Source organism: Acinetobacter sp. ANC 4862, assembly GCF_004336635.1.
Taxonomy (GTDB): Bacteria; Pseudomonadota; Gammaproteobacteria; order Pseudomonadales; family Moraxellaceae; genus Acinetobacter.
In genome coordinates, this window is sequence record NZ_SJXH01000003.1 from 1 (window position 1) to 57,671 (window position 57,671).

Below are 57,671 nucleotides of genomic sequence, written 5' to 3' on the forward strand. Positions count from 1 at the left end.
GAGCAGCCTGGGATTGAGTTATGCGTTGATCGCAGATTTCCTGCAAGACCGACAATCGTTTAAGTTCTTTATCCGACATAGACACCAACATATCAAACCGTCCGCTTCAATAATCGCAAAAGTGCATATTCTAAAAGCGGACATTTTTACTTTGGAGAAACCGGACATTTCTATTTTGGGCTTACAATTAAATTTCGTATAATGTATATTATGTTAAATAGTGTGCAATTCAAAGAAGCCGTTTTCTTGTAGCTTTTTAATGGTAGCATATATTAAAAAGCTTTCTTTGGATTATTAATTATTTGAAATATTTTATTCATCAGCACTGTTGTAAATAGGAATATAAGCTGTAATTTTCTATGTTAATTACGTTTAAATTCCAACCCTCTCATTTTCTAACTAGCTTCAGGTTATAATAATGGCCTCCCGAAATATGGTTGATCTATTATGAACACCTCCAATGACCCTTTACACGGCAAAAAACTTGCTGAAATTTTGGATGAATTATTGGATTACTACGGTGGCTTTGAAGGCTTAAATCGTAAAATTGAAATTAGATGTTTTTGCATAGATCCAAGTGTTAAATCATCATTGCGATTCTTACGTACCACACCATGGGCACGTGAAAAAGTAGAAAGCTTATATTTGTATGTCTTACGCCAAAAAGCCAAACAGAAATCGTAGCTATCAAACCCTAGCCTCAGCATAATATTTTATACCAAATAGTAAACTACACTTATTGAATAGCCACCGATTTTGTAGACACCTTTTAATTGACATTGAACTATCATGGCAGCGCAAATTTTCGCCGAGCGTTTAAAAGATGGTTCAATATAAAGATGGTTCAATATGTTGCCAAGTGAGTATCGATTAAAAATTCAAAAGTAATATTTATATTTTTAGTTGAACGCATGATTCTCGCTTAGGTATATTTTGTTGTTGATTCCAGCTTAATTATAAGAACCTCAAGAGTATTGCGCAGAAAGTTGATAACCTGCGTATGGCACGCATGGCGGATTTGATTTAAAATTTTCAGATGTTTTTTTGCAATCAGATGTCATCGTGATCAAACGATATTGATATCTTTGAATTGAGCGAAGGTACTTAAAAATGACAGCTTCACTGCCCTGTCGAACAAGTTGAATTACATTGTATATAGACATAAAAAAAGCCGAGATTCTCGGCTTTTTTAGCATACAAAATAAGAAAAATAATTCGTAATTTACATCACATTTAATTTATCTAATTTTTGTATTTTAATATCTTTTAGATAGCAACGATATTTACTGCATTTGGGCCTTTTTGACCTTGTGCAACGCTGAATTCTACTTGCTGACCTTCCATCAAGGTTTTAAAACCTGAACTAGCGATTTCACTGAAATGGGCAAAAACATCTGGACCGTTTTCTTGTTGAATAAAACCAAAACCTTTAGTTTCATTGAACCACTTAACGGTACCTTTAACAACATTTGAGTTAGACATAATAAATCCTACTGATTTTTAATAATTTTTAGCCAATTTGTTGACTATTCATAACTTGAAAATAATAAAGAATGGAACTTAAAATCTGAAAAAACGAAGGATTATGACTAAAACTGCGATACTTAAAGAAGATTTACCGAAACAAGACTTTTTTTCTAGTTGAGTTAATAATACATGAATTAAAAGAATATTCAAGTTTTTTTATATTTATTATTTATTTTGATGATAAATAAGAGATTAAATTTGATGACAGCGAATCTTCCCTACTGAATCAAAAAATAAATTAAAATAGCCCATCAATTTAAGCATTATTCTGGCATTTATTTTGCTTAGAAATATTACGGTTTATAAAAATAGTAATATTGGGGCAAATATAGATGAGTTATGTTGCAAAAGAACTCAGTCAAAGGAACACGTTATTACTCGGCTTGTCTTCTTTTCTGATACCGATTTTGATTTGGTGTGCGGTCAGCTATTTACCTTTTATTTGGCATCCACAAGTACAGATTACCCATTCAGGTAGCGTGACATATTTACAAGTTGATAGTCGTGTCAATAAAAATACTTTCTATAGTGAAGCGCAAAATGCAGTGAATGCCGGATTAGCCCCACCACAAGGCAAATTGGTCAACCCGATTTATTTACCTGCACCGCATGAAGTTGCAAAAGCTTTGGTGACGACCTTTATCACTGCGCCTGTTCAACCGGATGCGCCATGGTTCCATCAAAGTCTGTGGCACAGTATTAAAATTGTCTTTACTGCTTTTTTCATTGCCTCACTGATTGGTATTCCTTTAGGTATTTTATGTGGTTTTTCAGCACGTATTTCGCAGCTGACCGAACCCTTTGTTGAATTTTTCCGTTATTTGCCTGCACCTGCCTTTGGTGCATTGGCGGTTGCCATTTTAGGGATCAACGATGCACCAAAAATTGCCATCATTGTGATTGGGACTTTATTTCAACAAATTCTGATTATTGCCAATACCACACGTATGGTCGATCGCGGCCTGATTGAAGCGGGCTACACCCTCGGCACCAATAAACTGAAAAGCTTATTTTATGTCGTTATTCCGGCAGCGATGCCCGATATCTACCGTGATTTACGGGTACTTTTAGGTTGGGCTTGGACTTATCTGATTGTGTCTGAGCTGATTGGTACGACTTCAGGGATTACCTGGTTTATTACTCAACAAGCGCGTTATCAAAATTTCGACAATGTCTATGCGGCGATTTTGATTATTGGCGTGATTGGGCTGTTATGCGATGTGATTCTAATGAAACTGGGTCAACGCATGTTTAAGTGGAAAGTGAGAGCAAAATAATGACAACAGAATTAAAACCAGAACAATTTGATGCACAGCAGTATTTTGAGCGTATTTATACCCGCCCTGTTATTTTAGAAGCAAACAAACTCAGCCAAGTGTTTGGCACGGGTAAAGCACGGCGTACCGTTTTAAATCAGTTGGATTTAAAAATTCATAAGCGCGAATTTATTTGTGTGATTGGGCCATCGGGCTGTGGTAAATCGACGTTTAGTCGTGTGGTGGCTGGACTTGATGACTACACCAGCGGAGAGCTTTTAGTCGATGGTCAGCCGATTCATGGCCCAAGTCCAGAGCGCGGTATGGTCTTTCAAGGCTACACTCTATTTCCATGGAAAACGGTTAAAGAAAATGTAATGTTTGGCCCAAAAATGAAAGGTCAAAGTCATGCAACAGCTGAAGCTCATGCGCGTGAATGGATCAACATTATTGGCTTAGAAAAATATGAAAACCATTATCCGAATGAGCTTTCGGGCGGGATGAAACAACGTGTTGCCATTGCCCGCGCATTGGTTAATGAACCCAAGATTTTACTGATGGATGAACCTTTTGGTGCGTTAGATCCACATACACGGCAGAAGATGCAGCGACACTTGATGGACTTATGGCAAAACATCGACATCACTATTATTTTTGTCACCCATGATATGGACGAAGCGATTTTACTGGCCGATCGGATTGTGGCGTTAAAGGCCAATCCGGGTGAAATTAAAGAAATTATTGAAGTCGATTTACCACGTCCGCGTTCGCCGGAGCTGTTACTCACCCCAGAATTTAAACGCTTACGTGAACGGGTCGATTTCCTGGTTCATGCACAAGAAGACGAACTTGATCCTGCACTGGAAGATTTACCGGCTATTCCACGCATGACCAAAGTCAGCACGACAAAATAAATCTTAAGGCCTGTGGGACGACCCAGAGGTTTTCAAGCTGTGTTGGACGACCAACAATTGAGGTGATTGCGATGCAAACGCACTATGTACTCCCCCTTGTTGATATCTCAAAACTGCAAAGCTCTGCATTGTCAGATCGACTTGAGGTCGCGGCGGCTTTGGATAAGGCCTGTAAAGACACTGGTTTTTTATATTTAACCGGTGAACAGTTTAATTTTGAACATGTTCAAGATTTAATTCAGGTCACTAAAGCCTATTTTGAGCACGATCTTGAACTTAAAATGCAGCGTTATATTGGCTTATCGAAAAATCATAGTGGTTATGTACCGATTGGAGAGGAACAGTTCTCTGGCCAGAGTTATGATTTAAAGGAAGCCTACGACGTCAATTATGATTATCAATGTGCAAAAAGCGACTGTCCATTACTCGGGCCTACGCTTTGGCCAGAGGATGCCCAATTTAAGCGCATCGTGAGTCAGTACTACCAACATTTACGTGCTATTAGCCAACAGATTTTCCGCAGTTTTGCTTTGGCACTGGGGGTAAATGAAGATTTCTTTGATGCCAAAATCACTGATGCACCGAGCCAGTTGCGTTTGATTCATTATCCCTACAATCCTGAGGTCAAGGATGCCGCAGGGATTGGTGCGCATACCGATTATGAGTGCTTTACCTTACTTTTGCCGACGGCGCCAGGTTTACAGGTATTAAATAAACAAGGCGAATGGGTTGATATTCCGCTCATTGAAAATACCTGGGTGATGAATATTGGCGACATGATGGAAATTTTGTCCAATGGTAAATATCTTGCCACCAAACATCGCGTTAAAAAAGTCTGCGAAGAGCGTTACTCCTTCCCGCTGTTTTGTGCCTGCAATTACGACACCGTGATTGAGCCTATTGTGGGAACAGATGCACCTCGATATTCAGCGTTGATTGGCGGTGAACATTTATTTAATCAAACGGCGCAAACCTTTCAATATTTAAAACAACGGATCGCCTCGGGTGAACTGGTATTAAAAAATGCGGTGCCACTGTCTTCATTCGGTTTAAATGAAATACAGAAGGAAACAACATGAACCTGTTTGAAATTCTCCAAAAAATACCAGAGAGCCAAACGACTGATGGCCCGATTCCCTGTTACTTATATGGTGCATTCAGACGTAAAAGTATTAGTTTTTTTAATGGACTGACCGATGAAAATACCATTGTATATTGGTTTCAATCACGCAGTTTTAGCATCGATTTACGTTTAAAACATCGCACCGAAACACCTACCCATGAACGTCAAGGCTGGATTGGCAACACGCTTTGGGATGAGGAACAAGCACTACTTTCATGGCAGGTCACTGACGCTTCAAATTATCAAAATCATGTGCAATGGCCAGAACCCGCAAAACTTCATGCCATTGGAAACTGTATTTTAGAGTTTTCACCGAGCAATGTGTATGTTGAAGACTGGCGTCAGCAAGTCCATTCAGGTCTGTATTTAGGCTTAAGATTAAAAACGGCTGTGGATGTTAAAACAGGTCTACAGCTCAAAATGGATGGTGGCTTGATTATCTGCGATCAACACGTGGCCTATACGCTGACGCGTTTGCCAGAAATACAAAACATCGTGAGTCATTTGGATCTCACAGCAGATGGTCTAGACCCCCATAATATTGAACATATTGAAAGCTTTGAAGTGTCCATAGGCACTGATGGTCACACGAAATCTTATTCCACATCATCTGGGCAAAGCGATCAGCCATTTAATTTTGACTGTTTTGAAATCATCGATGATTCAAGCTTAAAGCAACGTATCTGGTTAAACGAGCGTCAAATTGATTTGATTTTTGATATCGATATCTATCAGTCAAATTACCTGTTTCAAAAGCAGACGCTCACCACACCAGACAGTGAACATTGGTTAAAGTCTGAAGAAAGTCACCTCTTGCATCACGCTAAATTAACCCTGTAGGTGGCCTATGTCTTTTATTTATCTATCTATTGCGATTATTGCGGAAGTCATTGCAACTTCTGCATTAAAAGCATCGAATGGATTTAGCATTTTCTGGCCGGCTATCGCCACGATTATTGGCTATGCCATCGCCTTGTTTTTCCTGTCATTAACCATGAAAACCATTCCAATCGGCATTGCTTATGCCATTTGGTCCGGAGCTGGCATTATTTTAATCTCGACAGTGGGTTTATTTGTTTATAAGCAACAACTTGATATTCCTGCTTTCATTGGTTTGGCTTTTATGATTGTGGGCATTATCATTATTAATGTCTTTTCGAAAAGTACAGAACTCTAAGCTTTATATGAAAATGATAAAAAATCCCCGATCTGGGGATTTTTTTAGGTCGATCACTTAAAGATTACAGTATCCAAAATCATGATTTGGGATACTGAATTTCATGCCATGCTTATTTCAGTTCTTCCACCAAAGTGGGCACAATCACGCTGTCGACATTCATTTCCGTGGTGTAAATACCATTGCTGACGTTAAATTTATTGACGTGATAACTTGAACCATAAATTGAATCAAATCCTGTTCCCTTGGTGAATACTTTTTTGTTTGCTTCTAGATCGAGCAAGTGCGTGCCATTAATAAACTGTTCATAGACTTTTGCATCTACACCGACCCGTTTAGACATAATTGCCGCCGCATCCGCACGCGTTGCAGGGTCGTTAATGTATTTAACGGTTTTATCCCATACCTGGATAATTTTTTTCCATTGCTCTTTATTGGCTTCTAAATGCGAAGGATTGACCGTTAAGGTATCGTAGATTAGCCCCGGTTTGTCTTTAGAAGTAAAAATAATTTTTGAACCAGCAACCGCGGATAAAGCCTGATTCGCCACCGGCTGCCAAACCGCAATCGCATCAATATCTCCTGTGGCAAAGACCTGAGGCAATTCATTGGTCATGGTATTGACCAGTTTCACATCCTTTAAGCTAATTTTTGCATCATCTAAAGCGGTCGATAATAACAAGTGATCAACCAAGCCTTTTTCAGTGGCAATGGTTTTGCCTTTTAAGTCATTGATGGAGTTAATGCCGTTTTTCGCAATGATGACATCATTTCCCGCAGAATAATCCGTTGCCATGATCATCACGCCTTTGGTACCGCCAGAACCTGTGACCAGGTTATCTCCATTGGTGACCATGACTGCATCCAATTGATTCGCTGCAAAAGCAGAAAGTGATGCAGAGTAATCAAACCATTTGAAGTCTGCATTGACCCCCGCCTCCTTCAACCAGCCCTTTTCAATCGCCACTTGCCAAGCCACCCAACCCGGCCAGTCGCTATAGCCGATGGTAATTGGTTTGCTATTTACACTGCCTTCAGCATTGGCTTTAGGTTCAGGAATCTTTGCTGTGTTGTCACAGCCGGAAAAAAATAGCGTGCTGAGCACGGCAATTGAAATGAAAGACTTTTTGATCATTGTGATACTTCCCCTATACAAGTACATTTAAATTTTGTGTTAGTCGTTTTGATCGATTGAATATAGTCACGCCATCCGCCGAAATGACTGATATCCGTTGCATCCGCCAAAGCATAGCCTTCGCAGATAAAACCTTCCACCCAAGTCCCATCAGCCAGTTGCACATTCCCAATACCGAGTGGTGCAGGCACTTCCGCTACAATCTGTCCAAATAAGGCAAACGGGATATCCCAGACTTCAACTTCAATGGCTTGTCCGCCCTTTTCAGTGCATTGCAAGCCTGGTTTAGGCGGTGTGGTATTTTTCAGTGCATACAGTTTGTAGTTCGATGCCGTTTTGGTTTTCTGTAATAAAGTTCCACCGCGGGTGCTGAGCTGAAAATTCAGTGGCATCCCTGTAAGATGTGCACCGACGACTGCCAGTTTGACTGAATGTTGAGAAGCTATATTTTGCGTTTTTTCATAGTGCAGATTTGATGTGCCCAAGGGTAGATCTGCTGCGTGTTGCCATATTTGCCCAAAATGTGCCAAGGCCTGATCCATCCATGCCTGCGCAATAAAAGTGACACCGCTGGGTAAGCCATCAGCCCGAATAGTATTCGACAAGGCTAATGCCGAAAGATCTGCAAAATTCACGAAATTGGTATACGCCCCCATGTGAGTGTTTTTCACGATAGGATCCGCTTCTACATCGCTAATGGTATAAATCGTGGGTGCAGTTGGAACCATTAAGGCATCATAAGACTGTAATGCTAAATTAATTTGGCGCGCCAATTGCGCACGTTCATATTCAGCATTCATGCTATCTACAGCAGTAAATTGATCTGCCTGAGCAATGATTTGGGCGATAACAGGATGTACCTGTTCACGTGGCACCATTTTTTCTACGGCACTGGTACGCTCAGCTACCCAAGCTTTGTTATATAGTGCGGATGCCAGCTGGTTAAAAATACTAAAATCAATCGTTTCAACTGCATAACCCAGTGATTGGGCACGCTTTACAGCCAGTTCAAAGGCTTTTTGGCTTTCGGCATCGCCATAAAATTCCAGTTGTGCCGGAATGGCAATTTTGCCTTTAGAGAATTGTGTTGGCACATTGGTTGGATGCGGACGTGAATATTCATCCGTTTCGTCATAGCCTTGCATGACTTGAGCAACTTGCCATGCATCATCGACAGTTAAGGCAAAAATTGAAATCACATCAATGGTACGGCAAGCAGGAATTAAACCTGTCGTAGAAAACCAGCCTTTGGTGGGTTTTAAACCGACAATATTATTGTGTCCTGCCGGAACACGACCAGAACCTGCAGTGTCTGTGCCTAAAGAAAATGGTACCTGACCATTTGCCACGGCAACCGATGAACCTGAGCTTGATCCACCACTGATATATTCCGGATTAAAGCTATTTTTGACTGCACCAAAAGGTGAGCGTACACCGACTAAACCCGTGGCAAATTGATCGAGATTGGTTTTACCGACCACAATTGCCCCTGCTGCTTTGAGTTTTGACACGACAGTTGCATCCGCTGTTGCCAAATAAGCCGCTTCTTTACATGCCGCAGTAGTATGAAAGCCTGCAACATCAATATTATCTTTGACTGCAAATGGAATACCGTAGAGGGGTAAATCTTGTGCAGATTGATCTTTTAAGGCATCGATTTGTGCCTGAATATGCGCGGCTGAGGCAATTTCAATCCAGGCATGATCATCGTTATTGAATGTTTTGACGTACTGAATTAAATCGCTAAGCTGAATCTTTTGCGTTAAATACGCCATTTTCCAATCTTGAATGGTCCATAACTTTGACATAGTCAGTCTTCCTTATTTTTCATCATTTTGTGGAATGGGCGGCATCACGGCATCCATCATCTCCAAATGCCCTTTGATGACTCCTTTTAAAGCAATAAATTGTTGGCTGATGTGCTGTAGTTCATCACTAACACCCTGCATCAACATCACTTGTAAAATTTTTTCGTCATCCAGCTGAATATGCAGCGAACTAATGACTTGAGATAAAAACTGTTGTTGCAGGTCAATCAGTTGTGTACGCAAGGGTTTTAGGCTAACGTCATAAAGTAAAGTCAACGTGCCGACCATCACCGCGTTATGTTCAATATGATCGGCAATTAAATGTTTATTGATCATGTCAACAATGGCTTGCGAACGACTTTCATAGTGCTGCTCTACAATTTTTTGATCGAGGGCATTCAGTGTTTGTTCAGGCACAGTAATACTGATACGTGCCAGTTTTTGTTTTGGCACAGTGTTATCCTCGCGAGTGATCCTGTTTCACGTATAAACCGGCACGTGCAGTTAAAAGTTCAATTAAAAATTTCTTCCATGGATGCAGTACTTTTTTCTGTTTGGCAGCGTTCATGTACATCTCCTTTTTTGGTATTACCAAAATTTTGTTTTGTATTACTCAAGGAAATGCAGAAAGCGTGCCAGTTTTGGCTTTTATTATTTGGATCACAAACTCGGATAAAATGGCAAAAAAAAAAGCCCCACTACGCTGAGATGAGGCTTGCTTGGAATTAAGCTGAGTTGATTAATTCACCGGCTTATTTCATATTATTGCTCATGTACTGTAATTTTTTTTATACATGATGGGTTGACCGATGATTGTAGTTGAGTGATCAAGTGGATTGCTCTCCTCTGTTTATGTGGTATATAAATAAAAGCAGAAAGCGTGCCAAAATTTAAAATTAATTGAATTAAGTCGAAATGGCATATAAAAAGCCCCACCGAAGCCTAGTGAGACAATACGGGGGTGATTTACCCACTTCAAATATGCTTAAAAAATGTACCACAATGCACCATTGGGGTTCACTAGTGCATCAAAGCGTGGCTGTGACAACAAAGTTGAAGCGACTCAAACGAATGTGATTGATACAAATACTTAAATATTAGATAGGATTAATGACCACGAATGTGGTCTTTTTTTATGCTATAAATTTAATTACAAATAAAACACTTATTTAAATAATTATATTGGGGGTCATAATGAAACTAGTATCTGTCAATTTGGAAAATTTTAGGGGTTATCGGGGAAACAACCTGATTAATATTGATTCTGATTTAACGGGCATTATTGGCAAAAATGATGCAGGAAAATCAACAGTGTTAGAAGCGTTAGATATCTTTTTCGAGAATTCAAACATTGATAAGTCTGATAAATGTGTGCATGCGTCAGATGATGAACTAGTTTCAATAACATGTACTTTTAGTGATTTTCCTGAATCACTTAGCTTAGATGAAAGCTCTCAAACAACTTTGTTAAATGAATATCTACTTAATCAAAACTCTTTACTTGAAATTAAAAAAACGTTCCGTATAACTCAAAAGATAAGTACAGATTTGAGTATTATTGCTAATTACCCTTCAAATGCGGGATTAGATAACCTAATTACTTTGAAAAATACAGAATTAAAAGCGTTATTTAAAACCAAGCAGTTGGAAATTTCGAAAGTTGATGATCAACGATCCAATACTTGTTTACGACAATTTTTATTTAAGTCAGAAAATCTTAGCTTTGCAACTAAAGAGATTCCTTTGAATAAAGAGGATGCAAGAAATATATGGGACAGCTTAAAGCTGTATTTACCTATTTTTGCATTGTTCAAGTCAGATCGGAATAGCAGCGATCAAGACAGTGAAGTACAAGACCCTATGAAACTCGCTATAAAACATGCACTTTCAGAAATAGAGCCACAGTTAAAGGCAATTCAAGAACATATAAAATCAAAAGTTGAAGATGTTGCTCAAAGAACCTTAAGTAAATTATCTGAAATGGACGCAGCTTTAGCAAAAGACCTAATTCCTGATTTTTCAAAAGATCCGAAATGGGATTCTATTTTTTCTATGTCACTTTCTTCTGAACAAGGTATTCCTGTGAATAAACGAGGAAGTGGTGTTAGAAGGTTAATTCTTCTGAATTTTTTTAGAGCTGAAGCTGAAAAGAAATTTATAGAAGCTAATGGACGTTCGATAATATACGCAATAGAAGAACCTGAGACATCCCAACATCCTAATTACCAAGAAATGCTGATAAGAGCTTTACTTGATTTAGCCATCCTTCCAAAAACTCAAATCTTAGTTACAACGCACACGCCAGCTTTAGCAGGTTTAATGCCTATTTCAAGTCTAAGATACATCACAAAAAATGAAAATAATCAGCATACGATAGAACATGCTAGTAATGATGAAATCTTAATCTCTATCAGCAATGATTTAGGTATACATCCGTTTGGGGCTATTAGTAATACTCAATGTAAAGGGTACATATTTGTAGAGGGTGTCTCTGATGTCGTGTTTCTAAAACATATTGTCGCTAAATTTGCAGAAAACTCTATTATCGCTAAAGATTATATCGAATCCTTAGATATCCAACTATTAATTAGTGGCGGTAGTGATAACCTAAAACATTGGGTGAACTATAAATTGATTGAATCACTTCAAAAACCATGGGCAGTGTTTTTTGATTCTGATAATGATGGTCAAAACTGTGATAAGTATCAAAAGAATTTATCAATCCAAGCTAAATATCCTCAAATAGTTTTTCATCTAACCAAGAAAAGAGAATGTGAAAATTATTTACATCCTAACGTAATTCTTAGAGAAACTAATAATTCTGTAATTTATGTACCTGACAATTTTTCTGATCAAAAGTTATCATTACATCCTCAGCTGTTGCCTCATATAGCAGTGAAAAAAACTAATCTTATTGAAAAATTATGGGGAAAAACCACATTTGAAGAAATTTTAGAAAGCTGTACTGATTCAGATGGAAATAATGAATTTTTAGGCTTTATTAATCGAGTCGAAGAGAGATTTGGTTTAATAAGTTCAAAATAAAAAAGACCGCCTAAGCGGTCTTTTTTATTTTGAACTCATCAAGCCACAGGCGCCAAGGTAAACAACACCTGCCCCGTTTTCACCGTTTGCCCTTTTTCAATGGTAATCGCATCCACACGCATACGTTCAGGCGCAATAATTGGAATCTCAATCTTCATTGCTTCAATCACGGCTAAGGTTGCACCTTCTTCCACAATATCCCCCGACTGACACTCAATTTTCCAAATTGAACCCGGCATATGCGATTCCACCGCACAGCCACCTTCAGGTACTTCAACACCTTCACCATCATCCACAGCATCGAGGCTTTCAGAAACATATTCTGCAAGACCTGCTTCATGCCAGCGACGACGTTCTTCATCAAAGTTGGCTTGTTGCACTTCTTTAAATGCAGAAATAGAGGCTTGGTTTTCGGTTAAGAAGTCATTGTATTCTTTGAGGTTTAAGACACCATCTTCAATACGCAGTTTTAAACGACCTGCTTTAAAGTCCTCACGCATCTGCATCAGTTCAGCTTCAGATACTTCATAAAACTTAATTTGGTCAAAGAAGCGCAGTAACCACGGCACACCTTGCTCAAAGTCAGGGTTTTTACGGTAGCGTGACCACATTTGCGAAGTACGACCGACAAACTGATAACCGCCCGGACCTTCCATACCGTAAACACACATATATGCACCGCCAATACCCACCGCATTTTCAGGTGTCCAAGTACGTGCAGGGTTATATTTGGTGGTCACCAAACGCTGACGCGGATCAAGTGGCGTTGCCACAGGTGCACCCAAGTACACATCGCCCAAGCCCATGACCAAATAACTTGCGTTATAGACCACATCTTTCACGGCTTGTTTGTCTTTTAAGCCATTAATACGACGGATAAATTCGATATTGTCCGGACACCACGGCGCATCAGGACGCACGGTTTGCATATAACGCTCAGTTGCCAGTTGGGTTTGTGAATCTTCCCAAGCCAGTGGTAAATATACGGTACGTGATGGTACTTGCATTTCTGTGACATCAGGCAGTTGTTCTTCAGCCACTTGAAGCATACGCAGTAAATCAACCTGATCGAGCTGGGTCGAATCAAAATGAATTTGTAGCGAACGAATACCCGGAGTCAGATCAATAATGCCTTGAATATTTTGATCTTTAACCCATTGCATCAGTGCATGAATACGGAAACGTAAGTTCAAATCTAAAACCAGTTCGCCGTATTCCACCAACATATAGTTATTACCCGCAGGACGATACACCACATCCGGTGTGCCATTTTGACCTTTTAAGGTATCTAAAATGGCCGATTTTAAGGTACTAATTTCAGGATAGAAAGATTCATCAAAAATGACCGCTTGTGTATCTTGAGCATTTAATTGTGCATGATATTTTTCATTGAGCAATTTCGCTTGGTAATAGCTCACAGACACAAATTTGACTTTATCACCTGCTTTAAGCTGACCTAATTTCCAAAGTTCAGAATTGATCACCACCGCAGGACAGACGAAACCACCGAGGCTTGGACCATCTGGCCCCAAGATAATTGGCATATCACCAGTGAAATCAATCGCACCAATCGCATAGGCATTGTCGTGAATATTGGATGGATGTAGACCGGCTTCACCACCGTCCTGACGTGCCCATTCAGGTTTTGGTCCAATCAAACGGATACCGGTACGGCTCGAGTTAAAGTGAATTTCAAATTCGTTGGCAAAGAAGGTATCAATGTCATTTTTGGTAAAGAAATCAGGCGCACCGTGTGGACCATACATCACCGCAATTTCCCAAGAATTGGAGAATGTCGGGATTTGATCATCACTTAATGCTTTCACTTCATCAGATATAAATGCCGTGATTGGAAGCATATCGCCAATGAGTAAATTACGCCCTGCATGACCACCAAACTGACCTAAAGTAAAGGTCGCTTGCGAGCCTAAATATTCAGGCACATTCAGACCACCTTTGATGCCGATGTAAGTACGGCAACCTGTGGAGATCTTGCCACATTTTAACACCTGACCTTTACGCACATTCACGGTTTGCCACATTGGCACAGCCACGCCATCCAAAGTTGATGGCATATCACCACCTGCAAGCACAATTTGGCTATCGCAGTGGAATTTTAAAGTCGGGCCTTGTAGCGTACATTCCAAACCTGCTGTATTCGGGGCATTGCCCAACAGTTGGTTTGCGACATTTAAAGACAGTGGATCAATCGCACCTGAGGGTGGCACACCGACATCCCAATAGCCCAAACGGCCTGTAACATCTTGCACGGCGGTTTGGATACCGGCTTGGAGTACTTCGATCTTTTGAGTTTTCCACTCAAAGGTATTTAAGAAACGAGTGGTCTGCGTACCGGCTTTAAACACCTCACCATCGATAATGTTTTGTAGATATTCAAGGTTGGTTTCGATGCCTGCAACTTGGGTTTTAGCAAGTGTGTCGGTCATAGCTTGAATGGCTGAGTTACGATCATCCGCCGTCACAATGATTTTGGCAATCATCGGATCATAGAAGGATGACACGTTTGAGCCAGTTTCTACCCATGTTTCATTACGGGCATTGGCATCAAACTCGACATGCGTTAAAAGTCCTGCACTTGGCTGGAAGTTTTTGATCGGATCTTCTGCATAGAGACGGACTTGAATTGAATGTCCTTGTGACTCAAGTTTTGATGTTGGAGCTTTCCAATCGCCACTGCCTAGAGTGACCATCCATTCGACCAAGTCCACGCCAAAGACTTGCTCGGTCACACCATGTTCTACTTGTAGACGGGTATTCACTTCCAAGAAATAGAATTCTTGTGTGTCGGTATCCATCACGAATTCAACTGTACCTGCCGAGCGGTAATTCACCGATTGCATCAATTGAATCGCGACATTTTGAATATAGGCACGTTGTCCATCATTCAGGTGTGGCGCAGGCGTTTCCTCAATCACTTTTTGGTTACGACGTTGCACCGAACAATCACGCTCTCCGAGTGCTAACACTAAGCCATTGCCATCACCAAAGATTTGCACTTCGATATGACGGGCATTTTGCACAAATTTCTCAAGGTATAAGCCTGCATCTTTAAAGTTGGCTTGTGCCAAATACGACACGGTTGCATAAGCATCTTTCAGCTCTTCAGCATTCCACACCAAGCGCATACCGATGCCACCACCGCCTGCGGTACTTTTTAGCATGACAGGATAGCCAATACGTTCCGCTTCAAGCAGTGCTTCAGCTTCATCAGCCAAGAGTTGGCTTCCCGGCAATAACGGAACATTGGCTTGAATTGCAAGCTCACGCGCCGTGTGTTTCAAACCAAAAGCTTTCATTTGCTCGGCATTGGGTCCTAAGAACACAATGCCTTGCGCTTCACATAGATTACAGAATTCCGCATTTTCAGACAGGAAGCCATAACCCGGATGAATCGCTTGTGCGCCTGTTTGTTTTGCGACTTCTAAGATTTTATCGATATTGAGATAGCTTTGGCTCGCCGGTGCATCACCAATAAATACTGCTTCATCGGCTAAAGTCACATGCAATGAATCACGATCGGCTTCTGAATAGACCGCAACAGATTGAATGCCGAGTTTTTTAAGGGTACGAATAACACGACATGCAATTGCACCACGGTTGGCGATGAGAACTTTATTAAACATTTTTATACCTCGCCTTCACGGACAATCAGTTGAATTTTTGTTGGATTATAGGCATTACATGGGTTATTCAGTTGTGGGCAGTTTGAGATCAGTACAATCAAATCCATCTCAGCTTTGATTTCGACATATTTACCTGGTGCAGAGATACCATCATCAAACTTTAAGTGACCGTCAGTTGTGACAGGCACATTCATAAAGAAGTTAATATTTGGGCCAATATGGCGCACGTTTAAGCCATGTTTTTTGGCAATCGGATGTTGTGACAGCGCAATCATGAAATTGTTACGGCAACTGTGCATTGGGTATTTATCATGCGCATAACGTACCGTGTTGCTTTCACATGAACATGCACCGCCTAAAGTGTCGTGGCGACCGCAGTTATCATCATTGATGGTGGCGATTTTATTGCCAAAGTTTGTGTATAACGTTGTGCCTTTCTCTAAATATATTTGACGATTCATCGCCAAAGTATCGGTTGCGCTATAACGCTCTTCAGGGTTATGTGCAGAGATAAATAAGGTATCTACCGCCTGATTGCCTTCTAGATCCACGATACGGAAATACTGGCCTTTTTTGACTTCACACATCCATGCTTCACCGGCAGGACAAACTTCGCTGAGTACTGATTTTTCTAGATTTACGAGTGCAGTCATGATCATTCCCCTTAAGCAATTAAAGCGTAGTAGCGGTTATTATTTTGAAACGCGCGCTGATTTTGCGGGCATGAATCACGGCAGACATCGGTCTCGCCTAAAGGCAAAGCCTTAAATAAAGATAATTGAATATCGGCAGGTGCATATTCAGTCGAATTGTCTAAGGTATGTGGCGCGCTTGATAAAAACACCAAACAATCCATTTCAAAACGTAGTTCAATTACCTGATCGGTATTATCAGACTTCACATAAGACAAGTTGCCGTTGTCATCGGGTTGAACTTTGGAAAATAGATTTAAGGTATTGCTGAGATCGGTTGTAGATAAACCAAACTTGGTCATCTCTAACAGTAAGCTGTCTTTGCCATTGCGGTACATGTCGTTGCGTGCATCTTGGAACGTTTTTGTGCCAAACTGCACTTCAATTTGCTGTCCGGTACTTGGTGCACAAAACGCATCGTTCCAGCCGTGCTTATCTTTGACAATCGAGATCATTGCTCGACCTAAGTCAGATGCCAAAATATGCCCTGTGCTTAAAAACGCCGTATGTTGCCCTTTTAAGCTGTCTGGCATGTTATAGGCTTCAAGCTTGTCTTCGCTATTCACACAAAACAGTGAAACATTGGCATTTGCGCCCAAGGATTTAAGTTGTAATACTGCGCCACGTTGAATGCGCGCAGACCAATGATGCCCTCCCGGCAAAATTTCAGTCCAGAGTATTTGATTATTATGATAGTTGCTTAAGCCCATTGCGGTTACCTCTTCGGTTGTTGGCATGACCTCCCGGGCTTTTATCCCTCCGTGTAGCTTGGGTTTGATAACCTAGCCGTGAACTCTCGGTCTCAGGCATATGTCACGTGTGGAGCGAAACATATCGGAACCCTAGATCACTTTTTTCATGTCATACATAAAGCAAAGGCTGTGCCAATTTAGTAATACTTTTTTCTGTTTTAGTCATACTATTTGGGTTCAAAAATGATACATTTAAGATAGACGATAAAATGCATGCACCATGATTGATCAATTTCTATAGCTTATAAGGCATACTTGTTTTTATATTCTTGGTTTTTAGGGGTTATTGGCAACATTTCTTATTCCTTTTGCCCTCCATCGGTTTGAACAAAATTTCGATTCGTCTGATTTTCTAATGTTGTAGTTGTGTAAATTTTGACTGTATGGTTAGATCATTAAAAAAATAATAAGGAATAAAAAATGAAATTCCATTTGCTCGTTGTTTATATGGCTTTGACTTGTAATTTTGCTCATGCAGCACAATGCTTATCAACAAGTGAATCAAAAGAATTAAATAATATTTATCAAAATTCGAGTGAATTTTATCGCCATGTCAAACTCGATTGTCAGTCTAGCAATGAAATAGTTCAAAAAAACTGTGCCTCTCCCGAACATAAAAAAATATTAGAAATATATCTTCGGACTGCAATCTATGATTATGAAAATACTCATGGAGAAACATTAACCGGTAAACCATACCAACGTGAATATCATTCTGCGTTCAAAGAAGTCACCAATAGTTTTGATAGTTGTGACGATTTAAAAAAATCTTTGAAATATTTCTTATCTACGTCTATCTGGGCGGATTGATGAGTATTTAAAGTATTTCCTAAATAATTGGGTTTACGTTCAAGCTAACAAGCAGTTTATAAATCATGATTTTATTCGTTTTTTAGTGACATGGAATAAATAGTCACTGCTGATCAGTACCGATAATCAATCGGGTGAGTTGAAATACCATCACTACGAGAACTACAGACGCTAATGCTTTTGCAATAGAAGAGTAGTAAAAGATGTATTTTTATCCTTTTTTATCACTGTACTCTAGCTATGTTAATCTTTGAGTAGATTTTGCGTAGATAACAAATCTTGAAAAAAAGAGGAACGTATCATGGGTTACCAACACATATTACTGGCTGTTGATGATTCCCCTATTGCCATTGCTGCAGCTGATCAGAGCATTATTTTAGCCAAAGCCTTAGGCAGTAAAGTCACCATAGCGAGTGTTGTCGTGATAGATCCTTTAACCAGTGTCAGTTTTTATAAAAGTGTACCTGGAATAACGGATTATTATATGGAAGCAAAAGCTCATGCTAAAAACATTTTGGCAGAGTTAGGACTGAAATTTACCAATCTAGGTATTGAGACCCATACAAAACTTCTCAGTGGTCAATCCCCAGCTGAGGCCATCTCTAAACTGGCTGATGAATTAAATGTTGATCTAATCGTCGTCGGTTCTCATGGGCGTACCGGTTTTAAAAAAGCTTTTCTCGGCAGTATGGCCCAAGAGATTTTGACCTCAAGCCATGTACCGGTACTTGTGGTAAAACACACAAAAATTTCGGGATGAACAATAAATTAGCCCACTTAATACTCTTCCTAGTTAAAAGTGGGCTAATTTTAGGCTATGGTTTTCTATAAAAATATTTTAAAAACCCCTTTATACAAAATAGATTTTACATATAGGTCATCCATTGGCTTGATTGAGCAATTTAGCTTAAAAACTCAAGATTCTTCACGCTGTAACTCATTCACCGTTTGCCCCTGCTTGGCAAACCACTGATCACGACGTTCAAACAAGCGTGGCGCCGCCTGATTGACTTGATCAATTAAAGCCTGTAAATCGGCATTTACCAAGCGACCATTTTTAACCACTATCTGTCCGGCTACCATCGTCATGACGACATCTTGACCTTGAACCGCATGGACTAAATTGGTATGCAAATTAAATAATTTTCCTTCGTCAATCAATGGCGTCATCCGCGGTGTATCCAATCTCACGGCAATCAGGTCAGCCTGCTTACCGACTTCTAATGAACCAATTTCATCTTGCATACCCAAAGCTTTAGCTCCTGTGATAGTCGCCATTTGGCAAACTGACCAGGCATTCAGTGCGGCCGCATCCAGCGAAGAAAATTTGGCAAGTAATGACGCTGTTTTCATTTCTTCAAATAGATCCAGATTATTGTTTTCTTTTTCTCCATCAGTACCCAAACCTACCGCAACACCTTGACGTAGCATTTCAACAACAGGCGCAGCACCGGAGGCCAATTTCATATTGGAAATCGGGTTATGGGCTACACCGACCGCATGTCGCTTTAAAATTTGAATTTCATTTGCATCTGCCCAGACGCAATGTGCCAACAGGGTCTTAGGCAGATCCAGCAAGCCCAGTTTTTGCAGACTCTCAATCGGGCGAATACCTGAACGGCGCAGGTTTTCCTGTACATCAAATTTGCTTTCATTACTGTGGGTATGAAAACCGGTTTGATAATCCTGACAAAGTTTCTCAATACGGCTTAATGCTGAAGCTTCAGCATAAAACAGGTGCTCTAAACCCACCCAAACCTGAATACGTCCATTCGCCTGCTGATGCCAACGGTTGATTAAAGCCTCATTACTTTTTAAGGTTTCAAAATAATTGTGATCCGGATGCTCCGCGACATAGGGTACTAGAACGGCACGAATCCCTAAGGCTTTTGCTGCCTCCGCACTACCCTCCATATAACGCCACATATCAACGATAGTGGTCGTTCCCGACAAAAGCGCCTCCGCATAACACAAATAAGAAGCAATTTTTGCATCCTCTGGTGTCAACACCCGGTGCATCGGATCAATATACTGCTGTAACCAATCCCAAACCGGTAATCCTTCTGCCGTGCCACGCAATAACCCGGAATGGCAATGGATATTGATCAAGCCCGGCATCAGGATCGTTTGTGGGTAATCCTCAATGAGCACCTCTGGATAGCATTGGGTTAACTGTGCCAATGTACCAACTGCTTTTATTTTGTCTCCATCAATCAATATCGCGCCATTTTTAATGCATTCATTCTGCGCGTTCATGGTGAGGACATAGGAGGCTGTTAAAATTTTCATGGTTTATACTCAAATCTATTCTATTTATGATGAATGGTTGCGGTTATGGCACGAAGGTTTTACCTAAAGAAGATGGCAAATTCATTTTTAACACTTTTTTATTTCGCGAAATCATGACCAGTACCACAATGGTGGCTATATAGGGCAATGCAGCAAGCAACTCATTCGGGACCTTGATTCCAAGCGCCTGGGCATGAAATTGTAAAATGGTCACGCCACCAAACAGGTAAGCGCCGAGCATTAAACGTGTGGGTTTCCACACCGCAAATACTACCAGTGCAATGGCAATCCAGCCGCGACCTGCCACCATATTTTCAATCCACATCGGGGTATATACGGTTGATAAAAATGCTCCGCCCACCCCGGCCATCAACCCGCCAAATAGCACTGCGCCATAACGAATCGCCAATACATGATAGCCCATGGCATGTGCGCTTTCCGGTGATTCTCCAACTGCTTTAAGCAATAAGCCCAGACGGGTTTTTGCCAAGACAAACCACACTAGAAAAAAACTCAAGATTGACAGATACACCACATAGTTTTGCTGGAACAAAATCGGACCCAATACTGGAATATCCGCTAATAGTGGAATATTAAAATTAGCCAGACCCGGTAAAGCCATACTGACGTAGTTCTGTCCCAAAAATGCAGAGATGCCGAGTCCAAAAATGGTTAAAGCCAAACCGCATGCGGATTGATTGGTACTTAAAGACAAGGTGAAAAAGGCAAAAATCAGGGCCATCAGCATGCCTGCCAAACCACCCATCAATAAGGCACTTAACACACTGGCATCATATTGCGCAGCAAAAGCAAAACCTGCAATTGCACCGACCAGCATCATCCCTTCTACTCCAAGATTAATCACACCAGTCCGCTGTGTGACCAATTCCCCCAGACCTGCGAAAATCAGTGGTGTTGCTGCTGCAACAGTACCTGCAAGAATTGCAGTTATTTCTAAAGCCATATCATGCTTCCTTTTGCTGTAGACAACATTGGGTTAAAGGGTAGTTGCTGTGGGCTGAGGGACCGGTGACGCCATTTTTTTGCTAAACCGGTAACGGTTTTCAATTAATGCATCGGAAGCCAGCAGGAAAAACAACAGCAGCCCCTGGAAAATACCGGTAATCGCGACCGGAAGCTGTAGCTGCATTTGTGCCATTTCACCGCCCAGATAAATCAGCGCCATAAAACAGCCTGACAGCACAATACCGATGGGGTTTAAACGCCCTAGATAGGCCACGATAATCGCTGCATAGCCATAACCTGGGGACAGGTTCGGATTCAGCTGACCAATAGGTCCAGCCACTTCACAGATTCCGGCAATACCTGCCATCATTCCGGAAATCACCAGACTCATCCAGATAGCTTTGGAGGAAGAAAAACCTGCGTATTTGGCAGCTAAAGGTGCCTGACCGCTGACTTCCAGTTTATAGGCCGTCAGACTTTTGCGCATAAAGACCCAAAACAGGACCACTGCAAAAAGAGTGATAAAGATAGAGGCATTAATACGTGTGCCTTCTACAATGAATGGCAGCGTTGCACTCTCACTAAAAACGACCGATTGAGGGAAGTTCATCCCTTCCGGATCACGCCACGGGCCATTGACTAGATACAGCAACACACATACTGCAACATAATTCATCATCAGGGTGGTCAGGGTTTCTTCGGCATTAAAATGGGTTTTCAGTAAGGCAGGAATTGCGCCCCAGAGTGCCCCACCAAGTGCGCCCATGACGATCATTAACGGGAGAATCCACCAACCGATTTGATCGTGAAATAAAATCGCAATACCACCGCCAAAAATTGCTCCGATGGTAAGCTGACCTTCAGCACCGATATTGAATAATTTGGCTCGAAATCCAACCGCCAGCCCCAAGGCAATCAGAATCAGAGGCCCGGCTTTCACTGCCAGTTCACTCCAGCCATAAGATGATGTCAGCGGTTCAATAAAGAAGATGTACATGGCTTGCGCGGGATTAATCCCCAACATTAAAAACAGAATACTGCCGACAATCAGCATGGCCAGCAGCGCAATGAGCGGTGAAAGCCACTTCATGATTTGAGATGGATGTTCACGCGGTTCCAGTAAATGCATGTCGCTCTCCTCTCAACCTGTATATTTGTTTTTTGGCTATATTAAGCATGAGCTTGCTGCTCCTCTACTATGATCGCAGTGTCATGGCCTGGAATGCCTGACATCAAGACTCCAACATTTTCAGTATTGGTTTCATGGGTAGGTATCGCTAGAGATAACTCACCATTGGCCAAGACACAGAGACGATCACTGATTTCAAACAGCTCTTCTAATTCTTCTGAAATCACCAAAATAGCAACACCTTGTCGAGAGAGATCGATCAGGGTTTGCCGGATAAACATGGACGCACCTACATCAACACCCCAGGTCGGTTGAGCCAGAATCAGGAATTTCGGGTTTTGCAGAATTTCCCGGCCTACAATAAATTTTTGTAGATTTCCACCGGACAAGGAACGTGCTTCTGCCTCTGGGCCACTGGCTTTCACCCCGAATTTTTCAATACAGTGCTGGGCAAAAAGCTTACATTGTGAAAACTTGATTAATCCCCATTGCGTCAGATTCTGCCGAAATGCAGTCAGCAAGGCATTCTGGGATAGCGTCATGTTAGGGACTGCTCCTCGGCCCAGACGTTCTTCAGGTACGAAGCCCAGACCCAAGTCACGCCGTTGTCCGGGACTGAATCTGGATATATCAATTTGATCCAGAATCATCCTGCCATGTTTCAAGCTGTTTTCTCCCGACAATAAAGACAGCAATTCTGCTTGCCCATTGCCAGAAATCCCTGCAATTCCTACAATTTCACCGGCACAAATATTTAAATTGATATTTTTCAAAGACACGCCAAATGGATCATCAGACTGATAGTCCAGATTTTCGACCTGGAATAGCACCTGTTTTGCACCAGCATATTCTGGGCGTACATAGGTCGGTAAATCACGGCCAATCATTAAGCGTGCTAATTCACTAGTGCTGTTTTTTTTAGGATCGACATTTCCGGTGACACGGCCATTGCGCAAGATGGTTGCTTCATCACAGAGTTCTTTGATCTCATGTAATTTATGACTGATATATAAAATAGAAACACCTTGGGAGGCCAAAAAACGTAAGGTTTTAAACAGTTGCCGTACCGCTTGTGGCGTCAATACTGAAGTCGGTTCATCTAAAATAATTAAAGCGGGATTTTGCAAAAGGCAACGAATAATTTCGACACGTTGCCGCTCACCTACCGATAAAGAATGTACTTCGCGGCGTGGATCAATGGGTAAACCATATTGTTCTGAGACTGCAATAATTTTTTGACTTAGAGCTTTTAAAGGAATCTTTTCATCCAGTCCCAGCAAAATATTTTCCACCACGGTCAAGGTTTCAAACAAAGAAAAATGCTGATAGACCATGCCAATCCCGAGCTTTCTTGCCATCGACGGGTTATCAATATGAACTTCTTTACCGTTCCAGAGGATTTGTCCCTGATTGGCCTTGGTTGCCCCATAAATAATTTTCATCAAGGTACTTTTTCCGGCACCATTTTCACCCAGAATGGCATGAATCTGCCCAGATTGAACGGTTAAATGAATCTGGTCATTTGCTTTCAGTGAATTATAATTTTTACAGATATTAATGAGCTGTAAACGCGGTACACCTGAAGAAGAACTTACGTTCAACTCTTGCGCATGAGCAGATCTATCGTGTTGAGAGGTCATCATCAGTGCCCTATTCAATGCTGTGACAGTGCGGCATCCACCTGAATTGCGTTATGCATTCAGGTGGATGCGGAAAAGTACATCAAGATGTTTAAAGGTTTTTAATTACAAAATAGCAATGCTTTATTTAGGTAATGAACCCTCTACACCTTTCACGTAGTAATTCATTTTGCTTAATGCCGCATCATCTAGGCGCTTGCCTTTTGCCAAGACCAATGCGCCATCCTGTTTATAAAGTGGACCGGCAAATGGATGTAAGCTACCTTTCAGAATGGCATCACGTACGCTGAGTGCTTTTGCTTTAGAGGCTGCCGACACTGAAGGACCAAAGCTTTCGATATCGACTGCTTTTTGTTTCACGCCATACCACATCGCACTTGGTTTCCAGGTCTTATTGCTGACTTGAGTCATCACTGGGGTGTAGATTTTTTCCCAATGTAAAACCGATGCGGCAAGATGTGCTTTAGGGCCAAATTTGCTCATGTCGGAATCCCAGCCAAAAGCAAAGACACCTTTTTGTTCAGCCGCTTGTACCACAGCTGGAGAATCGGTATTTTGCATCAGCACATCTGCACCCTGGGCAATCAGTGCCAAGGCTGCATCACGTTCTTTCCCCGGGTTAAACCAGGAATTCACCCAAATGACTTTGGTTTTAATTTTTGGATTTACACTTTGTGCACCCAAGGTATAGGCATTGATGTTGCGTACCACTTCAGGGATCGGGAAAGAGGCCACCACACCCAATACATTATTTTTGGTTTTTTGACCTGCAACCACACCCAGCATATAAGCACCTTCATAAGTGCGTACGTCATATACCCCTAAGTTTTTACCCTGCTTATAACCGGTTGCATGCATAAATACGGTATTTGGAAATTGTTTGGATACTTTCTCCATCGCATTCATATAACCGAACGAGGTTGCAAAAATGACTTTATTACCTTGTTGTGCCAGGTTACGGATCACTCGTTCAGCATCTGCCGTTTCAGGGACATTTTCGATATAGGAAGTTTTATATTTTCCAGCAAGTGCTTTTTCAGTTTTAATACGGCCCTGGTCGTGAGAATAAGTCCAACCATGGTCACTGGTTGGGCCAATATAAACAAACGCGGCTTTATCTTGGGCATGAACATTAGCTACAGCGGCCATGCTCATCACACCGCTTGTCATTAACACCCCAACTAATTTTTTGAATCCTGTTTTGAATGCATTTTTTTCTTTCATTATGTTCTTCTCTTGGTTGTTCTATGTCGTATGACACACATCTTAAAAATGGTTTTACTCGAATGAGCTCAGTCTGTTCAATATATAAATAGCAATAAGTATTCCAACTTTTGAAAAATAATAATAAATAGCGATTGTTTAAATAAAATATTTTTTTATTCATGCAATGAAGCATTTTTATATTAAATTTATAGGGTTTTAATTTGCCTTTTTTGTATTATATAAATGATCATTATCTATTTTTAAATAGGATTTCTTTTTAATTATGCTTAGGATTAGTGCATTAAAATAAAATGCATTATATTTGGGCATTAATATCTAATTCAATCTTGAGTAAAAAATCCAGATATTAAAAATCCCTCTGCGTGAGCAGAAGGATAAAATAATACAGAGGGGATTAAAACAATTTAGCGTTCTGCCCAGAATGCCTGTTGCAATGCTGCAGTTTTTTCTTCAATTTCTGCAATTGGACCAATCAAATCAATATTTTTCTGACCATGTTCAAACACATAAGCAGATGACACACGCATGGTCGGATTTTCCACATGGTTTCCCGTACATTCTAATAGCCGTTGTTCAGTCATGCCATAAACCACTCGACCAATATTGGCCCAATAAATGGTACCGGTGCACATGCAGCAAGGCTCTACCGCAGTATATAAGGTACATTGCCATAAATATTCAGCTGGATAATTACTGGCAGCAACACGTGCCAGAGTAGACTCGGCATGATTTACCGTATCAATATTACACTGGATTAATAGCACTGTTTCATGATCCGGTCCCACCAATACTGAACCGAAAGGGTGATTTCCCAAAGACATCGCTCTGCTTCCCACCTCATTGGACAAGGTCAAAAACTGGATGATTTGAGCTTGATTGGGTCGATTCATTTTATTCCTCACCCTATACTATTTTATTCAGCAGTGATAATTAAACAGATGATCTAAAACAATCTTGTACCTTAAAATATAATAAAGTTAAAAACCAATATTATAAAATTAATTATTTATATTTAAGCTTTAACCCATATTAATAAAATTAAAACATATTAAATAATATAACGTTTACTCAACCCCCATTCGGCTAAGATTCGACGATAGGTGGTTGAAGAACGATCTGCTTCAAAATGCGCTTCCATGGAAATATCCAGGGGTAGCTCTTCGGGTTTTTGACTTTCCACCATGTCCTGATCTTCGGCAAAAATTTGTGCATTAAAGTCATATACCGCCTGTAAATCCCCTGTGGTATCGAAGTTGCGTGTCAGTGGTACAAATAAACGGGTTTTATTGTGTGAGACCGGACAACAGGCATTGAGAATTTTTAATTGTCCCTGTTCTGGGAAATGTACGGTTAGCACCGCAGAAAACGGTGGATAGACATCAAATACACGTTTCCACAAAAAGCCTTCCGGTGCTAAATCTTGCATACCATGTGGATAGTTGCTGACACTGCTGACATATTCGGTATGCAGGCCGTAATCTGTACGTTCTGTCGTGTATTTGGGTACAACCTGATTTTCAGGATCTGCGAAAGAACCCTGATGAACCCAGGCAAAATGTGCAACATCAATAAAGCCTTCCAGTTGACGGCCACTCGAACCGGCAATATCTACAAACGGCGGTAAAATTGCCTGATGATCTGGCATCTCCCAGGTATCTAAAACAGGGAAATTGGCTTTTGATTCGTCTCGGCTAAAAATACTGGTCCAAATTAAACCGTATTTTTCGACCACTGGAAATTTAGTTAAGGAAAAGCGCTCAGAAATTTTCGTCAGTTCCGGTTGGGCTGGAATTTTGATGCATTGCCCATCAGCGTTGTAATGTAAACCATGATAGGGACAGACAATATTTTCACCCGATACCCAGCCTTTGGTTAAGGGTACGCCCCGGTGTGGGCAGATATCACGAACCAGGTGAATTGCACCACTGTCTGTTTTATACAGTGCAAGTTTGACATCAAGCAGCGTCACTTGTTGCGGTTGGGTTGAAACGTCCTGAATCCATGCAACCGGATACCAGTGATGAGCCAGAATGTCCCAGTCCTGATCATCAAACTGGCTATAGCAGGGTTTGTTGAATAAATTGGTGACTGGAATGGCGTTCATATAAAACCTATAGTCTTTTTGTGGATGGTCTCTTTTTACAGGCCTTGAACATTGCAGAACTATGCAATTTTGGCTTTGCTTATCATTGAAATTACTTAATTTTTTATCATTCTGTCTATTAGAATGTTTCGTATAAATCATTCTAAAAATAAGAACACCTTCATTTTAGGTTGCTGTATTGAGCTATAGAACATCATCATTTGGCATAAAACTCGCATAAGCACAGTTATCTCAAATATCGATATAAATAAAAGGTGGTACTTCGCTTGACTAAATTGATGAATACACCTTTTTCCCGATTTTCAGAATATTTTATCGCTGTGGCGAAAACGGGCAGTTTACGTAAAGCCGCAGATCAATTATTCATTTCCGTGTCTGCCGTACACCGGCAAATCGCTTTGGCTGAAGAAGAACTCGGTATTATTTTGTTTGAGCGTTTACCCAGTGGTTTGAAACTGACCCTTGCCGGTGAATTACTTTATGCTGATGTATTGAAATGGCAAAAAGAATTCCAGCAAACCCGGATACGTTTTGATGAAATTCAGGGACTCACGCGTGGAACCATCGAGTTTGGTTTAATCTCTGCCTTAAGTGACGGGTTTGTCATGCAATCCGTGCAATATATGTATGAAAACTATCCGTGGATCAATTTTAATATTCGGGTCGCAGACAGTGAGATTATCGCCAAGAAAATTATTGAGGCAGATTTGGATTTTGGCCTGATCCTGAACCCGAAATCACATCAACACCTTGAAGTGGTTCATTTTTTAGAATTGCCTTTAGGTTTTGTGATGGGAAAATCACATCCTCTGGCTCAAGCAGAAAAGATTTATTTTTCAGATACCTTGAATGACAATCATTTTATTCCGTCAGAACCTTTAATTATTCATGACTATATACAAGCGCTGTATAAACACCATCAATTTACACCTGCACGTAAAACTGAATCGAATGATATACGCCTGATGAATACTTTAATTAAGGCGAATAGCGGTATTGGAATCTTTAGTTATCTCGATGTTTTGTCTTTTGTGGAACGTGATGAGCTGGTCTTTAAACCTATTTCAGAAAAAGGGCTACATCCGCTGACCATTGGCCTTTGTGTTGCACCGAAACGACAAATTTCACGTGTTTCCCAGTTAATGATTAAAAATATTATTGAACAAATGGAAGACTTGAAAAGCAAAGTTAAAGATATTTTCTCTACCTAAACCGTTTGTTGCTATGGCCCTTGCTCTTTTGATTGAAATTTCAATTGTTAAGGCAAAGCGATATCAACTATTTGGATTAAACATCACTGGCTATTTTTAGCGGAAATACAGGCAATGCCCGTAGGGGTATTGTCATTTCAGAGGGAAAAATCATTGAACCGATGCCCTTAGGGCAAGCATCGATCAATGCTTTCGATGAAGGTTTTGATGCGTAAATCTGGTGGTTTTAGCTAGGTTCATCTTATTAAATGGCCTATGTTTTAAGGGAGTCAGATAATCAAGCCCAGATCACCAGTATGGCAGCCACAACCACCAGTAATAATCCCCAATGCTCTGCTTTGGCCAGTTTTTCTTTAAAAAAATAAGCTGAAATTAACAGGCTAAACAAGATTTCAATTTGTCCCAGTGTTTTTACAATGGCCACCGATTGCATGCTCATGGCAGTGAACCATCCCAAGGACGCAATAAAACTGCACAGACTGACTTTGAAGGTTAAGCCTAATCTTGCCCACATGGCCTTTAAGGTCTGGCGACTGAATAAACTTAAGTAAATCAGCATACTGACACATTGAAAACCAATAATACTGAGCAATACCCAAGCTGCCCGATGAATAAATGGCAGTTGGGGCAATTCCAGACTGGCTTCACGCACCAGTAGTGAGGTAATGGCAAAGCACAGACCACTGCCTATACCAATCAATAAGGTCGGTAGGGAAAGTTTTTCTGCTCTGGATCCTCTACTGAGTAAAAAGACTGCCAGCCCCCCTAAGGCCACCCCAAACCAGCCCAGTACAGTTAAACGATCACTCAGCAATGATGCACCAATGAGCGCGGCTAAAATGGCTTCACTCTTGGCCAATCCGACACCAATGGCATAGTTTTTTTGTTTAAATAACTGCACCATTAAGGCGGTTGCAGCAATCTGACTCATCCCGGCAATGACAATATAAATGGCATAACGTGGTGTAAAGCTAACCGGGAGTGGTATGGGCTGACTCTGATATAAAAAGGCCAAGTAAAGAATGGCCAAAGGAAAACCAAAAATAAATCGCGCCAGTGTTACGCCATAGACATCAACAGTAGTACTCAGTTGCTTTTGAAATGCATTACGCCAAGCCTGCATAAATGCAGCCATAAGCGTAAACAGAATCCATGTGGATGCCATTACTTGACCTTATTAAAGCTATAAAATGCAAGTAATTTACTCCTTCATCACGGAATTAACGAATCATTTTTTTCCAAAAGGTTTTAATAATTTGAAATTTTTTGTGAGCTATGCTGATTAAAAAGCCCTTCATCAGGAAGGGCTTTTTGAGCTGAATTGAATATTAGTCCAAGGGATTACCAATAATATTGCTAATAATTCCTTTCATGATATGTGGTCCCTGTTCTTTTCGTAGTTCTTCATACCATTGCTTTGTCACATCTTCATCTTTCATATGCGTTACATCACAGCGTTTGCGTGCACGCAGCACCAATTCATTGGCACGTTCATTACGTTTGTTTTGATAACGCTTTAAGGAATCCTCCAAGCCCAAGGTGTTAATTTGCAAAGCACGAGATAAATAAATCGCATCTTCCATCGCTTGGCAGCCACCTTGGCCAATATCAGGCGTGGTACTGTGTGCAGCGTCACCAACAATCACCACGCGCCCTTTATAGTATTGTGCAAACGGTTCAATATCATGAATTTCTACACGATTGGTTTTTTGCTCATTTATATGCTCTATGAGTTTCTGAACTTGCGGGCACCATCCTGCAAAGTATTCTTTTAATAAAATTTTATAGTGACTACGATTATTTTCTAAACCCGCGGCTAGAGGCACATCAAAGAAAAAATAAAAACGATGATCTGCCACAGGCATTAATGATACACGCTTGCCCTCACCGACATAGGTCGTCCATTGATCAGCAGGTGCATACTCCTCTGAAATTTCAACCAGACCATTCCAGTTGACATAGCCTGCATAACGACGCTCAACCTGTTCACCCAATACATAAGCACGGGTACTCGAATGTGTACCATCTGCCCCGACTAACAGTTCGGTTTGCACTTGCGTTCCATCTGCAAATTGCACGGTTACCAGATCGTTGGCTTGTTTAAAGGACAACATTTTTTTGCCTAAATGAATATTGTCACGACCGAACTCATCCATCAGCATATTTTGTAAATCTGAACGCGACACCGGATATGGACGTTGTCCAACTTCTTCTATCAGGGGATGCAGGCTGAACTGCGTCATCACCTCGCCTGTTAAGCCATCCATATAGGCCAAGTTATTCATTTGTCCGCCAAGTTTCGCAATCTGATCCGTTAATCCCAGATAATTTAAACACTTAACCCCATTTGACCATAAAGAAATGGCTGCCCCCATAGGTAAAATGTGTTCTGCTTGCTCATAGATGGTGACTTGATGTCCAAACTTTTTTAGTGCAATTCCTGTGGTTAAACCGCCTATACCTGCACCAATGATTGTAATTTCCATCTATAACTCCTTTATATATTTAAGTATCTGCACCACAAAATGCTAAAAACGTGCCATTTTTTATCTCATGCACTTAAAAATTTCAAAAGTTGGCACAAGCTGTGCTTCTAAACATATGTAAAAGCTTGTTTTATCGATTGTTCAAAATGAATCACTAAACAAAACAAGTCTATTCATTTGATTAATAAAGTTAATGGAAGATATTTATGGCAACTTTGCTTGCACCAATTTTTGATATTCCTCTCCATATGCAGCAACTGACTAATCTGGCAGATGACCGAATTGGTGCAGAAATCATGGATTGTTCGGATGATTTTTTTGCTGAAGCAAAACGCATGTTGCAATTCAATCCACCCATATTTGTAGAAGACAAATTCGATCAACATGGCAAATGGATGGATGGTTGGGAAACCCGCCGCAAACGCCATGCGGGTTATGACTGGGCCATTATTAAATTAGGGGTGGCAGGCAAAATTAAAGCACTCGATATCGATACCACTTTCTTTACAGGGAACTATCCAGCTTCTGCCGCTGTAGAGGCATGCTATGCACCAGATGGAGACTTGAACAGCGTAAAATGGAAAAACATTTTAAAAAATAATATTTTAGGCCCAAGTGATCATCACATTTTTAACATTGATACCGAGCAGGTGTTTACGCATGTCCGTTTAAATATTTATCCAGATGGCGGTGTGGCACGGTTTAAAGTTTATGGTGAAGTACAACTTCAAAGGCACGGTAGCAACCAAACTTTAGACTTGTTAGCTTTAGAAAACGGTGGTCGCGTGATTGCTTATAGTGATGCGCATTTTGGTCATCCACATAATCTGATTAATCCGGGTCGTGGCATCAATATGGGCGATGGCTGGGAAACCAAGCGCCGCCGTGTGCCCGGTTTTGACTGGTGTCTTCTGGCTTTGGGTCAAAGCGGAAAGATTGAAAAAGTTGAAATTGATACCGCCCATTTTAAAGGCAACTTCCCTGCCCAAGTGTCCATACAAGCCATCTATATTGAAGATGCCACCGATCAGCAACTCATTCCCCAAAGCATGTTCTGGCCATTTTTACTGGCAGCACAAGATATGCAGATGGATCATATCCATACGTTTGTGGAGGAAATTTTGAAACAGGAAAAGGTTTCCCATATCCGGGTCAACATGATTCCCGATGGCGGTATTAGCCGGATTCGTCTCTGGGGGAAGGTGGACTAAGTAATGAATAGCATGCGTATGCCAAGCATAAAAATACAGCCTTTAAGCACTGAAAACTTTCTGCCTTATGGTGAAGTCATTGCCTGTCAGGGTAATCACTTTTTTCAGATCAATGAGCAGCAGACCGAGCGTTACCATGCTTTGGCTGAAGTAGAAAGTGATGCCAAGGTTGGACTCAGTATTTTTAAAAATATTCAGGCCACCGCCATCCCTTTTGAAATTGCAATGCTGGAAAGGCATCCTATAGGTTCACAGGCTTTTGTTCCGATGCAGGGTCAACAGTTTTTAATTGTCGTTGCCTCCTGTCTGGATCATGAACACCCAGATCTGGATCAGATTCAGGCTTTTATCAGCGATGGTAGGCAAGGCGTGAATTATCGTGCCGGAACCTGGCATCATCCCTTGCTCACTTTGGAAGCGCCGAGTGATTTTGTAGTCGTGGATCGTATAGGAACCGGAGCAAATTGTGATGTTTATACTTTTCCTGAAAAAATTCGGATAGAGTTTTAAGTGCATTAAAAAAGCCCTTTTTATAAGGGCTTTTAACTCATTGCTTCATCACTTTGCTTAGAAGTGATATTTGACCAAGGCACTGACATTATTTTCATCGGCATTTGGAATACCGAATTTGTTGTTCCAGATAGAATGTTCAATCCCCAGATATAAATTGGTGTCTGGAGAAATGTGTTTACCTACATTCCATTTCCATTGTGTGGTCCAGTTCATCTCGCTGTCATGATCATCCTCTTCTGTTGACCAGTCCAGGAAGCCATCCACCAGGAATTCTTCAGTCCCCAGTTTAAATGGTACGCCATAGGTCAATGTTAACTGGTAGTCATCATCAATATTCTCATTATTAGCTCGATAAAGATTAATGCTGGCATAACGGAAATACCGAATGTCCAGATCGAAACCTACGCCGTACAGGAAGTTATCAAAACCTTCTCCGCCTTCCCAGGTCGTTGATACCAATACATCCTTGACCGGACCAAAGGCAAGTTTCTGCCCTGACACTTCACCCAAGCTTAAACGTGGTGACAATTCAAAATAACTTGATTTAATGTCATCAGCGCCACGCATCCGGTCAATGAAGAAGAAGACATCTGCATATTTCACTTTTGCCGTATATTCAAGGGTTAAGGTGGTCTGTTTCTCATCAACCACTTCATAGTTTTCACCATAAAGTCCGGTCACGCTGAAGTCTTGCCAGATCGGTTTTGCCTGTGCCGATAGAGCGCCGAATGCGAGTAATGTTGCAACAGTAAGTTGAGTGAATTTCATAAATAAGGGTCCCCAGTAGAATGAAAAAATCACGCTATAAATTAAGCAAAAACAAAGCCAACTTTTTAATTTTTGATAAAAACCTATGACTGGAACAGGTTTATTGAAGAGGTAAAATTTTAGTGCAGTGTTTCTGCAATACTCTTTGGCGCCTCGGCATTTCGCGGTTTGAATAGGGTCAGATGGTTAAACAGCAAGTTTAAAATAATCGCCATCAAACAGGTGGAACTGATGCCTGAATGAAACAGGGTTTGAAACCATTTTGGGAAATTGGCATAGAAAGAATAATCGATAATCGGAATCATACCGGCAGCAATGGCAGTCGCGACAATGATCAGGTTTTTCTGCTCATTATAATCAATTTTTGCCAGAGTACGGATGCCACTCGCGGCCACTGTACCAAATAGTACCAATCCTGCACCACCAAGTACCGGAACCGGAATCGCTGCAATTAAACGTCCCATAATGGGCAACAGTCCTAATACCACGAGAATGATGCCGCCTGCCGCGACCACAAAACGGCTTTTTACCCCGGTAATTGCCACCAAGCCCACATTTTGTGCAAATGCACTTTGCATGAAGGATCCAAAAACTGGCGCTACTGCACTGGAGAGCATATCGGCACGTAGACCATTGGAAATACGGTCTGAATCCACTTTGGTTCCGATAATTTCACCGACCGCGATAATATCCGCAGTGGTTTCCGTCATAATGACCAAGGTTACGATCAGCATGGAAATGATGGCAGTCAGCTCAAAAGTTGGCAGTCCGAAAGCAAAGAAACTAGGTACCTGCACCCATGCACCATTACCGACTTTGCTGAAATCAACAAAACCTAAGAGATAGGCCAATACCGAACCCAATACAATCGCCAACAGGATGGATAGGCGGCGAATCGAGGCATTTCTGCTCAGATTCAGACAGATCACAATCGCCAGGGTCATGATGGCCAAACTAATATTTTCTACACTTCCCCATTCAGGTGCATTTTTATTGCCCCCCATCATCCAGCGAACCGCCACAGGTAAAAGTGACAAGCCAATAATGGTAATCACACAGCCCGTCACCACCGGCGGAAAAAAGCGGATGATCTTGGAAAAATAAGGTGCAAGGAAGAAACCAATTAATGAAGCGACAATGACTGCACCATACACTGCCGATAGACCTCCACCTGTAGTCACAATTGCGACCATGGTCGCCACACCTGCAAAGGAAACCCCTTGCACCAGCGGCAGTTTTGCACCGATATATTTCACTCCCATGGTTTGCAGAATCGTAGCCAGACCGCCTACAAATAGCGCGGCTGCAATCAATAAACCGATTTTATAGGGTTCCAATCCGGCTGCAGTTCCTACAATCAATGGCGGTGCGATAATTCCGCTGTACATGGTCAATACGTGCTGTAAACCATAGGCTGCACTTTTACCCGCACCTAAATACTCATGTTCCGGTGAAATGGTTTTATTTTCTTCGGTCATTCTTTTTCTCTCCCTCAAAGTCAAAAAATATAATTAGCTACCGCGATATGTGGAGTACGCAAACGGGCTGATCAGTAAAGGAATGTGAAAATGCTGGGATGCATCTTTCACATAGAAGTGAATGACTGCTTTAGGAAAGAAAGTATCTAGTCCCAAGCGTTCAAAATAGGCAGCAGTGGCAAATTCAAGGCTGTAATTTCCTGCTTTTAAAGCGCTTAAACCGAAGTCTGTTACCCGGCCATCGGTATTGGTAAATGCTTCGCCGAGCAAATGACCATCTTCCGCATAAAGTTTGATGGCAACCTGGGCTGCGGGTTTGCCCAGATGGGTATCTAAAATATGGGTGCTGATCATGCTTGCAGCTCCTGAGACAGTCTTAATAAAGCGATTTCAGCCAGTTGGTTGTGGACTATCCGCTTTTCGGTTTCAGAATCATTGTCCAAACGATATTTCAGGGCCTGCAGGACTTCTTCACTATTTAAACCCGCAGCCTTAATCAGGAAGATGTAGCCATATTTTTTTTCATAGGCAAGATTACCTTTAGTCAAAGCGAGCTGAGTTTCTTCATCCGCTGTAATGGATGACTGTTCACGGTTAGAAAAGCTCTTTTCGATTTCACTCAATTCAGCTTGTGCTTTTTTCTCGCCAATACGTGGGTGATTATCCAAAGCCGCTTTAATTTCATCCCATGTCCAGGTTGCTGATTGTTGTTTGGCCAACTCCATAACCGCTTCAATTGATGCATAAGGACGCTTGGCTACAATCTCGGTCGACCAGCTGGGTATTTGCACACAATGCTTTAAAAAGGTGATGGCATCTTCTGATGATGCTCGATTAAATTCAACGAGTTGCATTATTAAATCACCTGTTAATATTGAATTTTTGTTCAAAACTGGATTTGCAATAACAGTGCCAAATCTGGTTTCAGTATTATTTTTATAAAATGCATAAATCAAAAAAGAGAACATAAGGTTCTCTTTCTAAATATATTTTTTAATTATGGCGCGTGATGTTTATACCAGTGTTCAGCAATATCACCACGTCGGCAAATCCAGACCTTGTCATGACTTTGAATATAGTCCAGAAACTTTTGCAGGGCTTTAAAACGTCCCGGTCGCCCTAAAATACGGCAGTGCATCCCGATCGACAGCATTTTTGGTACAGTTTCCCCTTCAGCATAGAGCACATCAAAGGCATCTTTGAGATATTGATAGAACTGTTCACCGCTGTTAAAGCCACCTGGTGAAGCAAATTTCATGTCATTGTTATCTAAAGTATATGGGAGGATCAAATGCGGGCGTTTTTCACCCTTCGTCGTAGTCACGCTGCTCCAAAATGGTAAGTCGTCACCATAATAGTCACAGTCATATTTAATCTGGGGAAATTCAGCCAGTAGCTGCCGGGTGTTTGGACTATCACGACCTGTATACCAGCCCATTGGTGCTTGGCCAAACAGTGCTTCAAGTACACTTATTGCCTGATCCATGTGCTGACGTTCAAGTTCGATGGGCATGTCCTGATAATGCAGCCAGCGCTGTCCATGAGAAACCACGTCATAATGGGCTTCTTTGATCGCTTCGACAATATAGGGATTACGTACCAATGCCATACCCACGCCGAAAATGGTCATGGGTAAATTTCGTTTTTTAAACTCGTTATGAATCCGCCAAAAGCCAGCACGTGAGCCGTATTCATACATTGAATCCATCGACATATGTTTGTCAGGAAAACTTGCTGCGCCAATAATGTCAGATAAGAACTGTTCCGAACCGGCATCACCATGTTCAACGTGGTTTTCGCCACCTTCTTCATAATTCAGTACAAACTGTACCGCGATACGGGCTTGGTTTGGCCACTCCACTTTGGGTGGTTCGCCATGGTAGCCAATCAGGTCACGTGAATAGGGCGCGCTGCGAATGTCATCAATCAGTTCTTGGCCGCGTAAATAAGTCGTCGTCACGTTAAATCCCTAATGTGTTATATCAAATCATCAATTTTCTATAACAGCGATAAGCAATTTATGCGCCAAAAGGATTCATTTAATTCTTTCTAAATATATCCACCATTTTAGCTAATTGCTCCATACCATCAAATGTCGTTGGAATCTTGTCATCTGATGATACTAATGGTGAAAAAATGATATTTTCAAATTTTTCAAAGCCCGCTGAATTTTTCTTATGTAGTATTTCTGAATCTTCCGCATAGTTATGAATAAATTGGCAAAGTGCCATACGGAGTTCTAGTTGCATCATTTGAGATTGAATAGAACGCTTATCTTGAAGTGAGATTTTAACTAAATACAATGTAATCAAAATTAATGTTAAAAATGGGATTGTAATTAGCCACATAGCTGATGGGATATTTCCTTTGAAATATAAAAATGCGCCGATAAGAAATACAAATTCAGCAAATGGTATTAAGAACATGGTCGCTGCAATAAACGAATATGTATCTTTAGCTTTTTTTAACTCCTCTTTTTTTTGTTCGTAAAGCTGCTGAAAGCCTTTATTTAAACCTAAAAAATCATATGTTAACTTAGTCTCTGTTAATTTTTGCTCTAATTGGGAAACCGTATTTTTCTTGTCTTCAAATGAATCATCCCATTTTTCTAGTAAGTCACTTGCTTGTTTTAAGTTGACGTTCAATTCGTATAAATTTTTAATTTCACTTGAATGTAATAACTCTTTAAAAATTTGAAATGGTAAATCTCTTTCTGCAAATTTTACATACCTACCAAATTTGGGATGCTTTAAATATTTATCACTCACAAAAGTATTTACACTTGCAATCTCTAAAGAGATAGAACCATTCACTGCTCCTAAAATAAATGTAAGCTCAGAAAAATAGATATTGATGAGATTCAAACTTAATTCAAATAAATAAATGAGATCTTGATCTTGTTTGCTATTTTTATAAATCTTAATTGCTTTACTAACTTCTGATACGAAGTTTGCTACAGGTTGTTTTCTACTATATTCAATGATTTTATCAAATTCACTAAGGTCAATTTTGATGTTTAACACCTGACCTGCAGTCAAAAAGTGACTAGCTAAATTTGTAAGTTCATCAGAATTATTTTCAGTTTCTATTATATTTTTTGCAATTAATTCGACCTGTTCAAAGGTGGACTTAAATTCCTGACTTTCGAATTTAAAAGTCATCTTCACCCTTATTTCATATTAGTAAAGATGACATCTTGATCTATTTTTTCATTTAAAACAAGAAGTAACGCTGCGCCATCGGCAATACTTCCGCAGGTTCACAGGTTAAATGCACCCCATCTGCCCGCACTTCATAAATTTCTGGATCGACTTCCATGACCGGTGTATATGTGTTGTGCTTCATGTCTGCTTTAGAAATATTTCGGGTATTTTTCACTGGTGAAATTATTTTTTTAAGCCCTAATTTTTCCGCTACACCATTTTCAATACCCGCTTTCGACAAAAAGGTAATACAGGTGTTATGTACCCCTCGTACGTTTGCACCAAACATCGGACGGTAATGCACAGGCTGTGGCGTTGGAATAGAGGCATTAATATCCCCCATCGGTGCCGCGGCAATCATGCCGCCTTTAATAATCATGGAAGGTTTTACTCCAAAAAAAGCCGGCTTCCATAAGACTAAATCTGCCAGTTTACCTTCTTCCACCGAACCAATTTCATGGCTTAAACCATGGGTAATGGCCGGGTTAATCGTATATTTGGCAATATACCGCTTCACCCGATTATTATCGTGCGCGGCATTATCACCTTCAAGTACACCTCGTTGCACTTTCATTTTATGCGCAGTTTGCCAGGTGCGAATGATCACTTCACCAACACGGCCCATGGCTTGCGAATCTGAAGACATCATCGCAATTGCACCCAAGTCCTGTAAAATGTCTTCAGCTGCAATGGTTTCTCGGCGAATCCGACTTTCTGCAAAGGCGACATCTTCTGAAATAGCCGGGTCAAGGTGATGACAAACCATCAACATATCTAAATGCTCATCAATAGTGTTGATGGTATATGGACGCGTCGGATTGGTTGAAGACGGCAAAACATTGGGCTGACCAATGGCTTTTAAAATATCTGGCGCATGTCCGCCACCCGCACCTTCGGTATGATAGGTATGAATGGTCCGGTTTTTAAATGCAGCCAGAGTCTCTTCTAAAAAACCACTTTCGTTAAGCGTGTCGGTATGAATCGCGACCTGGACATCATATTCATCCGCCACCGTTAAACAATTGTCGATGGCTGCCGGGGTTGATCCCCAGTCTTCATGCAATTTTAAACCCACCACACCAGCTTCAATCTGTTCACGAATCGGATCCGGCAAACTCAAATTGCCTTTGCCGAGTAAACCAATGTTCATGGGTAAATCATCAATGGCTTGTAACATGGTGGCAATATGCCAAGGTCCCGGGGTAACTGTAGTTGCAGAAGTTCCTGCCGCCGGTCCTGTACCGCCACCAATCATGGTGGTGGTGCCAGACATGAGTGCTGTTTCAACTTGTTGCGGGCAAATCCAGTGAATATGGGTATCAATTCCACCTGCGGTGAGAATCTGTCCTTCGCCGGCAATGACTTCGGTCGCTGCACCTAAAGGAATGGTGATATTGGGCTGAATATCTGGATTTCCGGCTTTACCAATTTTCCAGATTCGGCCATTTTTCAAGCCGACATCGGCTTTGACAATACCCCACCAATCGATAATCAAGGCATTGGTAATCACTGTATCAGCAACATCTTGCGCCAAGAGTTGGGACTGCCCCATACCATCCCGAATCACTTTACCGCCGCCAAATTTGACTTCTTCGCCATAGGTGGTCAGGTCTTTTTCAACCTGAATGAACAATTCAGTATCGGCCAAACGAACGCGATCCCCAAGCGTTGGACCAAACATTTCTGCATAAGCACGGCGTGACATTTTCATACTGGCTACCTTCATTTTTTAAATTTTTAATAGGGTTTAATTTAGTCAAGTTTGCCCATGACACGACCAGCAAATCCGTAAACTTCACGCAATCCGACTAAAGCAATCAATTCAATCGAGCGACTTTGCCCTGGTTCAAAACGCACAGCGGTACCGGCAGCAATATTTAAGCGGTAACCACGCGTAGCCTCACGGTCAAATTGCAGTGCATCATTGGCTTCAAAGAAATGAAAATGTGAGCCGATTTGAATCGGTCGATCGCCCGTATTCGCTACAGACATTTTTAAAGTTTCACGACCGACATTCAGCTCGATATCGCTATCTGGAGTAATGACTTCGCCTGGAATCATAATCTTGTCCTTATTATTAAAGAATCGGCTGATGTACCGTGACCAGTTTAGAACCGTCCGGAAAAGTCGCTTCAACTTGCACTTCAGCAATCATTTCAGCAATGCCATCCATGACATCATTGCGGCTAAGTAAAGTCGTGCCGTAATGCATCAATTCACTGACGCTCATACCGTCACGCGCACCTTCAAGTAATGCCGCGGAAATAAAAGCAATCGCTTCCGGATAATTCAGTTTTAAGCCGCGAGCTTTACGACGTTCAGCCACCAAGCCGGCAGTAAAAATCAACATTTTGTCTTTTTCTGTTGGATTGAGTTCCATAAACGGTTCCTAATTCATGTATTTATGTCTAAGCAAAATGTGTGCAAGATTCGATATTTGGCGTTCTCCCTCCCAAAGGGAGGGAGAACGCTCATAACTTTGATGTTAAAAATACTCCTTCTCCCTTTGGGAGAAGGTTGGGATGAGGGTTAATAAAAATTAAACTAAGTCCGCCAAATTCTTGGAAATTCTTCTTCTAACTCAAACCAGTATCGTCGTAACCGTGCTCGGATTGCGGCAAAAGCATCGTGACATTGCCGTACATCATCCCCTAAAAAACGTGCGCAAATGACATCACCCAACACCGTCAAAGTGACATTGATTTTCATCCGGGTGATCAGCTCACGAATCACGGCAACGTATTCATCTAAGTACAGCGTAGCGCGATATTTTTCCGGTGCAACGGCCCATAAACTACCCATCACGGCCTGACCATTCATGCCCAAACATGAGCTTAACCAACGGTCATTACCGACAAAATTTAAACTGTCCGCCACCAACAATTTATTTTCACGCAGCAGCTTAAAATGATTACGGTATTGACCCTCACTAAACTGTTCTGCACAGGCTTGGCGACCAATCATCAACATATCCCAGCCAATAAAGCTCGATGTTCGATCTAACTGAATGGTGGTTTCTGAATGCGCGTGCGCTCCGTTGAATAGCATGGTTTCTTGCGGCAGCCATTCGAAAATAGCATTGTCTTTTAAACGAATCTGAATATGTTGAAAGGCCGATTTACCATTGGTTTTGTACCATTTCCCGGCACCGGGTGTAGTCACCAAGGCATGTGCATCAGCATCCACCTGCATATCAAAAGTCAGATGGTCACCCCCTGCAATACCCGCAGGAGGATGGACAATAATGGCATGACAAATCCCGCTCTTTTCCGGCCAAAGCATTTTTTGCACCCGTACAGGTCCGCTATGTTTTCGATGCGCCAAGGTCGTGCGTTGCTGCGCAGCTTGATAACGAAAGCCTAGCTCGAGGCAGGCGTACCAAAGCTGCGATGAGTTCTGTGCATCAGCAGTTTTTGAGAGGGGTAAGTTCAACATATTCATGATCAATACTGCTTAAAACGCATTAAGCCAGACCGATAACAGCAAGGATTGCAGCCAGTGCGGCTATAATTTTTCGACCATGCGGCAGGTATTTCTCAGTCAATGCACCCAAGCCTAAACCCATCAGATAAATGATCGACATCGCAGAAACCATACCCAACATGAGTTGCAGCATGTGTCCTGATTGTCCCAGTTCATTGCCATGTGCTACGCCATGGAAACTTGCGAGTAGCATGGTCGCGACAGCAAAAATACGATTGGATTTCATCAATAACGCTGTCGCCAAAACCGCTAAAGATAAAATAATGCCGTATTCTGCAAAAACATTGGGTAATACCTGCTGCTGTCCTAAAATAAAGCCTGCAATCATGGCTACCGCTAAACCGAAAAAGCCTGCGACTTTCCAGCGTTGTGTGGCTGTCCAGAGCAAGACACCGAAAGCAATCGCCATGGTTAAATGATCCAAGCCGGTAAAAGGATGGCTAAATCCATTCCAAAAACTGCTTTCATGTGCATGACCAGGATGTGCCATGGCGATCATCGGTAAGCTTCCCACGACAACAGCAAAAAATCTTTTTAACATTGACATCACACTCCTGCTTAAGCCTTAAATAAGCCTTGTTTTTCAATAAAGGAAATGATGGATTCCAGTCCATCCTTGGTTTTCATATTGGAAAATAAGAACGGTTTTTCGCCACGCATGCGTTTAGCATCTTGATCCATTACATCCAGGTTGGCACCCACCATTGGCGCCAAGTCAGTTTTATTGATGATCAGTAAGTCGGATTTGGTGATCCCGGGACCACCTTTACGTGGGATTTTTTCGCCGCCACCGACATCAATCACATACAGGGTTAAATCAGACAATTCGGGACTAAAGGTTGCCGCCAAATTGTCACCGCCACTTTCAATAATGATTAGTTCTAGACCATCGAACTTTTCACATAGGTCATCGATCGCTGCCAGGTTAATCGAGGCATCTTCACGAATTGCGGTATGTGGACAACCGCCAGTTTCCACCCCCACAATGCGATCGGGCGACATCGCTTCATTGCGGGTCAAAAAGTTGGAGTCTTCTTTGGTGTAAATGTCATTGGTGACCACAGCCATATTGTATTTTTCACGCAAGGCCTGACATAAATTTAAGGTTAATGCGGTTTTACCCGAACCGACTGGACCACCAATTCCAACACGTAATGGGCTACGTTCTGACATTTTAAATTTCCTCATTATCTTTTTAAATTTTATATATTTACGATCTGAATAATCTTGAATATTGGTTTTCATGCTGCATGCTGAGCATGGCATAGCGTGGTAAAGCGCTACTGATTTCGGCATCTTCTAAATTCAGAGCGCGCTGAATTGCGTCAGGAATAAGACCATGTAAATGCCATAAAATCCGTTGCCCGCTCATTTGACCTAAGGGTACTGTTTTGACCGCTGCCAACACTTGGTTTTCTAATACAGTGAAGGTATAAGCAGTGAGTACATCAGCTGAATTTAAGGCTAAAGTGCCACACAAATGCCCATACACCGGCATAAAACCCAGTTGTTTTTTAACCCTGACCGGTTGTTTTAAAACATCGCGGATCCAGGCATTTAAAGAAAAAGCCAATTGAGTGGATTCTGCGAGCAGCTCTTTGCTTTCACGACTAGAACGATAGAGATTTGCCCAATACTCAAATTGCGTTTCATCATCAAAGCACTGCATTAAGCGCTTAAGTAAAGGCAACTCGAAACGAACCAGCAACATCTCAAGCACTTCTTCAAAATAAGCAATGCTAGATGCCTCATCATGAATCATGCCGCGATCAATCGCAGTTTCTACTCCTTGCGAGTAGCAATATGCTCCGATCGGCAACGCCGTAGAAGACAGCGTCAGTAAACTGAGCAGCTGCGCCGCATTAGTGATGGACATGCTGTAAAGCTTTAATTGGACTTAGACGATGATCATGTTGATGCTGGGCATAGGCACCACTTTCAGGCTCAAAAGGATGTACAGTTTCTATCACGCACAGTCCTAAGCCTGTGACCATTTCAGCCAAAACATGATCGGGTTCAAAATAAAGTGCCGTAGGCGTTAACATTAAAGGCACATGGCGATTGCCCAAGTGGTAGGCGGCTTTTAACAGATCAAATTCAGTTTGTGCTGTGACTTGCATGAGTTTTTCAGCTTGTGCATTGACTTGCAACACATCGCCCTGTGCTGTTGCAATATAAGAGCCACTACGTAAAATGCCGTTGCGAGGCAAATCCGCACCAATATCAACCCCATTTTGCAAGGTTGCACGAAAACGACTCTTTTGACGCACATCAAAAGTTAATTCAATGGTTTCAAACAGCTCGTTGTGTTTAAGTTGTTCTAATCGTTGAGTATAAATTTTCATTTTTGCTCCATTTTAGTATCCCTTTATTCCACCTTCTGATCCAAAATAAAGCAATAAAAGCAGCATGGATATAAAAGTGCATCATTATGATTATTAGGCAATTTTCGTACCAAGTTTTTTTTATAGAGTCGGTTTTAGAGAAAATGTCCAAGACATTAATGAATGGTATAAATACCGAAATTGAAGCATCTTGCTGATATGCTGCTAGGTAATGTCTCCTACTTTTCTTAAGCCAAAAATAAACACCACAGTAAATCGTTAAATCTGTATGGCGGCAATTCCACTCGTAAGATCAACGCTTTCCAACAAGCACAACTTGCTTAATATAAGGTGAAATGTAGGGATGCCACTCTTGGTAGGACTAGTCGACTAATCACACGCAACGTATAAAGCATAAAATTAAATGCTTACGAAAAAAATCATCTTTGAAATAAAACGCTAACAATTGAAGCGTAAGCTACAGCACAAAACGAGTTGTTACACCAAACCAATAATCAAAAAGCGTATTGCTCAGACTGAAAAAATGGAATTCAGAAATAATTTAGCCCAAAGAGGCATTGGAGGTGGTGAACAATTTTGGAGTTGTTGCACATCAGGCTGAATACTACAAAAGCAATATAAGTTATTACCAGGAATCAATAATATGCCTATCCAAATTAAACAGAATTCACGTACACGCCACGTCCGTGATTTAGGTGAGTTCAGTGTTGTATCAGGAGCAATTCGCTTCACTGACCCTTGTTATGCCAATGATGTTTGGTGCAAAGGTTCAATGCCGGCAGCCAATGGCAAGTACCAAGCCCAGATCGGTTTTTTTCGCGATCCCTACGATGAACGCAGTATGTTGGAAAAAATCGACCAATTTAAATACCTGCTGCACTATCACGCAAAGTTTGGAGAGAAGTACAAAGATCACTTGTTCTCTTTTGAAAAACTTGTCAGTAAAGCGCGTGATCAAGCCAATTGGGATGGTAAGTTGCAAAGCGTTGAAAGAATCTTTCAATTGATCAAAGAAGAACCGGACGTTGAAAAACAACGTATCTATAAAGAATTAGCAGACGATGCGGTGGAATGGTATTCGAAGTGCTATGTGTCAGAAGAATACAATTATTGGGAAAAACAAAGTTGGTTGCTGTTTGAAATCAATTCCACTTTTGCCCACGCAAGACATTCGATCAGCACTCGTCCTTCCAAGTTCCGTGCGTTAATGCTTGACCAGCACAGCCAACACCTGACCGAAGATCAGATCAGAGAAAAGGCAAATAAAATTGAAGCGGAAGAACGACGCGACTTTATTGCCAACCTCGAAAGAAAAATCACTGACCTGCAAGACACTTATTCTGCAGGTAAACCGCTCCGTACCCACTTTTTACGCATCAAGCATGAATCCGTACCCAGCTTTAATCCGATTGAAAATGGGAAATGGCATTTCAACACTAACTTTGACGTAGGTGTTGATTCGGGACAAGCAGGATTTTTCGATGAGCTTTGGTATGAACGTTACAACGGAGATCGCAATAACCAAGACCTTAGCTCTTACTTCAACTTATGCACTTTATCATCAGGTGGTAATCATGATCGAAGTGTCAAAAAATCAATGAAAGAAGGTGGTGTATTTGATTTTGGTGCCAATTCTCACACTGCTCATGGTGACGGTTCAGCTCCCCTATTTTATCGCCTCAACAAAGCGGGTGAAGTGATTGAAGCGGCCTATCTATATGACGTGAATTTTGAGGAATGTGAAAATGCATTAAACGATAACAAAGCAACTATAAAACAGAAGGTAAAATAGTGAAAATTAACGATTTCAATAAAATCTTTCAAGTAACCGAACATCTAAGCGCAGAAGAGTCCCATTTAAACGGTTTCTCAAATGAAACCTCGAAAGTAGACGACCTAAATAAAATTACTTTTATGGTGGGTGAAAACAAGAATATAAGACTTGACACCTTAAAGAAATCTACACAGATCAACAATGAGTATGACCCTGTTTCATACCATGCAGGAAAGGTCATTTTCAAAAAAACAAATTATGAACAAGCTGTTTTGGATTTGATGAATATCGATAACGAGACTCAAAAAATTTTTAAAAAAGCAAAGTTTCAAGGTTTTGTGATTGGCTTTTGGCATGAGGACAAATTTGCATTCGCTAATATTTCGAAAGAGCTAAATGAATCTGGTCAAACCCATGCCAATGCCCACTTCTATGATTCACCTCGATACGCCACTTGCATGTCTGATCTTTCCGAGGCCGCCGAGCAGCTTGTGCATATTCAAAGTGTATCTGATGAACGTACGTTTCAAATCTTCGTGCTGTATTTAGGCGAGACAAAATCAGGCGAAATCTATTTACCGCTTCCCTTGTACTTTGAGGAAATGTTCCTTTAAAGGCAGGATTTTTTAAAGTTGGGGAACCTTGTTTTCCAACTTATTTTTCATAAATTCTAAAAATATGTTTTTTTCAAAGGGTATGATATGAACGACATCCAAGCAAAACGCAACCTATTAGAAACAGTGGACAAGTTAGTCCGTAAACCAACAACAATAAGCGAATTGGATTTGGTCAACATCTTTGTTCACTTAGGCTCAATTCTAAAAGAATCTTTCGCTGAACCTGTCGAGATCACGCCAATTTTTTCAGGTCGCAAGTCTATAGTACCTATTCCGCTTGGGGAACTAACTGCAGAAGAAAAGGAGGCTGAACGTCAAATGTTCATTCGCTTCCTCAAATTACAACCTCATGTTTTAAATATTGGCTATAACACTGAGACACAGCAGTTCCTTCTGAAAGAAGATCAGGCAGCATGGGATGCTTGGCTGTATCGTGCAATGATTGCACGCAACCTTCTTAAGTCAAGTGAAGTACCAAAAGATCTACTCGAGCGCTTCGATACACACTATAAGAAAACGCCAAAAGGTTATAAGATCTCTGAGACTGTAATCAGCTTTTGGAATTACGACTGTCAGCGTTTTATGATAGATGAAATTCAAAATGAATTTGAAACCTGGTCAAAGGCAAGTTAATAAAATAAAAATGAACAATAATAAGTTGCAAAGATAAAACCAGAAAAAAGCGCATAATTCTTGCAGGACAATCAATTTATACTGTTCCGGCAACTTAAGACCGGAAAGTGAATCGATATTTTAGGTTCTTGTTTGTTTGGTGAATCCAATCCAAGAAAAAATGTATTGCATGATGAGAGCTGTAATCCCCCATCATGCAATTTAATGTCTGAACGTACTGGAAAATACCACAAGGTTTTTACAGGATATCAAGCAGTTTTATTTTGAAACTGCACTTCCACAACCCATAGCTTGAATCTGAATTACCCGGATCAAACGCCGAATGTCATTCCCCTGTAATGACATCACAACTAAAATCACACCACTTGGCATATCATACCTGCAATTAATCAGGTTTGGTTTTGCCACACTTACGACATTCAACTTCTTCGAAATATTCATAAGTGTGCATGCAGAATAATTTACGGAAAAAGTGAAACATCTCGTTGACCTCCCGCCATAGCAATCAAGCAGTACCCCCAATTGGGTATTGTTATGTTTGGGTCTCATATATTTATATGGGGACATTAGATCGGAGTTAAAGATTTCAAGTTCAAAAGGTTGGCTGTTTTTGTTGCCTAATAGAAACATTTTTATATTTTTTAGATGATAAAAACCATTCATTAAAATAATGGGATTTACTTTAATTTAGCACTCATTAAGGTTGTTTTTTCTGATTTTTTTAATATAAAAAACCATAAATCACATTGATGAAAATGGTAAGCACATGTAAATAAAAACAAAAAATAAACAGAGTTAAAATAACAAGAAAATATGTAAACTTTATTTAAATTGTGTGGGTTTAATAATAAATTGAGGTGATCTTTAAATTTTTAATGCTATTAGTTAATAACCAGAATAAGTAGTAGATATCAAATATGCGTCATGCTACCACCCAATTTGTAAATAATGAATCTTATTCTTCAAACGTATTACAACTTATTTCTCATCATTTTTCTAAAGAAAAACAATACTGTTTATTTCTTGATATAGATGGGACACTTTCCGAATTCCATATAGATCCTTCACAAAGTTTTATTCCTAAAACTACCTTGCAAACATTGCAGCAACTTATAGATTTAGACATTACTGTTATTGCTATGACTGGGCGTTCTATAAAAGTAGCATCTCGGCTATTTTTTCCTCTTCAGCCACCCATTGCGGGGATGCATGGTTTAGAAATAAAAATGGATCAGGAAACGAAATTAAATACATGCGTTGATGAAATTGATATTTCTTTGCTCCAACACAATGTTCAAAAGGCATGCTTTGCCTATCCTCAACTGTTAATTGAAAATAAAGATTATTCAGTGGCTATTCACTATCGTCAATATCCTGAACTGGAGGAAATTGCAAAAAAAATTGCAAATGATGTCCAATGCATGCACCCCAAATTTAAAATTAATGAAGGTAAATATGTCTTTGAATTATTACCTGCGGAGGCTGATAAAGGACGGGCTATTCAAAAGATTTTAGATCATTTTAATTTCACCCATGTTTTACCCATTTTTATTGGGGATGACAAAACGGATGAATCCGGTTTTAAAATCATCAATCACTATCACGGTGTCAGTATAAAAGTTGGAGAAGAACAAACCCAAGCGCACTATCGCCTTAAAAATGTTGCAGATGTGGCTCATTTTCTGGATTTATTTTCACAATTCTTAAAAACACATTTTTCAAGACAGTCTCAAGTATCAAATGGAGAAAAAGCATGTCTAAATTAATCGTATTATCGAATCGTGTAAGTTTACCCAATCCCGACAAGTCCACTGCTGGCGGCTTAGCTGTAGCTCTACAAGATGCATTGAACGATATCGGAGGAATTTGGTTAGGCTGGAATGGAGAAAAAATTGAAAATCACCATGATCCAAATTTTAGCCCGACTGAATATGAAGGTGTTGAATACATTACCTGCCCGCTCACTGAAGCGCAATATAGCGGCTATTATTGCGGCTTTGCAAATAGTACCCTTTGGCCAGCGATGCATAACCGTGCAGACTTAATAGAATATCAACCAGAAGAATTTAAAATCTACCAACAAGTGAATCGTTTATTTGCTCATCAACTTGCTCAAATCGCTCATCCGGATGATATCATTTGGGTTCATGATTATCATTTTTTAAGTGTGGCGCATTATTGTCGTGAATTGGGTATGCAAAATAGAATCGGATTTTTTTTACATATTCCCTTTGCTGATTTAAATATCTGGAATCTACTTCCAACCGCCCACTCCCTCATTCAAGATCTTTGTCAGTATGATGTAATCGGATTACAGACTGAACTAGACCAAAAGCAATGTATGGATGTATGTCATCATTTTTTGCCATCCCAAGTCATTCATTCCAATGTGCTGAACTATAATAACCACCAGATCACTATTCAATGTTATCCAATTGGTATTAATCCAGAACTTATACAAAAAGTCGCTCAACAAAAAAAAGAGAATCCTCACCCTATCTTTGAATTTGAGGATTTAATTGATCAAAAAACAATTATTAGCGTCGATCGTATTGATTATTCCAAAGGTTTGATTGAGCGTTTTAATGCTTTTGAAGAGTTTCTGAAAAATAACCCTGAATATCATAAACACATCACCGATTTACAAATCGCCTGTCCATGCCGCATGGAGATCCCGGCATATAAAAATTTATATGCGCTTATAGATTCAAAAGTTGATTTTATTAATCACGAGTTTTCACAGGATAATTGGCAGCCTATCAATTGTAGCCATGAGACTGTAGCGCATGATGACTTGATGAAAATTTATCTTCAGTCCGATATCTGTTGGGTCAATTCATTACGTGATGGAATGAATCTGGTTGCAAAGGAGTTTGTTGCAGCACAAAATCCTGATAATCCCGGTGTTTTGATTCTTTCTAAATATGCTGGGGCCGCGGAGCAAATGTCAGAAGCCATTATTGTCGATCCTGAAAATCGTGGCGATATGATTAAGGCATTAAAGACAGCTTTAAGCATGTCAAAATCAGAGCGTTTAGAGCGGTATAAACAATTAATGCAGGGTCTAAAAAGTTTTGATATTAATGACTGGCGTAATGCTTTTTTAAAGGATCTTAGAAGAGCGCAAGTATTACCTATTTTTAAATCTCCCCTCCGAAAATCCTATAACCGAATTGTGAGTTATTAAAGATATGCATGAGATCATCTCTATATTGAGCGATAAAAAAGCCGATATATCATTTGATAGACCGGCTGTATATTTATTTAAATGAGGGATTAAAAATTAAGAGATTTTGACCTGAGTAAAATGATTTAAAAAGGCAATCAGCATTAATAAAGCGGCAATCATCCCAAACACAAGGGTGAGTCCCATCATTTCACTAGTCATTCCCACCAAAGCAGGCCCTAATAAAGATCCGCTATAAGCCATAGTCGAAACGCACGATAAGGCTGCTGCTTTGGGCATGACATTTTGACGACCTACACGTGAAAACATTACCGGGACAATATTAGAACAACCTAAACCCAGTAATGAATAACCGAACAGCACAACCATCCAATGTGGCGCCATGACTACAGTGAAAAGACCCAGCGATGCGCAAATTGCACCATATACAATGATATTTTTTTCACCCAGTATTTTTTGCAAGTAATGACCAGCAAAACGACCCGCGGTCATTGCGATCGCAAAGAATGTATAAGCAAGCCCAGCAAATGCCGGCTTTAAGTCATACTCACTCACTAAATAAATACCACTCCAGTCCATGGCTGAACCTTCTGAGAGAAAAGCAATAAAACAGACCAGACCAATCAGTAGAATCAGTGGGCTGGGTAATTTTCCAGGCTTATTCTGTATTTCAGCAGAATTGATTTTTTTATCATTTTCAATCTCAGACAAACTATTCGGAACAGCAATTAAACTGATAATCACCAGTAAAATACAAATAGCCAAAGCACTCAACAGTGGTGATACGCCTATCGCAAGCAATGCCGTAACCGTCATTACTCCCGCCAAACCACCTAAACTGCACATACCATGAAACTGAGACATCATGTTTTTAGCACTATTTTTTTCTACAATGACTGCTTGTAAATTAATCGCAACCCCTAAGCTACCGGCAGCTGTACCAAACAAGAACAAAGCGACTGACATGATCAAGACACTACTGCTCAAAGCAAATGTAGGTAAAACCAGTAATAAGAGTAAAAGTGCTACAGATATAACCGCACGACAGCCAACTTTTTGAATCAATAGCCCTGTTGCCGGCATAGCAATCATGGAACCTAATCCTATACTCAGTAACAACATACCGAAGTCAGCATGATTAAGATGAAGTCGTTGCTGCGCATAAGGAATAAGCGGAGCCCAAGCCGCAGTACTCAATCCTAAACTGAAAAAACACAGCAGTGTGGATAGACGCTGAGCATGATGTTGTTTTGCATGGTCTAGATGTGCTGTTTTGGAAGAAAACATGTGTGAGCCACCACGGTAAGAAAGTTTTGGCATCCCATTCCAAAATAATTTCCATAGAAAAACCCCTGTAGACTTATAGGAAAACCAATAACTATACAGAGGCTAAATTTGGCGAAATTATACACAAAAAAATTGTCAATAAATTGCTTTTTTGAGTATTTGAAAAATGTTTTGTAACTGCCTTAATGACTACAAAAACCACCTGCCTATAAGCTATAGATAAGATCTTAAAATCATGGATTATTTAATCTGAGTACTTAAAATAGAGCTCACTTTTATGAAAGGTTCCGTCATCTCAAATGAGTTGATGGTCAAAAATATTATTTTTGGACTGAAGTAATAAACTTGAAAATTCATTCGCTACACGAGCATTCAAGTGACTACTAGGCATGCTGAGTGTTCAATAATTTAGACTCTACAAGCCAACCTATACATTGGATTTTATGGATTGGTTCTTGGAGGCTTTAAATGCTTGTCTGTGTCAAAGTTATAATTTTTGTGCAAAAAACCACTGTGTTAAATTTACACAATTAAACAAAAAAAATATATATCTTAGGTACATGTTTTTATTCTCATTATATATTCTGTAAGGGCTCAATTATTATAAAAATACCTTTCAGGAGCATCTTAATGTCAACTCAATTCGATTTTGTTTCTGTAGTAAAAAAACCAAATATTTATTTTGATGGTTTATCTATTAGCCGTACGATCCAGTTCAAAAATGGAATAAAAAAAACACTAGGCGTCATTTTACCTACAGAACGACCTTTAACCTTTGAAACATCTGTAGCTGAACGTATAGAAATCATTTCAGGTAAGTGTCATGTTCAAATAGCAAATGACCTAGAGGGTGAGATTTATTATGCGGGACAATCATTTTATGTCCCCAAAAATAGTCGTTTCAAGATTATGACAGATGACGTCTTAGACTATATTTGTCACCTAGAAGACTAAGTTTTCTCATAAATGATGATGTATCACTGGATGGGGAAGCTTTGCTGTTGCCCCATTCAGTGATAATTCGTTCTACATGCGCTTAATAATAAACAGATGCTTTTATAAGCATTTAAGCAGGAATTTCTTCCGCATTTTTTTCCCTTTCCCAAATACGATGATGACGAATTAAATCCTTAAATTTATCCTGTACTGTAGAAAAACTGTCCGTACTCAAAGTCCCCTCATCAGTAACGAGTTGCAGAGTATCAAGCAGTTTTTGCTTATCACCTAAAAATACAATCGGTTTTAAATGCTTATAAGCTTCAAGAATATAATGTTTGGTGACACCATCTTGCTTCACGGCTTCATAGTTATCACCATCTACAACAATCACTGCATCATAAGCGATAGATGGTTCTGCTTTCTGCATACCATTGGAATCCAGTTTGGCTTGTTTGCTATTTAAAACGGCTGCTGGTGTAGGCGTAAGTATATGAGCAACTGCATTTTCAGTTTTAGCCCACTGCTGAATGGCTTCAATATTCTCTTGGTTCACCTTGTCATGAACCAGTACAGCAATTTTTCTGGCTTTTATATCTTCAGAAATAAAAGCCTGCATGGTAAATTTTGCTGATTTTTCTACTGTGGAGGACTTCATATTTTGTGCTGACTCAGGAACTTCAATTCCCAGGTTTTTACCCACTTGTTGAGCTAAATCCAAATCAATATTTGCCAGTACTTCTTGCACTTCCCTTTCTCGGATATGTTTGCGTTGCACTTTACTTAACTCAAAAGTATAGGCATCGACCACATGCTTTTGTTCGTGAGGCGCCAAGCTTCTATAGTACAGACGTGCATGAGAAAAATGATCAGAAAAAGACTCACTGCGTGCACGAATTTTCTTGCCATCAATGCGTTCTTGATAGCTTTCAAAACCACCATTTTCTGCAGTAGGTGCTGTTTCTACCGGCCAGTTATTGTCAATCGAATTCGGTTGATACGATGCCTGACCTTTATGAATCGTGGTTTGATGCATCGCATCTCGCTGGTTATTATGAAATGGGCAAACGGGCTTATTAATCGGCAGTTGGTGGAAATTAGGTCCACCCAGACGGCTCAATTGCGTATCGGTATAGGAAAATAAGCGGGCTTGCAAAAGTGGATCATTGCTAAAATCAATTCCCGGTACAATATGCCCAGGACAAAATGCGACTTGTTCAATTTCAGCAAAAAAATTATCAACATTGCGATTCAATACAAATTTTCCTATGGGGGTAACAGGAACCAGTTCTTCAGGAATAATTTTGGTTGGATCAAGCAAGTCAAAATTAAAATTCATTTCATCTTGTTCTTGTACAATTTGGATGCCCAGTTCCCATTCAGGATAGAAGCCATTTTCAATTGCTTCATATAAATCCCGTCGATGAAAGTCTGGATCCTTCCCTGCCAATTTTTGTGCCTCATCCCACACCAACTGGCTCAAACCTTGTTTTGGTGTCCAATGATATTTCACAAATATGGCTTTACCTTCGGCATTAATCAACCGGAATGTATGCACACCAAAACCCTGAATTGAACGTAGATTGCGAGGAATCGCCCGATCAGACATTGCCCACATCACCGCATGAGCCGATTCGGGAACCAATGAAACGAAATCCCAGAATGTATCATGGGCAGAACCACCCGTAGGTACTTCTGTGTGCGGTTCTGGTTTTACTGCATGGACAAAGTCGGGGAATTTAATCCCATCCTGGATAAAAAAGACCGGTGCATTATTACCGACCAGGTCGTAATTCCCTTCCTGAGTATAAAACTTGATGGCAAAACCACGAATATCACGTACGGTATCTGCTGAACCACGTGGTCCTTGAACTGTCGAAAAGCGTACAAAAATTGGCGTTTGAATCTCGGGATCAGTCAAAAAACTGGCTTTGGTATATTTTTCATTTCCTGCATAAGCTTGAAAATAACCGTGCGCACCTACACCACGCGCATGCACAATTCGCTCTGGTATACGTTCGTGATCAAAATGCGTGATTTTTTCCCGGAGTATGAAGTCTTCTAATAAGGTTGAACCTCGCACCCCAGCCCTTAAGCTGTTTTGATTATCGGCAATTTTTACGCCTTGATTGGTTGTCAGTGCTTGATCAGTGGCATCACTACGGAAGGCATCTAACTGTTGTGTTTTTGCGCTTTGATTTTGTTTATCTAAAGTATCCGTGCCTGCCACTTCACTTTTGTTCGATTTATTGTCCATTTTTTTACCTATATAATTGATCAAAATAATCATTTGAGGGGGATATCGTTTAAATCATCAATAACTGTCAAAACCTTTTATCGATATTCAGCTAATAGGGTGATGAATTTTTATCGCTCAAAAATGGAAAAAGAAAATTGACAAAACGTTGAGTACACCAAAGTCCAATTTCACTGTGGTGGGCATGAGGTGCTAGGTAAGGAAACAATTTATTCATCTTCATCGCGAGATTGCCTGTTGCTGAAATCTGATGTTGAATCTCCTCCAACTCTCCGTCAGACAAGTAACTGAACATAAAATCATTTTTATCAGCAGGATTGATTTTCTGCGTATTTAAATTAAATTTTTTAGAATGCTCTCCTGCAATCCAATCATAAATAATCTGCTTTTCTGTCGAATTAAAGACACCATACATTTTTCCCTCTTCATGACTAATCAACTGCCAGAAGCGACTTTCTTCAGGGTCTTGATCCATCTTGATCCATTGTTTCTCAATCAAGAGTTCTACAAATTCTTCGACTAAATTAGGAGTCGAAAGCCACTCATTTATAGATTTAGAATTCAATTTACATTTATCGCTATGAATCACATTCCCCACTAAAGCTTTACGCTTAAGAGTTTTAACTACCAAAGCTTCTAAATTGAGGTTTTTAATAATCTGTAATGAACTCAATCCTTTATTATTTAAAGCAAAACCCGCCTTTACTTTATTCATAAAGGAATTTTTATCCTTGAATTTACTATAAATTTTCTCAAGTGCTTTAATAGATAAATTTGCATGACCATTATCCATATTGTCTATGGTGATATGCAGATTAAAATATTGGGAATTTATGCCTAATTCTTTAAGCTCGTAATTGGTAATCAGAAGATGTAATGGAAGTTGCTCATATCCCAAATTAAAACCAATAATTTCTGGAATGAATTCTGGTGGAGCGTATGCAAGTGCTAATTGAATTGCAGGATGATGATAATATTCATCTTCTAGTTCTAATACGAAATGTTCTAAGCCTAAATTAAAAAGTAAATCATCAAATAAACAAACATGATTCGATTTAGCCCGTCCTAATCCTAATTCTTCAATATAAATCTGGATTAAGTCTCTGAAAACCGGGTCATTCCAGTATTGGACTATGCTATATAACCATGAACCGTCTACTCGCTTTACCGGAGCAACTTTAATTAAAAATTCAAATGCTTGCCCCACATTTTTAAAATATTCACGCTCTGCTCCGCTATTTCTTCTTTCTTTGTATAATTGATATTCATGACATTGAATTTTATTGTTATTCACAATCCATTGATGAATTTCACCTAAACTGGAAGGAAAATTGGAATGACTCGAATTGAGGGTGTGAATTTCTTTTTTTAAAAAAATAGATGCTTTTCGTTCCTTATCGGGTGTAGAAATATTTGAATCTAGAAAAAAACTCACTAAATCGCAATAACTTTGCTGGTTGTTATCAAGTAAATCTAGCAATTTTTCTTTTACTGCTACTGGCATTTTTATTCTCCACGCGGTAAGTCTGCTATAAACCTAATTTACTAATATGACACGGTGAAAGATTCAAATTGTTATTATTCGTTTAAGTTATGTTTAATTAATTTTTATCTATTTATAAAATTCAATAACTTAACACATATAAATCCAAAAATTTTAATAAAACACAGCTAAAAAAGATATTGTTAATATCCAAATACCTCCTTAAAATAATAGGATTAATTCCAAATAAAGTTATAGATATGTCTATTACTAAATGCTGTAAATTAATAGCCAAAAATAAACTTAATATTACTTTTATTGAAAGTGCTTCTGCAGGTTACTTGGCTTACCGCTTTTCCCTTAGTCCATTTTCGGGTGAAATTTTAAATGGTGGACTGGTTTGTTATGATTTAAAAATAAAGGAAAATGTTTTAAAAATTCCATCAAAAATGATTAAGGAATACACACCTGAATCTTCTAAAATTACAGAAGAACTAATTAAAAAATCAAAAAAAATATTTAAATCAGATATCTATGTTGGATGTACTGGGTTGCTCAAACAGGGTGGTTCAGAAACTAAGGATAAGCCAGTCGGAACATTTTTTTATTCGATTTTGTATAATAATAAAATATATAGTTATCGTTGCTTTTGCAAAGGGAAAAAGGAAGAAAAATTAAAAAAACTGATTAATTATATCTCTAATAGTTTAATTAAAATCATTCAAAACAATTAATTTTTTAGTGTTTATTAATTTTAACTAACTATTCCTTTTCTATGTAATTTATTAATACATTTCCACCATACACCTTGTTTTAAAATAAAATTTATTAAATACTAAACACCATGTAACATTTCTTGGGTTTTTCAATCTAAAATTCATGCTAATAATTATATCTGGTTTATACAGATTTTGGAAACCACTAATATATTATATTGAGGTGTAAAATGAGTAATGTAAATAACCAGCAAGATCAAAATAAGAGTAGCCGCAATAATCCAAATCAACCACAACAGCAAAATGAAAATCAAGGTCAGCAGCAGCAACAAAATAATCCTCAACGTCAACCCAACCAGCAAAACCCGCAAGAACAGCAAGAACAGCAAGAACAGCAAGAACAGCAAGAACAGCAAGAACAGCAACAGCAACAGCAACAGCAACAGCAACAGCAACAGCAACAGCAACAGCAACAGCAACAGCAACAAAATCCTAATCAGCCTTTAAAACATGTAAATGATGATCAGCAGCAATAAATATTGTATTAACGATCAGATTTAAAATTTTCAGCTGGGGAAAGTGTTGAATAGTACTCTCCCATGCGGGTTCAAAAAAATCAGGAGTTAAATAATGGCGACCAATTTAGAAAATCAAAACCGTTCTCAAAATAGTGAATCTGATCAATATTGGCGCGAAAAATAAACCAATCGCCATAAATACATTGGATATGACTTGAGTGATGTGATCAAAACAGATTCAAAAGTAATTTTCATAATAGATCATTTGAAGCATGGACTTGATGTTCATGCTTTTTTTATGCCTCAATATTGCATAGAATCATAACC

54 protein-coding genes and 1 riboswitch are annotated in these 57,671 nt (G+C 40.1%); of the genes, 20 read left to right on the forward strand and 34 right to left on the reverse strand.

All coding sequences use genetic code 11. From position 1 onward, the window contains the following. The first annotated feature begins 447 nt into the window (after window positions 1-447). Window positions 448-684: a VF530 family protein gene (locus E0409_RS01820; RefSeq protein WP_131287023.1), complete on the forward strand. Its 237-nt coding sequence runs from the start codon at window positions 448-450 to the stop codon at window positions 682-684. Between the two features lie 582 nt (window positions 685-1,266). Here E0409_RS01820 and E0409_RS01825 read toward each other — a convergent pair. Then, the gene (locus E0409_RS01825) at window positions 1,267-1,482 is read right to left on the reverse strand and encodes a cold-shock protein (RefSeq protein WP_067723482.1); all 216 of its coding nucleotides are present in this window, start codon (window positions 1,480-1,482) and stop codon (window positions 1,267-1,269) included. 377 nt (window positions 1,483-1,859) lie between these two features. On the opposite strand from E0409_RS01825, the gene E0409_RS01830 reads away from it, so the two are divergent. The 5 genes from E0409_RS01830 to E0409_RS01850 all read left to right on the forward strand — a co-directional run bounded on the left by E0409_RS01830 (window position 1,860) and on the right by E0409_RS01850 (window position 5,997). Then, on the forward strand, window positions 1,860-2,804 hold the full coding sequence (locus E0409_RS01830) for an ABC transporter permease (RefSeq protein ID WP_131287025.1): 945 nt from the start codon (window positions 1,860-1,862) through the stop codon (window positions 2,802-2,804). Then, window positions 2,804-3,697, forward strand: coding sequence for an ABC transporter ATP-binding protein (locus E0409_RS01835; protein ID WP_131287027.1), 894 nt, complete (start codon window positions 2,804-2,806; stop codon window positions 3,695-3,697). Before E0409_RS01830 ends, E0409_RS01835 begins: the two co-directional genes overlap by 1 nt. Before the next feature lie 71 nt (window positions 3,698-3,768). Beyond that, window positions 3,769-4,776, forward strand: coding sequence for an isopenicillin N synthase family dioxygenase (locus tag E0409_RS01840; RefSeq protein WP_131287029.1), 1,008 nt, complete (start codon window positions 3,769-3,771; stop codon window positions 4,774-4,776). Then, window positions 4,773-5,660, forward strand: coding sequence for a hypothetical protein (locus tag E0409_RS01845; protein WP_131287031.1), 888 nt, complete (start codon window positions 4,773-4,775; stop codon window positions 5,658-5,660). Before E0409_RS01840 ends, E0409_RS01845 begins: the two co-directional genes overlap by 4 nt. Window positions 5,661-5,667: 7 nt before the next feature. Then, window positions 5,668-5,997, forward strand: coding sequence for a DMT family transporter (locus E0409_RS01850; RefSeq protein WP_131287033.1), 330 nt, complete (start codon window positions 5,668-5,670; stop codon window positions 5,995-5,997). A 112-nt stretch (window positions 5,998-6,109) separates the two neighbouring features. Here the strand turns inward: E0409_RS01850 and E0409_RS01855 are convergent, their stop codons facing one another. Genes E0409_RS01855 through E0409_RS01865 form a run of 3 tightly spaced genes read right to left on the reverse strand, consistent with a single transcriptional unit; the run spans window position 6,110 to window position 9,393 of the window. After that, a complete protein-coding gene (locus tag E0409_RS01855; protein WP_131287035.1) occupies window positions 6,110-7,132 on the reverse strand; it encodes an ABC transporter substrate-binding protein in 1,023 nt (340 codons plus the stop codon). Further along, entirely contained in the window at window positions 7,129-8,940 is a 1,812-nt protein-coding gene (atzF, locus tag E0409_RS01860; RefSeq protein WP_131287037.1) for an allophanate hydrolase, read from the reverse strand. Before atzF ends, E0409_RS01855 begins: the two co-directional genes overlap by 4 nt. Window positions 8,941-8,952: 12 nt before the next feature. Further along, window positions 8,953-9,393, reverse strand: a complete 441-nt coding sequence (locus E0409_RS01865; RefSeq protein ID WP_067723498.1) for a CopG family ribbon-helix-helix protein — start codon at window positions 9,391-9,393, stop codon at window positions 8,953-8,955. A 741-nt stretch (window positions 9,394-10,134) separates the two neighbouring features. Between E0409_RS01865 and E0409_RS01870 the strand changes: the two genes are divergently transcribed. Then, window positions 10,135-11,985, forward strand: a complete 1,851-nt coding sequence (locus tag E0409_RS01870; protein WP_131287039.1) for an AAA family ATPase — start codon at window positions 10,135-10,137, stop codon at window positions 11,983-11,985. A 38-nt stretch (window positions 11,986-12,023) separates the two neighbouring features. Here the strand turns inward: E0409_RS01870 and uca are convergent, their stop codons facing one another. From uca to E0409_RS01885, 3 genes are read right to left on the reverse strand one after another with little or no spacing between them, the layout of a single operon-like run. Then, window positions 12,024-15,629 (reverse strand): urea carboxylase, encoded by a 3,606-nt coding sequence (gene uca, locus E0409_RS01875; protein WP_131287041.1) that lies wholly within the window; start codon window positions 15,627-15,629, stop codon window positions 12,024-12,026. Window positions 15,630-15,631: 2 nt separating this feature from the next. Further along, a complete protein-coding gene (locus tag E0409_RS01880) occupies window positions 15,632-16,282 on the reverse strand; it encodes an urea amidolyase associated protein UAAP2 (protein ID WP_131287043.1) in 651 nt (216 codons plus the stop codon). Window positions 16,283-16,293: 11 nt separating this feature from the next. Further along, window positions 16,294-17,031, reverse strand: coding sequence for an urea amidolyase associated protein UAAP1 (locus tag E0409_RS01885; protein ID WP_131287316.1), 738 nt, complete (start codon window positions 17,029-17,031; stop codon window positions 16,294-16,296). A 28-nt stretch (window positions 17,032-17,059) separates the two neighbouring features. Beyond that, window positions 17,060-17,178: riboswitch (guanidine-I (ykkC/yxkD leader) on the reverse strand. 315 nt (window positions 17,179-17,493) lie between these two features. Between E0409_RS01885 and E0409_RS01890 the strand changes: the two genes are divergently transcribed. Together E0409_RS01890 and E0409_RS01895 are read left to right on the forward strand one after the other, a co-directional pair. Beyond that, window positions 17,494-17,883, forward strand: coding sequence for a hypothetical protein (locus E0409_RS01890; RefSeq protein ID WP_131287045.1), 390 nt, complete (start codon window positions 17,494-17,496; stop codon window positions 17,881-17,883). A gap of 301 nt (window positions 17,884-18,184) precedes the next feature. Next, window positions 18,185-18,643: a universal stress protein gene (locus tag E0409_RS01895; RefSeq protein ID WP_131287047.1), complete on the forward strand. Its 459-nt coding sequence runs from the start codon at window positions 18,185-18,187 to the stop codon at window positions 18,641-18,643. A 155-nt stretch (window positions 18,644-18,798) separates the two neighbouring features. Here E0409_RS01895 and E0409_RS01900 read toward each other — a convergent pair whose 3' ends face one another. The 7 genes from E0409_RS01900 to E0409_RS01930 all read right to left on the reverse strand — a co-directional run bounded on the left by E0409_RS01900 (window position 18,799) and on the right by E0409_RS01930 (window position 27,238). After that, entirely contained in the window at window positions 18,799-20,172 is a 1,374-nt protein-coding gene (locus E0409_RS01900; RefSeq protein WP_131287049.1) for an amidohydrolase family protein, read from the reverse strand. Window positions 20,173-20,215: 43 nt separating this feature from the next. Then, the gene (locus E0409_RS01905; protein ID WP_131287051.1) at window positions 20,216-21,136 is read right to left on the reverse strand and encodes an ABC transporter permease; all 921 of its coding nucleotides are present in this window, start codon (window positions 21,134-21,136) and stop codon (window positions 20,216-20,218) included. Window positions 21,137-21,169: 33 nt separating this feature from the next. Then, a complete protein-coding gene (locus tag E0409_RS01910; RefSeq protein WP_131287053.1) occupies window positions 21,170-22,267 on the reverse strand; it encodes an ABC transporter permease in 1,098 nt (365 codons plus the stop codon). A gap of 41 nt (window positions 22,268-22,308) precedes the next feature. After that, window positions 22,309-23,910, reverse strand: coding sequence for an ABC transporter ATP-binding protein (locus E0409_RS01915; RefSeq protein ID WP_131287055.1), 1,602 nt, complete (start codon window positions 23,908-23,910; stop codon window positions 22,309-22,311). A gap of 120 nt (window positions 23,911-24,030) precedes the next feature. Further along, window positions 24,031-25,131 carry a BMP family ABC transporter substrate-binding protein gene (locus E0409_RS01920; protein ID WP_131287057.1) on the reverse strand — a complete coding sequence of 367 codons (1,101 nt, stop codon included), beginning with the start codon at window positions 25,129-25,131 and terminating at the stop codon, window positions 24,031-24,033. Between the two features lie 407 nt (window positions 25,132-25,538). Further along, window positions 25,539-26,024, reverse strand: coding sequence for a nucleoside deaminase (locus E0409_RS01925; protein ID WP_131287059.1), 486 nt, complete (start codon window positions 26,022-26,024; stop codon window positions 25,539-25,541). 158 nt (window positions 26,025-26,182) lie between these two features. Beyond that, the gene (locus E0409_RS01930; protein WP_131287061.1) at window positions 26,183-27,238 is read right to left on the reverse strand and encodes a Rieske 2Fe-2S domain-containing protein; all 1,056 of its coding nucleotides are present in this window, start codon (window positions 27,236-27,238) and stop codon (window positions 26,183-26,185) included. 278 nt (window positions 27,239-27,516) lie between these two features. Between E0409_RS01930 and E0409_RS01935 the strand changes: the two genes are divergently transcribed. Next, the gene (locus tag E0409_RS01935; RefSeq protein WP_131287318.1) at window positions 27,517-28,449 is read left to right on the forward strand and encodes a LysR family transcriptional regulator; all 933 of its coding nucleotides are present in this window, start codon (window positions 27,517-27,519) and stop codon (window positions 28,447-28,449) included. 277 nt (window positions 28,450-28,726) lie between these two features. On the opposite strand, the gene E0409_RS01940 is transcribed toward E0409_RS01935, so the two are convergent. Next, window positions 28,727-29,614 (reverse strand): DMT family transporter, encoded by an 888-nt coding sequence (locus E0409_RS01940; RefSeq protein WP_131287063.1) that lies wholly within the window; start codon window positions 29,612-29,614, stop codon window positions 28,727-28,729. A 163-nt stretch (window positions 29,615-29,777) separates the two neighbouring features. Beyond that, a complete protein-coding gene (hpxO, locus tag E0409_RS01945) occupies window positions 29,778-30,935 on the reverse strand; it encodes an FAD-dependent urate hydroxylase HpxO (protein WP_131287064.1) in 1,158 nt (385 codons plus the stop codon). A gap of 206 nt (window positions 30,936-31,141) precedes the next feature. Here hpxO and alc point away from each other — a divergent pair, with 206 nt between their 5' ends. Next, window positions 31,142-32,146, forward strand: coding sequence for an allantoicase (gene alc / locus E0409_RS01950; RefSeq protein WP_131287065.1), 1,005 nt, complete (start codon window positions 31,142-31,144; stop codon window positions 32,144-32,146). Between the two features lie 12 nt (window positions 32,147-32,158). Beyond that, window positions 32,159-32,656 carry an ureidoglycolate lyase gene (locus tag E0409_RS01955; protein ID WP_131287320.1) on the forward strand — a complete coding sequence of 166 codons (498 nt, stop codon included), beginning with the start codon at window positions 32,159-32,161 and terminating at the stop codon, window positions 32,654-32,656. Between the two features lie 57 nt (window positions 32,657-32,713). Here the strand turns inward: E0409_RS01955 and E0409_RS01960 are convergent, their stop codons facing one another. The 14 genes from E0409_RS01960 to ureE all read right to left on the reverse strand — a co-directional run bounded on the left by E0409_RS01960 (window position 32,714) and on the right by ureE (window position 43,936). Beyond that, entirely contained in the window at window positions 32,714-33,427 is a 714-nt protein-coding gene (locus E0409_RS01960) for an outer membrane protein OmpK (protein ID WP_131287067.1), read from the reverse strand. A 119-nt stretch (window positions 33,428-33,546) separates the two neighbouring features. Then, on the reverse strand, window positions 33,547-34,905 hold the full coding sequence (locus E0409_RS01965) for a nucleobase:cation symporter-2 family protein (RefSeq protein WP_131287068.1): 1,359 nt from the start codon (window positions 34,903-34,905) through the stop codon (window positions 33,547-33,549). Window positions 34,906-34,938: 33 nt separating this feature from the next. Next, entirely contained in the window at window positions 34,939-35,259 is a 321-nt protein-coding gene (gene uraH, locus E0409_RS01970; RefSeq protein WP_131287070.1) for a hydroxyisourate hydrolase, read from the reverse strand. Continuing rightward, window positions 35,256-35,759: a 2-oxo-4-hydroxy-4-carboxy-5-ureidoimidazoline decarboxylase gene (uraD, locus tag E0409_RS01975; protein ID WP_131287072.1), complete on the reverse strand. Its 504-nt coding sequence runs from the start codon at window positions 35,757-35,759 to the stop codon at window positions 35,256-35,258. Before uraD ends, uraH begins: the two co-directional genes overlap by 4 nt. 143 nt (window positions 35,760-35,902) lie before the next feature. Continuing rightward, entirely contained in the window at window positions 35,903-36,865 is a 963-nt protein-coding gene (puuE, locus tag E0409_RS01980) for an allantoinase PuuE (protein ID WP_131287074.1), read from the reverse strand. A gap of 79 nt (window positions 36,866-36,944) precedes the next feature. Next, the gene (locus E0409_RS16650; RefSeq protein ID WP_131287076.1) at window positions 36,945-38,066 is read right to left on the reverse strand and encodes a hypothetical protein; all 1,122 of its coding nucleotides are present in this window, start codon (window positions 38,064-38,066) and stop codon (window positions 36,945-36,947) included. Window positions 38,067-38,118: 52 nt separating this feature from the next. Then, window positions 38,119-39,819, reverse strand: coding sequence for an urease subunit alpha (gene ureC, locus E0409_RS01990; RefSeq protein WP_131287078.1), 1,701 nt, complete (start codon window positions 39,817-39,819; stop codon window positions 38,119-38,121). A gap of 41 nt (window positions 39,820-39,860) precedes the next feature. After that, window positions 39,861-40,169 (reverse strand): urease subunit beta, encoded by a 309-nt coding sequence (locus E0409_RS01995; protein ID WP_131287080.1) that lies wholly within the window; start codon window positions 40,167-40,169, stop codon window positions 39,861-39,863. 16 nt (window positions 40,170-40,185) lie between these two features. Beyond that, the gene (gene ureA / locus E0409_RS02000; protein WP_131287082.1) at window positions 40,186-40,488 is read right to left on the reverse strand and encodes an urease subunit gamma; all 303 of its coding nucleotides are present in this window, start codon (window positions 40,486-40,488) and stop codon (window positions 40,186-40,188) included. A gap of 164 nt (window positions 40,489-40,652) precedes the next feature. After that, window positions 40,653-41,543, reverse strand: a complete 891-nt coding sequence (locus E0409_RS02005; RefSeq protein ID WP_131287322.1) for an urease accessory protein UreD — start codon at window positions 41,541-41,543, stop codon at window positions 40,653-40,655. 28 nt (window positions 41,544-41,571) lie between these two features. Further along, the gene (locus tag E0409_RS02010) at window positions 41,572-42,138 is read right to left on the reverse strand and encodes a HupE/UreJ family protein (RefSeq protein WP_131287084.1); all 567 of its coding nucleotides are present in this window, start codon (window positions 42,136-42,138) and stop codon (window positions 41,572-41,574) included. Window positions 42,139-42,149: 11 nt separating this feature from the next. Continuing rightward, window positions 42,150-42,764, reverse strand: a complete 615-nt coding sequence (ureG, locus tag E0409_RS02015; RefSeq protein ID WP_131287086.1) for an urease accessory protein UreG — start codon at window positions 42,762-42,764, stop codon at window positions 42,150-42,152. Window positions 42,765-42,801: 37 nt separating this feature from the next. Continuing rightward, window positions 42,802-43,467, reverse strand: a complete 666-nt coding sequence (locus E0409_RS02020) for an urease accessory protein UreF (protein WP_131287088.1) — start codon at window positions 43,465-43,467, stop codon at window positions 42,802-42,804. Next, on the reverse strand, window positions 43,454-43,936 hold the full coding sequence (gene ureE, locus E0409_RS02025; protein ID WP_131287090.1) for an urease accessory protein UreE: 483 nt from the start codon (window positions 43,934-43,936) through the stop codon (window positions 43,454-43,456). The genes E0409_RS02020 and ureE overlap by 14 nt, the downstream gene beginning before the upstream one ends. 643 nt (window positions 43,937-44,579) lie before the next feature. On the opposite strand from ureE, the gene E0409_RS02030 reads away from it, so the two are divergent. The 3 genes from E0409_RS02030 to E0409_RS02040 all read left to right on the forward strand — a co-directional run bounded on the left by E0409_RS02030 (window position 44,580) and on the right by E0409_RS02040 (window position 46,960). Beyond that, the gene (locus E0409_RS02030) at window positions 44,580-45,728 is read left to right on the forward strand and encodes a hypothetical protein (RefSeq protein ID WP_131287092.1); all 1,149 of its coding nucleotides are present in this window, start codon (window positions 44,580-44,582) and stop codon (window positions 45,726-45,728) included. After that, window positions 45,728-46,324: a hypothetical protein gene (locus E0409_RS02035; protein ID WP_131287094.1), complete on the forward strand. Its 597-nt coding sequence runs from the start codon at window positions 45,728-45,730 to the stop codon at window positions 46,322-46,324. Before E0409_RS02030 ends, E0409_RS02035 begins: the two co-directional genes overlap by 1 nt. Window positions 46,325-46,411: 87 nt before the next feature. After that, window positions 46,412-46,960, forward strand: coding sequence for a hypothetical protein (locus E0409_RS02040; RefSeq protein WP_131287096.1), 549 nt, complete (start codon window positions 46,412-46,414; stop codon window positions 46,958-46,960). A gap of 258 nt (window positions 46,961-47,218) precedes the next feature. Here E0409_RS02040 and E0409_RS16445 read toward each other — a convergent pair whose 3' ends face one another. Then, entirely contained in the window at window positions 47,219-47,401 is a 183-nt protein-coding gene (locus E0409_RS16445) for a hypothetical protein (protein WP_165541287.1), read from the reverse strand. Window positions 47,402-47,877: 476 nt separating this feature from the next. Here E0409_RS16445 and otsB point away from each other — a divergent pair, with 476 nt between their 5' ends. Beyond that, on the forward strand, window positions 47,878-48,726 hold the full coding sequence (gene otsB, locus E0409_RS02045; RefSeq protein WP_131287098.1) for a trehalose-phosphatase: 849 nt from the start codon (window positions 47,878-47,880) through the stop codon (window positions 48,724-48,726). Further along, the gene (locus E0409_RS02050; protein WP_131287100.1) at window positions 48,714-50,147 is read left to right on the forward strand and encodes an alpha,alpha-trehalose-phosphate synthase (UDP-forming); all 1,434 of its coding nucleotides are present in this window, start codon (window positions 48,714-48,716) and stop codon (window positions 50,145-50,147) included. The genes otsB and E0409_RS02050 overlap by 13 nt, the downstream gene beginning before the upstream one ends. A 96-nt stretch (window positions 50,148-50,243) precedes the next feature. Here E0409_RS02050 and E0409_RS02055 read toward each other — a convergent pair whose 3' ends face one another. Next, window positions 50,244-51,434: an MFS transporter gene (locus tag E0409_RS02055; protein ID WP_131287324.1), complete on the reverse strand. Its 1,191-nt coding sequence runs from the start codon at window positions 51,432-51,434 to the stop codon at window positions 50,244-50,246. 630 nt (window positions 51,435-52,064) lie between these two features. Between E0409_RS02055 and E0409_RS02060 the strand changes: the two genes are divergently transcribed. Next, entirely contained in the window at window positions 52,065-52,388 is a 324-nt protein-coding gene (locus tag E0409_RS02060) for a pyrimidine/purine nucleoside phosphorylase (protein ID WP_131287102.1), read from the forward strand. Window positions 52,389-52,500: 112 nt separating this feature from the next. Here E0409_RS02060 and katE read toward each other — a convergent pair whose 3' ends face one another. Both katE and E0409_RS02070 read right to left on the reverse strand, forming a co-directional pair. Further along, window positions 52,501-54,660 (reverse strand): catalase HPII, encoded by a 2,160-nt coding sequence (gene katE / locus E0409_RS02065; RefSeq protein WP_502699778.1) that lies wholly within the window; start codon window positions 54,658-54,660, stop codon window positions 52,501-52,503. 58 nt (window positions 54,661-54,718) lie between these two features. After that, on the reverse strand, window positions 54,719-56,131 hold the full coding sequence (locus E0409_RS02070; protein WP_131287106.1) for an iron-containing redox enzyme family protein: 1,413 nt from the start codon (window positions 56,129-56,131) through the stop codon (window positions 54,719-54,721). Between the two features lie 239 nt (window positions 56,132-56,370). On the opposite strand from E0409_RS02070, the gene E0409_RS02075 reads away from it, so the two are divergent. Together E0409_RS02075 and E0409_RS16450 are read left to right on the forward strand one after the other, a co-directional pair. Beyond that, entirely contained in the window at window positions 56,371-56,844 is a 474-nt protein-coding gene (locus E0409_RS02075; RefSeq protein ID WP_131287108.1) for a CinA family protein, read from the forward strand. Between the two features lie 212 nt (window positions 56,845-57,056). Then, window positions 57,057-57,362 carry a hypothetical protein gene (locus E0409_RS16450; RefSeq protein WP_165541288.1) on the forward strand — a complete coding sequence of 102 codons (306 nt, stop codon included), beginning with the start codon at window positions 57,057-57,059 and terminating at the stop codon, window positions 57,360-57,362. The last annotated feature ends 309 nt before the right edge of the window (window positions 57,363-57,671 follow it).

What these genes read in the sequence shown, in the direction of transcription:
- E0409_RS01820 (WP_131287023.1), top strand. Translation starts at nt 448, where the DNA reads ATGAACACCTCCAATGACCCTTTACACGGCAAAAAACTTGCTGAAATT.
- E0409_RS01825 (WP_067723482.1), bottom strand. Translation starts at nt 1,482, where the DNA reads ATGTCTAACTCAAATGTTGTTAAAGGTACCGTTAAGTGGTTCAATGAA.
- E0409_RS01830 (WP_131287025.1), top strand. Translation starts at nt 1,860, where the DNA reads ATGAGTTATGTTGCAAAAGAACTCAGTCAAAGGAACACGTTATTACTC.
- E0409_RS01835 (WP_131287027.1), top strand. Translation starts at nt 2,804, where the DNA reads ATGACAACAGAATTAAAACCAGAACAATTTGATGCACAGCAGTATTTT.
- E0409_RS01840 (WP_131287029.1), top strand. Translation starts at nt 3,769, where the DNA reads ATGCAAACGCACTATGTACTCCCCCTTGTTGATATCTCAAAACTGCAA.
- E0409_RS01845 (WP_131287031.1), top strand. Translation starts at nt 4,773, where the DNA reads ATGAACCTGTTTGAAATTCTCCAAAAAATACCAGAGAGCCAAACGACT.
- E0409_RS01850 (WP_131287033.1), top strand. Translation starts at nt 5,668, where the DNA reads ATGTCTTTTATTTATCTATCTATTGCGATTATTGCGGAAGTCATTGCA.
- E0409_RS01855 (WP_131287035.1), bottom strand. Translation starts at nt 7,132, where the DNA reads ATGATCAAAAAGTCTTTCATTTCAATTGCCGTGCTCAGCACGCTATTT.
- atzF (WP_131287037.1), bottom strand. Translation starts at nt 8,940, where the DNA reads ATGTCAAAGTTATGGACCATTCAAGATTGGAAAATGGCGTATTTAACG.
- E0409_RS01870 (WP_131287039.1), top strand. Translation starts at nt 10,135, where the DNA reads ATGAAACTAGTATCTGTCAATTTGGAAAATTTTAGGGGTTATCGGGGA.
- uca (WP_131287041.1), bottom strand. Translation starts at nt 15,629, where the DNA reads ATGTTTAATAAAGTTCTCATCGCCAACCGTGGTGCAATTGCATGTCGT.
- E0409_RS01880 (WP_131287043.1), bottom strand. Translation starts at nt 16,282, where the DNA reads ATGACTGCACTCGTAAATCTAGAAAAATCAGTACTCAGCGAAGTTTGT.
- E0409_RS01885 (WP_131287316.1), bottom strand. Translation starts at nt 17,031, where the DNA reads ATGGGCTTAAGCAACTATCATAATAATCAAATACTCTGGACTGAAATT.
- E0409_RS01890 (WP_131287045.1), top strand. Translation starts at nt 17,494, where the DNA reads ATGAAATTCCATTTGCTCGTTGTTTATATGGCTTTGACTTGTAATTTT.
- E0409_RS01895 (WP_131287047.1), top strand. Translation starts at nt 18,185, where the DNA reads ATGGGTTACCAACACATATTACTGGCTGTTGATGATTCCCCTATTGCC.
- E0409_RS01900 (WP_131287049.1), bottom strand. Translation starts at nt 20,172, where the DNA reads ATGAAAATTTTAACAGCCTCCTATGTCCTCACCATGAACGCGCAGAAT.
- E0409_RS01905 (WP_131287051.1), bottom strand. Translation starts at nt 21,136, where the DNA reads ATGGCTTTAGAAATAACTGCAATTCTTGCAGGTACTGTTGCAGCAGCA.
- E0409_RS01910 (WP_131287053.1), bottom strand. Translation starts at nt 22,267, where the DNA reads ATGCATTTACTGGAACCGCGTGAACATCCATCTCAAATCATGAAGTGG.
- E0409_RS01915 (WP_131287055.1), bottom strand. Translation starts at nt 23,910, where the DNA reads ATGATGACCTCTCAACACGATAGATCTGCTCATGCGCAAGAGTTGAAC.
- E0409_RS01920 (WP_131287057.1), bottom strand. Translation starts at nt 25,131, where the DNA reads ATGAAAGAAAAAAATGCATTCAAAACAGGATTCAAAAAATTAGTTGGG.
- E0409_RS01925 (WP_131287059.1), bottom strand. Translation starts at nt 26,024, where the DNA reads ATGAATCGACCCAATCAAGCTCAAATCATCCAGTTTTTGACCTTGTCC.
- E0409_RS01930 (WP_131287061.1), bottom strand. Translation starts at nt 27,238, where the DNA reads ATGAACGCCATTCCAGTCACCAATTTATTCAACAAACCCTGCTATAGC.
- E0409_RS01935 (WP_131287318.1), top strand. Translation starts at nt 27,517, where the DNA reads ATGAATACACCTTTTTCCCGATTTTCAGAATATTTTATCGCTGTGGCG.
- E0409_RS01940 (WP_131287063.1), bottom strand. Translation starts at nt 29,614, where the DNA reads ATGGCATCCACATGGATTCTGTTTACGCTTATGGCTGCATTTATGCAG.
- hpxO (WP_131287064.1), bottom strand. Translation starts at nt 30,935, where the DNA reads ATGGAAATTACAATCATTGGTGCAGGTATAGGCGGTTTAACCACAGGA.
- alc (WP_131287065.1), top strand. Translation starts at nt 31,142, where the DNA reads ATGGCAACTTTGCTTGCACCAATTTTTGATATTCCTCTCCATATGCAG.
- E0409_RS01955 (WP_131287320.1), top strand. Translation starts at nt 32,159, where the DNA reads ATGCGTATGCCAAGCATAAAAATACAGCCTTTAAGCACTGAAAACTTT.
- E0409_RS01960 (WP_131287067.1), bottom strand. Translation starts at nt 33,427, where the DNA reads ATGAAATTCACTCAACTTACTGTTGCAACATTACTCGCATTCGGCGCT.
- E0409_RS01965 (WP_131287068.1), bottom strand. Translation starts at nt 34,905, where the DNA reads ATGACCGAAGAAAATAAAACCATTTCACCGGAACATGAGTATTTAGGT.
- uraH (WP_131287070.1), bottom strand. Translation starts at nt 35,259, where the DNA reads ATGATCAGCACCCATATTTTAGATACCCATCTGGGCAAACCCGCAGCC.
- uraD (WP_131287072.1), bottom strand. Translation starts at nt 35,759, where the DNA reads ATGCAACTCGTTGAATTTAATCGAGCATCATCAGAAGATGCCATCACC.
- E0409_RS16650 (WP_131287076.1), bottom strand. Translation starts at nt 38,066, where the DNA reads ATGACTTTTAAATTCGAAAGTCAGGAATTTAAGTCCACCTTTGAACAG.
- ureC (WP_131287078.1), bottom strand. Translation starts at nt 39,819, where the DNA reads ATGAAAATGTCACGCCGTGCTTATGCAGAAATGTTTGGTCCAACGCTT.
- E0409_RS01995 (WP_131287080.1), bottom strand. Translation starts at nt 40,169, where the DNA reads ATGATTCCAGGCGAAGTCATTACTCCAGATAGCGATATCGAGCTGAAT.
- ureA (WP_131287082.1), bottom strand. Translation starts at nt 40,488, where the DNA reads ATGGAACTCAATCCAACAGAAAAAGACAAAATGTTGATTTTTACTGCC.
- E0409_RS02005 (WP_131287322.1), bottom strand. Translation starts at nt 41,543, where the DNA reads ATGTTGAACTTACCCCTCTCAAAAACTGCTGATGCACAGAACTCATCG.
- E0409_RS02010 (WP_131287084.1), bottom strand. Translation starts at nt 42,138, where the DNA reads ATGTCAATGTTAAAAAGATTTTTTGCTGTTGTCGTGGGAAGCTTACCG.
- ureG (WP_131287086.1), bottom strand. Translation starts at nt 42,764, where the DNA reads ATGTCAGAACGTAGCCCATTACGTGTTGGAATTGGTGGTCCAGTCGGT.
- E0409_RS02020 (WP_131287088.1), bottom strand. Translation starts at nt 43,467, where the DNA reads ATGTCCATCACTAATGCGGCGCAGCTGCTCAGTTTACTGACGCTGTCT.
- ureE (WP_131287090.1), bottom strand. Translation starts at nt 43,936, where the DNA reads ATGAAAATTTATACTCAACGATTAGAACAACTTAAACACAACGAGCTG.
- E0409_RS02030 (WP_131287092.1), top strand. Translation starts at nt 44,580, where the DNA reads ATGCCTATCCAAATTAAACAGAATTCACGTACACGCCACGTCCGTGAT.
- E0409_RS02040 (WP_131287096.1), top strand. Translation starts at nt 46,412, where the DNA reads ATGAACGACATCCAAGCAAAACGCAACCTATTAGAAACAGTGGACAAG.
- E0409_RS16445 (WP_165541287.1), bottom strand. Translation starts at nt 47,401, where the DNA reads ATGAATATTTCGAAGAAGTTGAATGTCGTAAGTGTGGCAAAACCAAAC.
- otsB (WP_131287098.1), top strand. Translation starts at nt 47,878, where the DNA reads ATGCGTCATGCTACCACCCAATTTGTAAATAATGAATCTTATTCTTCA.
- E0409_RS02050 (WP_131287100.1), top strand. Translation starts at nt 48,714, where the DNA reads ATGTCTAAATTAATCGTATTATCGAATCGTGTAAGTTTACCCAATCCC.
- E0409_RS02055 (WP_131287324.1), bottom strand. Translation starts at nt 51,434, where the DNA reads ATGTTTTCTTCCAAAACAGCACATCTAGACCATGCAAAACAACATCAT.
- E0409_RS02060 (WP_131287102.1), top strand. Translation starts at nt 52,065, where the DNA reads ATGTCAACTCAATTCGATTTTGTTTCTGTAGTAAAAAAACCAAATATT.
- katE (WP_502699778.1), bottom strand. Translation starts at nt 54,660, where the DNA reads ATGATTATTTTGATCAATTATATAGGTAAAAAAATGGACAATAAATCG.
- E0409_RS02070 (WP_131287106.1), bottom strand. Translation starts at nt 56,131, where the DNA reads ATGCCAGTAGCAGTAAAAGAAAAATTGCTAGATTTACTTGATAACAAC.
- E0409_RS02075 (WP_131287108.1), top strand. Translation starts at nt 56,371, where the DNA reads ATGTCTATTACTAAATGCTGTAAATTAATAGCCAAAAATAAACTTAAT.
- E0409_RS16450 (WP_165541288.1), top strand. Translation starts at nt 57,057, where the DNA reads ATGAGTAATGTAAATAACCAGCAAGATCAAAATAAGAGTAGCCGCAAT.